The 52474-nt window shown below is 69.4% G+C and carries 47 protein-coding genes and 1 riboswitch; of the genes, 16 read left to right on the top strand and 31 right to left on the bottom strand.

Translation table 11 applies throughout. The features are described 5' to 3' along the window. Positions 1 to 216 precede the first annotated feature (216 nt). Positions 217 to 660, top strand: a complete 444-nt coding sequence (locus tag IE263_RS45885) for a hypothetical protein (RefSeq protein WP_189944109.1) — start codon at positions 217 to 219, stop codon at positions 658 to 660. Continuing rightward, a complete protein-coding gene (locus IE263_RS45890; protein ID WP_189944110.1) occupies positions 657 to 1982 on the top strand; it encodes a magnesium transporter MgtE N-terminal domain-containing protein in 1326 nt (441 codons plus the stop codon). Before IE263_RS45885 ends, IE263_RS45890 begins: the two co-directional genes overlap by 4 nt. Positions 1983 to 3298: 1316 nt before the next feature. Here the strand turns inward: IE263_RS45890 and IE263_RS45895 are convergent. From IE263_RS45895 to IE263_RS45925, 7 genes are all read right to left on the bottom strand, one after another. After that, positions 3299 to 4336, bottom strand: a complete 1038-nt coding sequence (locus IE263_RS45895) for a TniB family NTP-binding protein (protein ID WP_189944146.1) — start codon at positions 4334 to 4336, stop codon at positions 3299 to 3301. A gap of 2 nt (positions 4337 to 4338) precedes the next feature. After that, positions 4339 to 6453 carry a TnsB C-terminal domain-containing protein gene (locus IE263_RS45900; RefSeq protein WP_189944111.1) on the bottom strand — a complete coding sequence of 705 codons (2115 nt, stop codon included), beginning with the start codon at positions 6451 to 6453 and terminating at the stop codon, positions 4339 to 4341. Continuing rightward, positions 6441 to 7226 (bottom strand): TnsA-like heteromeric transposase endonuclease subunit, encoded by a 786-nt coding sequence (locus tag IE263_RS45905; protein ID WP_229911536.1) that lies wholly within the window; start codon positions 7224 to 7226, stop codon positions 6441 to 6443. The genes IE263_RS45900 and IE263_RS45905 overlap by 13 nt, the downstream gene beginning before the upstream one ends. A gap of 483 nt (positions 7227 to 7709) precedes the next feature. Next, the gene (locus tag IE263_RS45910) at positions 7710 to 8444 is read right to left on the bottom strand and encodes a VOC family protein (RefSeq protein WP_189944112.1); all 735 of its coding nucleotides are present in this window, start codon (positions 8442 to 8444) and stop codon (positions 7710 to 7712) included. A gap of 133 nt (positions 8445 to 8577) precedes the next feature. Next, on the bottom strand, positions 8578 to 9411 hold the full coding sequence (locus IE263_RS45915) for a class II glutamine amidotransferase (RefSeq protein ID WP_189944113.1): 834 nt from the start codon (positions 9409 to 9411) through the stop codon (positions 8578 to 8580). A gap of 89 nt (positions 9412 to 9500) precedes the next feature. After that, on the bottom strand, positions 9501 to 10037 hold the full coding sequence (locus IE263_RS45920; protein WP_189944114.1) for a DUF2269 domain-containing protein: 537 nt from the start codon (positions 10035 to 10037) through the stop codon (positions 9501 to 9503). A gap of 87 nt (positions 10038 to 10124) precedes the next feature. Beyond that, positions 10125 to 11150: an NAD-dependent epimerase/dehydratase family protein gene (locus IE263_RS45925; RefSeq protein ID WP_229911537.1), complete on the bottom strand. Its 1026-nt coding sequence runs from the start codon at positions 11148 to 11150 to the stop codon at positions 10125 to 10127. 127 nt (positions 11151 to 11277) lie between these two features. Here IE263_RS45925 and IE263_RS45930 point away from each other — a divergent pair, with 127 nt between their 5' ends. After that, the gene (locus tag IE263_RS45930) at positions 11278 to 12087 is read left to right on the top strand and encodes a PhzF family phenazine biosynthesis protein (protein ID WP_189944116.1); all 810 of its coding nucleotides are present in this window, start codon (positions 11278 to 11280) and stop codon (positions 12085 to 12087) included. A gap of 51 nt (positions 12088 to 12138) precedes the next feature. Here the strand turns inward: IE263_RS45930 and IE263_RS45935 are convergent, their stop codons facing one another. Beyond that, positions 12139 to 12939, bottom strand: a complete 801-nt coding sequence (locus IE263_RS45935) for a CPBP family intramembrane glutamic endopeptidase (RefSeq protein WP_189944117.1) — start codon at positions 12937 to 12939, stop codon at positions 12139 to 12141. 186 nt (positions 12940 to 13125) lie between these two features. Here IE263_RS45935 and IE263_RS45940 point away from each other — a divergent pair, with 186 nt between their 5' ends. Further along, positions 13126 to 13347 (top strand): hypothetical protein, encoded by a 222-nt coding sequence (locus tag IE263_RS45940; protein WP_189944118.1) that lies wholly within the window; start codon positions 13126 to 13128, stop codon positions 13345 to 13347. Between the two features lie 14 nt (positions 13348 to 13361). Next, positions 13362 to 13577, top strand: coding sequence for a hypothetical protein (locus IE263_RS45945; RefSeq protein ID WP_189944119.1), 216 nt, complete (start codon positions 13362 to 13364; stop codon positions 13575 to 13577). 154 nt (positions 13578 to 13731) lie between these two features. Here IE263_RS45945 and IE263_RS45950 read toward each other — a convergent pair whose 3' ends face one another. Next, positions 13732 to 15249, bottom strand: coding sequence for a glutamate-cysteine ligase family protein (locus tag IE263_RS45950; protein WP_189944120.1), 1518 nt, complete (start codon positions 15247 to 15249; stop codon positions 13732 to 13734). A 564-nt stretch (positions 15250 to 15813) separates the two neighbouring features. Between IE263_RS45950 and IE263_RS45955 the strand changes: the two genes are divergently transcribed. The 3 genes from IE263_RS45955 to IE263_RS45965 all read left to right on the top strand — a co-directional run bounded on the left by IE263_RS45955 (position 15814) and on the right by IE263_RS45965 (position 18255). Further along, positions 15814 to 16416: a hypothetical protein gene (locus IE263_RS45955; protein WP_189944121.1), complete on the top strand. Its 603-nt coding sequence runs from the start codon at positions 15814 to 15816 to the stop codon at positions 16414 to 16416. A gap of 363 nt (positions 16417 to 16779) precedes the next feature. After that, positions 16780 to 16986, top strand: a complete 207-nt coding sequence (locus IE263_RS45960) for a DUF5999 family protein (protein ID WP_189944122.1) — start codon at positions 16780 to 16782, stop codon at positions 16984 to 16986. Positions 16987 to 17214: 228 nt separating this feature from the next. Further along, the gene (locus IE263_RS45965; protein WP_189944123.1) at positions 17215 to 18255 is read left to right on the top strand and encodes a LacI family DNA-binding transcriptional regulator; all 1041 of its coding nucleotides are present in this window, start codon (positions 17215 to 17217) and stop codon (positions 18253 to 18255) included. A 155-nt stretch (positions 18256 to 18410) separates the two neighbouring features. On the opposite strand, the gene IE263_RS45970 is transcribed toward IE263_RS45965, so the two are convergent. From IE263_RS45970 to kdpF, 10 genes are all read right to left on the bottom strand, one after another. Then, positions 18411 to 19475 (bottom strand): endo-1,4-beta-xylanase, encoded by a 1065-nt coding sequence (locus tag IE263_RS45970; RefSeq protein ID WP_189944124.1) that lies wholly within the window; start codon positions 19473 to 19475, stop codon positions 18411 to 18413. A 79-nt stretch (positions 19476 to 19554) separates the two neighbouring features. Then, positions 19555 to 20319, bottom strand: coding sequence for a carbohydrate ABC transporter permease (locus tag IE263_RS45975; protein ID WP_229911538.1), 765 nt, complete (start codon positions 20317 to 20319; stop codon positions 19555 to 19557). Between the two features lie 89 nt (positions 20320 to 20408). Further along, complete coding sequence (locus IE263_RS45980; protein ID WP_189944125.1) at positions 20409 to 21407, bottom strand: carbohydrate ABC transporter permease; 999 nt, start codon at positions 21405 to 21407, stop codon at positions 20409 to 20411. A gap of 6 nt (positions 21408 to 21413) precedes the next feature. Continuing rightward, entirely contained in the window at positions 21414 to 22706 is a 1293-nt protein-coding gene (locus IE263_RS45985; RefSeq protein WP_189944149.1) for an extracellular solute-binding protein, read from the bottom strand. Positions 22707 to 23151: 445 nt separating this feature from the next. After that, the gene (locus tag IE263_RS45990) at positions 23152 to 25695 is read right to left on the bottom strand and encodes a DUF4118 domain-containing protein (protein WP_189944126.1); all 2544 of its coding nucleotides are present in this window, start codon (positions 25693 to 25695) and stop codon (positions 23152 to 23154) included. Between the two features lies 1 nt (position 25696). Further along, positions 25697 to 26380 carry a response regulator gene (locus IE263_RS45995; protein WP_189944127.1) on the bottom strand — a complete coding sequence of 228 codons (684 nt, stop codon included), beginning with the start codon at positions 26378 to 26380 and terminating at the stop codon, positions 25697 to 25699. A gap of 9 nt (positions 26381 to 26389) precedes the next feature. Then, positions 26390 to 27022, bottom strand: a complete 633-nt coding sequence (locus IE263_RS46000) for a potassium-transporting ATPase subunit C (protein ID WP_189944128.1) — start codon at positions 27020 to 27022, stop codon at positions 26390 to 26392. A 5-nt stretch (positions 27023 to 27027) separates the two neighbouring features. Next, a complete protein-coding gene (gene kdpB / locus IE263_RS46005; protein WP_189944129.1) occupies positions 27028 to 29160 on the bottom strand; it encodes a potassium-transporting ATPase subunit KdpB in 2133 nt (710 codons plus the stop codon). After that, positions 29157 to 30821 carry a potassium-transporting ATPase subunit KdpA gene (gene kdpA / locus IE263_RS46010; RefSeq protein ID WP_189944130.1) on the bottom strand — a complete coding sequence of 555 codons (1665 nt, stop codon included), beginning with the start codon at positions 30819 to 30821 and terminating at the stop codon, positions 29157 to 29159. Before kdpA ends, kdpB begins: the two co-directional genes overlap by 4 nt. 32 nt (positions 30822 to 30853) lie before the next feature. Then, positions 30854 to 30943, bottom strand: coding sequence for a K(+)-transporting ATPase subunit F (gene kdpF / locus IE263_RS46015; RefSeq protein WP_016434100.1), 90 nt, complete (start codon positions 30941 to 30943; stop codon positions 30854 to 30856). Positions 30944 to 31482: 539 nt separating this feature from the next. Between kdpF and IE263_RS46020 the strand changes: the two genes are divergently transcribed. The 7 genes from IE263_RS46020 to IE263_RS46050 all read left to right on the top strand — a co-directional run bounded on the left by IE263_RS46020 (position 31483) and on the right by IE263_RS46050 (position 38002). After that, on the top strand, positions 31483 to 33435 hold the full coding sequence (locus IE263_RS46020; RefSeq protein WP_189944131.1) for an APC family permease: 1953 nt from the start codon (positions 31483 to 31485) through the stop codon (positions 33433 to 33435). 280 nt (positions 33436 to 33715) lie between these two features. Continuing rightward, a complete protein-coding gene (locus IE263_RS46025) occupies positions 33716 to 34063 on the top strand; it encodes a hypothetical protein (protein ID WP_308430827.1) in 348 nt (115 codons plus the stop codon). Between the two features lie 53 nt (positions 34064 to 34116). After that, on the top strand, positions 34117 to 34515 hold the full coding sequence (locus tag IE263_RS46030; protein WP_189944132.1) for a TOBE domain-containing protein: 399 nt from the start codon (positions 34117 to 34119) through the stop codon (positions 34513 to 34515). A 173-nt stretch (positions 34516 to 34688) separates the two neighbouring features. Further along, positions 34689 to 35513: a molybdate ABC transporter substrate-binding protein gene (gene modA, locus IE263_RS46035; protein WP_189944133.1), complete on the top strand. Its 825-nt coding sequence runs from the start codon at positions 34689 to 34691 to the stop codon at positions 35511 to 35513. Next, positions 35510 to 36409, top strand: a complete 900-nt coding sequence (locus tag IE263_RS46040; protein WP_189944134.1) for an ABC transporter permease — start codon at positions 35510 to 35512, stop codon at positions 36407 to 36409. The genes modA and IE263_RS46040 overlap by 4 nt, the downstream gene beginning before the upstream one ends. 59 nt (positions 36410 to 36468) lie before the next feature. Further along, positions 36469 to 37554 carry an ABC transporter ATP-binding protein gene (locus IE263_RS46045; RefSeq protein ID WP_189944150.1) on the top strand — a complete coding sequence of 362 codons (1086 nt, stop codon included), beginning with the start codon at positions 36469 to 36471 and terminating at the stop codon, positions 37552 to 37554. Positions 37555 to 37582: 28 nt separating this feature from the next. Then, positions 37583 to 38002: a TOBE domain-containing protein gene (locus tag IE263_RS46050; protein WP_189944135.1), complete on the top strand. Its 420-nt coding sequence runs from the start codon at positions 37583 to 37585 to the stop codon at positions 38000 to 38002. Between the two features lie 51 nt (positions 38003 to 38053). Here IE263_RS46050 and gcvP read toward each other — a convergent pair whose 3' ends face one another. Continuing rightward, a complete protein-coding gene (gcvP, locus tag IE263_RS46055; protein ID WP_189944136.1) occupies positions 38054 to 40939 on the bottom strand; it encodes an aminomethyl-transferring glycine dehydrogenase in 2886 nt (961 codons plus the stop codon). A 175-nt stretch (positions 40940 to 41114) separates the two neighbouring features. Then, a riboswitch (glycine riboswitch) is annotated at positions 41115 to 41210 on the bottom strand. A 114-nt stretch (positions 41211 to 41324) separates the two neighbouring features. Between gcvP and IE263_RS46060 the strand changes: the two genes are divergently transcribed. Beyond that, entirely contained in the window at positions 41325 to 41696 is a 372-nt protein-coding gene (locus tag IE263_RS46060; protein ID WP_189944137.1) for a PRC-barrel domain-containing protein, read from the top strand. 5 nt (positions 41697 to 41701) lie between these two features. Here IE263_RS46060 and IE263_RS46065 read toward each other — a convergent pair whose 3' ends face one another. The 11 genes from IE263_RS46065 to clsA all read right to left on the bottom strand — a co-directional run bounded on the left by IE263_RS46065 (position 41702) and on the right by clsA (position 52306). Continuing rightward, on the bottom strand, positions 41702 to 42163 hold the full coding sequence (locus tag IE263_RS46065; RefSeq protein WP_189944138.1) for a nucleotidyltransferase domain-containing protein: 462 nt from the start codon (positions 42161 to 42163) through the stop codon (positions 41702 to 41704). A 74-nt stretch (positions 42164 to 42237) separates the two neighbouring features. Beyond that, positions 42238 to 43653, bottom strand: coding sequence for a DNA polymerase IV (locus tag IE263_RS46070; protein ID WP_189944139.1), 1416 nt, complete (start codon positions 43651 to 43653; stop codon positions 42238 to 42240). A gap of 69 nt (positions 43654 to 43722) precedes the next feature. Further along, the gene (locus IE263_RS46075; RefSeq protein ID WP_189944140.1) at positions 43723 to 44367 is read right to left on the bottom strand and encodes a MerR family transcriptional regulator; all 645 of its coding nucleotides are present in this window, start codon (positions 44365 to 44367) and stop codon (positions 43723 to 43725) included. A 227-nt stretch (positions 44368 to 44594) separates the two neighbouring features. Continuing rightward, positions 44595 to 45068 (bottom strand): bifunctional nuclease family protein, encoded by a 474-nt coding sequence (locus tag IE263_RS46080; RefSeq protein WP_004934251.1) that lies wholly within the window; start codon positions 45066 to 45068, stop codon positions 44595 to 44597. 84 nt (positions 45069 to 45152) lie between these two features. Further along, positions 45153 to 45890 (bottom strand): transcriptional regulator FtsR, encoded by a 738-nt coding sequence (ftsR, locus tag IE263_RS46085; protein WP_189944141.1) that lies wholly within the window; start codon positions 45888 to 45890, stop codon positions 45153 to 45155. A gap of 43 nt (positions 45891 to 45933) precedes the next feature. Then, positions 45934 to 46818, bottom strand: coding sequence for an FHA domain-containing protein (locus tag IE263_RS46090; protein ID WP_189944151.1), 885 nt, complete (start codon positions 46816 to 46818; stop codon positions 45934 to 45936). Between the two features lie 82 nt (positions 46819 to 46900). Continuing rightward, entirely contained in the window at positions 46901 to 47749 is an 849-nt protein-coding gene (locus tag IE263_RS46095; protein WP_189944142.1) for a DUF881 domain-containing protein, read from the bottom strand. Between the two features lie 5 nt (positions 47750 to 47754). Continuing rightward, the gene (locus tag IE263_RS46100; RefSeq protein ID WP_003988855.1) at positions 47755 to 48087 is read right to left on the bottom strand and encodes a small basic family protein; all 333 of its coding nucleotides are present in this window, start codon (positions 48085 to 48087) and stop codon (positions 47755 to 47757) included. Further along, positions 48084 to 48989, bottom strand: coding sequence for a DUF881 domain-containing protein (locus IE263_RS46105; protein WP_189944143.1), 906 nt, complete (start codon positions 48987 to 48989; stop codon positions 48084 to 48086). The genes IE263_RS46100 and IE263_RS46105 overlap by 4 nt, the downstream gene beginning before the upstream one ends. A 98-nt stretch (positions 48990 to 49087) precedes the next feature. Then, complete coding sequence (locus tag IE263_RS46110; protein WP_189944144.1) at positions 49088 to 51583, bottom strand: mannose-1-phosphate guanyltransferase; 2496 nt, start codon at positions 51581 to 51583, stop codon at positions 49088 to 49090. Between the two features lie 114 nt (positions 51584 to 51697). Then, positions 51698 to 52306, bottom strand: a complete 609-nt coding sequence (gene clsA / locus IE263_RS46115) for a cardiolipin synthase ClsA (RefSeq protein WP_189944145.1) — start codon at positions 52304 to 52306, stop codon at positions 51698 to 51700. Between the last annotated feature and the right edge of the window lie 168 nt (positions 52307 to 52474).

Below are 52474 nucleotides of genomic sequence, written 5' to 3' on the forward strand. Positions count from 1 at the left end.
ACGTGCCATGACTCGATCCTCTCAGGGAATCGAGCCTCCATCAGACCCGGAGCGGTTCATGCCAAGTGCCGCAGCTCTCGCAGACAGAGGCCCTATGCGCCTGCCGCAGTCACGCTCACAGGGCTTCCCCCGGCCGTACACAAGTTCGCTCCTGAGTGCTCACCGCGAACTGCCGGTAGACTCCCGCTACTTGAATGTATGGCTCAAGGGAGAGGCATGCTCACGGAGGCGCTTACGGCGGTCGTTGCGGCCGGCGGTACTGCAGTGGTTCAGGCTGCCAGCACTGATGCCTGGACGGGATTCAAGCAGCGACTCGCGGCCCTCATGGGACGCGGCGACGCGCAAAGCACGGGGGCCGAGCTCGAACGACTGGACAGGACCGCAACAGCGATCGCCAACGCCTCTCCAGAGCAGTTGGAGCGGGTGCGCACCCTGCAGGAAGGGACGTGGCAATCCCGTCTTGAGGTCTGGTTCGAGTCCGCCAGCAATGAAGAGCGTGCACGCGCCGCCGCCGAACTACAGCGCCTCATCGAGGTCGCCAAGGGTGCGGAATCGCCGGGGACGACCTACCAGGGCGATGTGCGCCAGAACGTCAAAGCATCCGGAAACGCCAGGGTTTACCAGCTCGGGCAGGGCGAGATGCGGATTTCGGATAAATGAGCACCGATGATTCGCGCAATATCAGCGTCGATATTGCGGCCCTCGGAGAGAGCCGGGTGTATCAGGTCGCCGAGGGAAGCATGTTCATCGGTGACGCTGATGCGACGGTTTCAACTGCCCGGCGCCTGGCTGCGGTCCCCGTTCAGCAGGCAGTAGAGACCCTCGTTGCCATGTCAAGCACCGAGCGTGCATCCGTATTGGCTTCAATGCCCGTTTCTGCTGCTGCAGCAAGGATCGCGGAGCTGCCTACGCCCAACGCTATTCAGGTGCTGAGCGAAATTGATGAGCAGTTGGCCATTGGACAGCTCCTTGCCATGAACTCCTATACCGCCAGATCGCTCGTGCTGGGCAGCCACGAACCGGTCAGGTCAAATCTGCTCTCAGCAATGACACTTGAGCAGACATGCCGGTTCCTCGGGGACTTCAATGAGCAAGAAGGGCGTGTGTCACTCGCAACTGAAGTGCTCAAAGATTTCGCAGCCTGTCTGCCCCTCATGGTCATCGCTGCGCTGCTCAACCAGGTACCGCCGGCGGTTGCCACCCAGATCCTTGAAGCCGCCGATGACCGAGACATGGCCATCTGGGTGTGCATGGATGAGTCGGCAAGGCTTTCCCTGGTCAACGCCATGCCTAATAGCCAACTGGAAAAAGTTGTCCATCTGGCGAATGGCCCCTCGGAAGACCTGCTGGAAATCTGTTCGGTGGTCGGAACGGCTGCCCCTGACCTTGGCAGCATCGTAGGGTCCATGACCCGTGGGCGCATGGCTGAATTCGCGACTACGTCGGACCTTGGCGCCATTGTTTACGCCGCCATTCCTCCTGAAATGCGCGTGACTCTGATGCCGCACATGGGGGTTGATGGGCTGGCCTCCACTTTCTGCAAGATCGGAGAAGCTCTTCCCGAGTGCATCTGGTCCATGATGGCAGCCGACCAGTCACGGCCGTATCGCGCCCCTTTGGCTCACCGAGTCATCGTTCAGGCGCTGTCTGCATCATCTGTCGACAGTAAAATGCTGATGGATCACATTCCGCAACAGTTTGCTGCAGCATTATGGAATTCGCAGTGGGCTCATGGCGTCGCGCGGGAGATCAATGCGGCAGCAGATAGTCACGGGTGGCCGTATCGCGAAGCCTATGAGAGATTCTCTGAAGTCCCGAACGAACACAAAGAGGAAGTCGCCTGGCATCTCGGCTTCGAGGGAATCAGAAACCTAGAAAGTCATCTTGATTCCAGGCGGTGGAAGACCTCAAAACATGAGGTGGATAAGACAATCCTGAATAAGGCGCGGAAACAAGGACGTTTCCCTGACCCACTTGTTTAGGTAGTCAGCCGTCGAGAGGGCGCTACGAAATAGGGCATCGCAGAGTCAAGAGGAGGGCTGAGGTTTCCTGGGCCAGCTGGGGGTGGCGCCGTTCCTCAGCCGTTCCCCGCAGCACCGACAGATCCTCTCCCCGAGCCGACCGGCGTCCTCGGACACCAAGCCAGCGTAGGACCCCAGGCTACTCAGATCTGGGGTTCAGAAACACGCACTGAACGCCAGGGCCGTCCGGGCGCGGAGCTCGTCCCGCCAGCGACGGCCTCTGTTTCGGCAGGGCGCTGAGCACCAGATCCGGGACTTCATCGGTGCTCGGTGGGCCATCGAAGTTCCGCAGGCTCCGCATTCCTGCTGCTCGTGGCGCTTCTGCAGCTCCTGCTCGAGGCAGCTGAACGAGCACCAAGGGTTCATGCTGACGGGCTGGTAGCGTCGTTCGCAGCCGCGGCAAGCAGCGATGAAGGCCAGGCTGAAGCGTTCCGCTTCGGGCTCGTCCAGGGTGAAGTCCGTGGGAACCGTCTGCCCGTTGACCACCAGTTGACGCGCCAGGTCCTTGGCTCGCCTCCGCCTTTCGCGCAATTTTGTGCCCCTGCATTCGTGCGAACACCACTCAGGGGTTCGGCCGTCCGCCCGAGGCAGCACGGTCCTTCGGCAGTTGCCGCATGTCGTTGGTGGCTGAAGTGGACTTCTCTTCCAGCGGTCGAGCGTCGCACTGCAGCGTTCTGAGCAGGCTATTCGTTTGCGCGACGGTGGCATCTGGTGTTCGCAGACTGGGCAGATGTCGGCGAGTTCGTCCTCGTCTGCGTGCTCGGAGGTCTCCGCGAGTCTGGGCGGTCTGGGCAGCTGCTCGCCGCGTTGGCGGAACTGGAAGGCGATGCGTCGGCAGTGCGGGGAGCACATGTGCCGCCGCCGCCCTTGCCCGAGTCGGAATCTAACGAGCTGTCCGCAGACGCGGCAGGGAGCCTTCTGCCACTCGGCGGCGGGGACGCGCTTGCGGTATCTCTTCTGTCGGCAGGCCCGTGAACAGGTTCGCGGCTTGGCACCGGTCATGGCCATGGGTTGCATCGAGCCGCCGCATTCCTCACAGGTGATCGTGTTCAGAATCTGCCGTAGCTCATCAAGGTCGCGTCCAGCGGCCGCGGCGAGGCGGGGCCAGGTTGGGACGCCGAGGTGTGTGGGTGGCTTGGCCAGGTATTTCCGCAGGTAGGCGGGCGGTAAGTGGTTCGCCTGGGCCAGGCGGGTGATGAACGAGACGGCACCTTCTCCGCGTCGCGGACGGACCTGGAAGGGGAGGCGGGCAACAGGGTCGTCCCAGGCGATTGAGGTCATCCCTCGCCGCCCGTGGACTTGCGGCGGGAGGCGATATCGAGATCGACGGCGAGTAGTCCTGCTTTGGTGATCTTTTCGGTGCCGGTGAGGATGGCGTCGATGGCGGCTCCGCGGATCTGGTGGGACAGGGTGCCGATCATGCCTCCGGTGCGGGTGTTCAGGAAGCGGTCCAGGCGGGTGAGGGTGCCCCGTTTGTGCCGGTGCAGCAGGAGATTCGCCTCCATCTGGGCCACCAGGGACTTCCACTCCGCGTTGTAGGGGAAGGCGTGTGTGGCCACCCCGGTGAATCGGGCGGCGATCTGGTCGCCGCGGGTGCCGGTCAGCAGACTGCCGCCCTCGATGTCGATGCCGGCGTAGGCGAACGTCGCGGGGATGCGTTCGGAGAAGTACTTGAGCGTGTCGGATGCCTCGGCTCCGGTGCGGGTCTGCAGTGAGATGTTGTGGATCTCGTCGACCAGGACCAGACCGGTGTGGGCCTTGGTGCAGACACCGACCACGGCCTCGGTGAGATCAGTGATGTTCGACCGCTTCAGGACGGGAAGACCGAGGAAGCGGGCGAACTCGGCCGCGATCATCCTGGGTGTCGCGGCGGGCGGGACAGTGATGTAGACGACCGGGATGCGCTCGTCCTGGCCGGGGTGACGGCGGCGGTCCTGGAGTTCATGGGCCAGGCCGAGTTGGGTGAGCGCGATCGTCTTGCCGGTGTTGGCCGGGCCGCTGATGATCAGGCCCCGGCGAGCGCTGACGGCGCCACGGTTGAGGATGATCAGGCGGCGGCCGCAGGTGACGGTGTGCCGGACGGTGGAGGTGGCGACCACCTGTAAGCGGGCGTGATGGTCGAGGCGGTCCTCATCGTAGGTGATCTTCTTCTCTTTGGCCGTTGGATCGAGTTCGGCCTCTTTGACCAGTGCCGCGTACTCGGCCGGGGTGAGCATCGCCATCGGCGTGCCAAGGCTGGCTGCGACGAACCCGCGCCAGCCGGGCAGAACCGTCAGGTGACGGCTGAGGTCGTCCGGCTGGTTGGCCAGGGGCATGCTCACGAACGTCTCCAGGGGTCCTCAAGGGGGTCGAAGAGTCCCAGCGGGATCACCTCGGCCATCGGCTCTTCGTCTTCCGCCTGTTCCTCCGCGGCAAGCTCGTCCACGGAGGCCGGGGGCGGGTCGGGCTGTGGAGCGGTCACGGCCGGAGCGGTGGCTCTGGTGCGTGCGCTCACCTGGCGGTCCCGCTTGGTCGCCTTGTTCTTCCTGCTCTTCTTGTCCTGATCGCCCGGAGTGGGGCCGGCGTGTGCGCGGGTGAGTAGAGCGGCCACAGCCTCGGCGAGTTCTTCCTCGGTGGCCTTGGGCAGCTGGTGGCTGACGTGATCCCAGGCCAGGTCACCGAAGGGAACGGGCGCCCTGTTCAGGTATTTCCAGGTCGCCTGGACCCAGCCCCCGTCTCCGCGGTGGTCGCGTACCCAGACCTGGGAGACGTCGTAGGGGTCGCGGTGGACTTCCCAGAGCCCTCGTTTGGCGTTGACGCCGGAATGCTGGCGTCGCATCGGTCCCAGCTCAGGGGCGTCGTAGGTGCGGTTGTTGATCCGGATGCCGTAGGAGTTGACGGCCCGCCAGGCAGCAGGGAGGAGTTCGATGTAGTCCTGTCCGCTCAGCGCGACGGGGACGTAGCCGCAGGACTCGACCAGGGCGGCGTACTTCTGGTTCGGTGTGAACAACCTGCCCGGATGGTCGGGATCACGCAGCCCTTCGTGCGGACGGTTCTGCCACTTCGCAACCACCCACTCGTCGAGCAATTCCTGCAACTCGGGCAGCGACCACAGGTTTTCCTTCTCCGGGTGTCGGCCGCGGCGGTCGGTGTTGCGGCCGGTGTAGCCAGGCAGGAACTGCGCGAACATCGTCGCGACGGAGCCCAGCATCTTCTCGATGTGGCCTTTCTCGAAGGGCGAGCCCTTGTGCGTGGGCTGGAACTCGATCTCGAGGAACCGGCAGGAGGCCCGGAAGTTGTGCGAGATAAACGCCTTCCCGTGATCACAGACGATCATCTCCGGAACGATGACCGGCCTGGCAGCCGCGTGCTCAAGACGCTCGTCCAACGTCAGCAGCCTGCGGTGCGGCAGCACGGAGCGGGACATCTTCAGCGCATCCGCCCAGCCCGGCCGCATCAGCTCCGGCGTCACAGTCCTCGCCAACAGCACGCTGGCATCGACCGACTTCGTCGACGGCCGCAGCACGAGCGCTGTCGGAGTACGTGTAGCGACATCGATCATGCCGGTGAGCTCGACCTTGCCAACGACCCCGTTGTCGAGCCGGACCATCACGTCGAAGGGGGTGGAGTCGATCTGCATGACCTCGCCCGGAGCGGTCACCGTCAGTTCCCCGAAGGGGGCGCCCGCTGTGTGCGCCTTCGACCGGCGCGTCACCGCCGATCCTGTCGCGTGGGTGCCCGCCGTCAGCTTCTCCACCAGCCGGTAAAGGGTCGCCCTGGACGGCCAGGGAACCACCGCCTGCCCGCCCTCGGCTCCCTCATCGTCCTTGGCCTGCTCGACAATCTCCTTCGTCCTCCAGATCAGGTATGAAGCTGTCCGGGTCGAGGTGTCAACGCCTTCCTTGATGGCCTGACGCATCGCGTCGACCACCCGGGGATCCACCGTCCCGAACTCCGGCCGTCTGCGGGCCGCTCGGCCATCGGCCAGCCCGGCAACCCCGTCCTTCAGATAGCGGCGACGCAGCCGGGCGACCGTGCTGGCGGTCACCGGGCGACCGGACCGGGACAATTCGGCGGCCTTGGCCTTCTCCCTCGCGGTCAGCGACATGCCCGCCGCGTACTCCGCGCGCGGCTTCGTGCCGGGCTCCGCGTCCGGCGGCAGTCCATGTACCACTTCCAGAATGTGGCCCTCCCACCACAGCGCCTGCTGGACCGCTGTGACCGGGAGCGTCTCCAGGACGGACGAGGCCGGCAACGGCATCCGCTCCGGGCGGAACAGGACCTCGAAGTCCTCCGCCTCAAACAACTCGATCAGGGCAACCACTCGGTGCGGACTCTCAGCGTCCTCCAGGACCGCGGCCTGCGCGGTCACCTCTAGCACTCCCCGGACCTGGCCGTCGAACCTGACCCTCTCACCGACCACCAAGGTCGGCGGGCGCCTCAATTGGCCCATCGGCGCCGTCCCTTCGCCCAGACCAGGCTTGCGGTCTCCAGCAGACTCCCCGACAAGTCAGTCTCCAGCCTTCCCGACCACAGCAAGTGGAACAGCACCGGCAGAACCTGGATCCGGTCGCCCACCAGCTCAGCCCCCTCCCACAAACCCCTCGGCTCGCAGAACACCTCCAGCAGACGCTCGGCCACCGCCACCGGCCGCCCCGAGCGGGACCGCCGATACCGCGCCAGCCACCGGACGTTGGCCATGAGCACCGGATCCGGACGGCCTACCCACTCAAACTGCCAGCCCACTGCCGCGCAGGCCCGCTCGGTCGCCGCGAACGCCTCCCGCGCCCGCTGATCCATGTCCTCCTCAGCACGGACATCCACGATCCGGGCCTGCCCCTCGGACAGCCGGACAAAGTAATCCGGGGCGTGGCGGCGCTGTCGTCGGCCGTCGTGCCAGTGCAGCCAGAAAGGCTGCGACGATATCGCTCTCACCTGCGGATCTCTGTCAAGCAGGATCAACCGGTCCCGCTCCAGCCACGACTCGTAGCCCACGTGATCACGCGTTGTCGCTGAGTAGTACCAGCCGGCGAAGCCTGGTGTGTCCTTGTCCCAGCGGAACGGCCGGACGGGCTCGACTGCCTCGAACGAGACTTGCCAACTTGCTCCCAGCGGGAACCGATGCCGGTCTCCGCCGCTGAGAAAGTCCAGCTCAAAAGCCGTTAACGCCTCATCGCCGTACGCGCGCGACAGCGCTTCCACCGCACCCCCCAGCCCGAAGGCCAAGCGAGTGCTCAACCTTCGGTGAGACTAACGACCATCCGTTCAGCTTCGCTGAGATTCACGGAATCTTCGCTGAGACAGGTCACGAGGGTTGAGCACTTGCTCGGCTCCTGGGCCGGCGGTGCGGTGGAAACACTGTCGGGTGCGTACGGCGACGAGGCGTCAGCAGCCTTTGAGCTGGAGTTTCACGGCGACGGAGGATCCGCAGGTGAAGGCGGCCATGCCTTCATCGCCCGCCTCGCCCGCGCCGACTGTCTCCCGCCCGCCTACCTGCGGCGCTTCCTCGCCGGACCGCCCGGATCGCGGCAGCCCGTCCTGGGAACGACTCGGCGAGTTGAGCGTGGTGGTCGGCGGGCGAGCTGATCTCGCCCCCGACACGCAAGCTCTCGCCGCCCGAATCGACCGAGACGCCGCAGCCCGACCACCCGGGGTCATGGCGCATGTGCACACAGGGCTCACGCGTCGGGGTGTCCTCAAGGCTCCGCGTCAGGACCGGGCGAGGACGCAGAACTCGTGGCCCTCCGGGTCGGCCAGGCACGTCCACGGGACGTCGCCCTGGCCGACGTCGAGGTCGGTGGCGCCGAGGGCCCGCAGCCGGGCCACCTCCGCTGCCTTGTCATCACCGGGGTCCGGCACCAGGTCGAGATGGACGCGGTCCGGCACGGTCTTCACGCCGGTGCGGAGGAACTCGAGATACGGGCCGACACCCTTGGAGCGGAACACCGCACGGTCGTCGGTCACCTCGTGCAGGGTCCAGTCCATCGCCTCGTCCCAGAACCGGGCCATGGCCCGCGGATCCGCGCAGTCGACCACCACCCGGGCGATCGGCCCGGTGTCCCGGTAGATCTCCCGAGGCTCCAGCACGCAGAACTCGTTGCCCTCCGGGTCGGCGAGCACTGTCCACGGCACGTCGCCCTGGCCCACGTGGGCGGGCGTCGCACCGAGAGCCTGGAGGCGCGCGACCAACTCCGCCTGATGGGCCGCAGAGGTGGTGGCGAGATCCAGGTGCACACGGTTCTTCGTCGTCGTCTTGGGTTCCGGGACGGCGATGACGTCGACGCACACGCCGACCGGGTCCAGCCAATCGAAGCCGACGGGTTTGGCGGCGGTCGCGCCGGATCCGCCGCCGGAAACATCCCAGCCGAGCGCCTCCGCCCAGAACCGGCCGACCGCCGAGTCGTCAACAGCCTTTATGTTCACCAGAACAGGTCGCAGTGCCATGCCGGCGATCCTAGGCACCCGCTCTGCAACGACCTCCGCAGGTACCGTCGCCAAACAGAGATCAACTCGCTCACCAGCCGCAGCGCTCAGCTCGCGTGACGTCATGGCCACGTCGGGCTCGGTGCCGGCGGCGCTATGCCGCTTGCGGAGCGAAGGGGAGCATCTCGTCCCCTTCGGGCTGGACCACGCCGTAGGTGCTCTCGGGGACCTCGTTCCAGGCGCCCGGCAGATCGCCCAGCGGCTCGGACACGATGAGGCGGGTCTCGTCGGAGATCTCCCGCAGGAACGCCACGTCGGGATGGAGGGCGCGCAGGGTCTCCACGCGGGTGCTGTAGAAGAGCGAGCGGGAGGCCTCCTGGCTGGAGTAGCGGAAGCTCCACAGCCGGTGCCCGTCGGTCACGGCGACCGTCATCTGCAGCGGGAACTCCACGCCGTGCTCGTGCCCGGTCCGTTCCACCAGGCCCGCCATCCGCGCGACGGCGCCGGGCGGATCCTGCTCCAGGCCGAAGGTGAGAGCCAGATAGAACATCATCTCGGAGTCCGTCGATCCCTCCATGTCGGGGAAGAGTCGCGGATCGACGGCGAGGGCGAGGTCACGCCGTACCCGGTGGAAGTCGGCGACCGAGCCGTTGTGCATCCACATCCAGCGGCCGTGGCGGAACGGATGGCAGTTGGTCTGCTGCACCGCGGTGCCCGTGGAGGCCCGGATGTGGGCGAAGAACAGGGGCGAGCTGACGTGGCCGGCGATCTCCCGCAGGTTGCGGTTGCTCCAGGCCGGGCCGATGTCCCGGACGATGGCGGGCGTGTCCACCTGCGGCCCGTACCAGCCGATGCCGCACCCGTCACCATTGGTCGTCTCCACGCCCAGCCGGGAGTGCAGGCTCTGGTCGATCAGGGAGTGCGTCGGTCGGTACAGGATGGCGTCGAGCAGGACGGGTGTACCCGAGTAGGCGAGCCAACGGCACATGGTCCACCGCCTTCCGGTCTCACGCGGGAGCCTCTCTCAGCATCCCAGCGTTTCCGCGCCGGTGCCCTGCGGGAGAACCGCCACCCAGGTCAGGCGGTCTGACGGATGCGCCCGGCGGCCACCGGTGTGCGGGCCGCCGCGCGCCGGCGCCGTCCGCGCCGCGTCAGCCCCCAGGGCTTCAGGACGGAGATCACCGTCATGAAGAGGTAGGCGGACAGCGAGACGATCGGGCCGAACAGGACGTCACCGGCGTCGGGCAGGGGGCCGCCCGCGGCGACGGCCGCGACCGCGGAGTTCACCGCGGGGCGCAGCGCGAAGACCGTGGCGGTGGTCGTGGCCAGGGTCAGCCAGAACTTGGTGTAGACCCAACGGTGCCTGGCCAGTCCCCACGCCGTGCCCAGGGACAGCACCAGGCCGCTGAGGAGCGTGAGGAACGCGAGCGGGAGCAGGAGCCAGTCGGCGAAGAGTTTCATGGCGCGGACCGAGGCCTCCACGGTCGTCGCGGATCCGGTGGTGGTCGCGGCGATCCCGAGGGCGAGCAGCCCGAGCGTGAGCCCGAGCCACCCCGCGGAGGCGGCCACATGAACGACCAGAAAGGCCCGGCGTGCCGGACGGTTCAGCTTCATACGCCCACCGTGCCGGGCCGGCGCGGCGAGCACGTCCGGCACCGGGAGTAACCCCACGTACTCGACCCGGCGTACGGCGGCGGTGCGTCAGGCCGTGTCCGCCCCGTGCAGATGGGCGCGGTACCACTCGGCCGACCGCGCGAGCCGGCTGAGCGGGCCGGGGCCGGGAGGCTCGTCCGTCAGCTTCCATATCTCGTCGGCGAGGTACCAGTGGTCGCGGGCGGCCAGCGCGAACTGGCGTTCCGAGGCGCGGCCGGGGGTCGTCCGCAGGCGCTCCAGGCAGGCGGGCCACGGCCAGTCCTCGGTCGGGCGGGGTGGCAGGACGCCCAGCGCCGACAGTTCCGCGAGCAGGTCTTTGATGCGTACGGGGTCCGGGTGGCCCACGTGGTACACGCCGGGCGGCACCGGGCGCGGGCCCGTGGCAGCGGCTGTGATCAGGCGGGCGAGATCGCCGACGTCGACCACGGACAGCAGCGCACGGCCGCCGTCCCACTCCGCCGGCACCCGCTCGACCAGTTCGCGCAGGCTCGGCACGACCCAGCGGTCCCCGGCCCCGAGCACGATCCCGGGCCGCAGGACGACGGCGCCCGCGTGCCGCGCGTACGCCTCCCCCGCCAGCCGGGTTCTGCTCACCGCGGAGGTCGGCTCGGCGGTGACCTCCCCGACCGTGATGCCCCGGTGCGGGCCGGCGCCGTAGACCGCGGCGGTCGACAGGTGCACCACCCGGGGGACCCGGGCGCGCAGGGCCTCCGCCATCAGCGCCCGGGTGCCGTCGACGTTGACCGCCCCGCACCTCCGCTCGTCCCCGCCGATGTACGAGGCGAGGTGCACGACCGCCGACGCGCCCTCGCACAGGCCGCCCAGCGCGGCGGGGTCGGTCAGGTCGCCGCGCACCCACTCGACGGAGGCGGCGGCCCCGTCCTCCGGGATGTGACGCACCAGCGCGCGTATCCGCCGTCCCCGGTGCAGCAGCGCGGTGAGCGCGTGCGATCCGATGAAGCCGGTTGCGCCCGTGAGCACGATCGTGCCGTCGTCGTCCTTCGTCGTTGTGCCGCTCAGGGCCGCATCCTCCCGCTCGCCGTCCCGCCGTCCAGGACTGCCATGTCCTCCCAACGTCCGTGCGGGTACGGCCGGTTCCCCAAGCGGGCCGCACCACCGTCCTGTCCCGGACCGAAAACCGGTCCATGACTCACCGATTGGCCTTGGTCCGCCGCCTTCCCTGCCCCCTACCGTCGGCGGCATGCGGATTCGAATCGTCGATGCCTTCACCGACCGTCCCTTCGCCGGCAACCCGGCCGGGGTCCTGCTGCTCGACGCCTTCCCGGGCGACGAGTGGCTCCAGAACGTGGCCCTGGAGGTCAATCACGCCGAGACGGCGTTCGCGCATCCGCTTCCCGCGGGTGGGGAGGCGGAGTGGGCGCTGCGGTGGTTCACCCCCGTCGCCGAGGTGGCGATGTGCGGTCATGCCACGCTCGCCACGGCCCATGTCCTGCACAGCACGGGCACCCATGACGGCCCCGTGCGGTTCGCGACGCGCAGCGGCGTGCTCGTCGCGACGCCCGCCGAGGACGGCTCGATCACCCTGGACTTCCCGACCGCCCCGCTCACCCGGGTGGAGATCCCGGCCGGCGTCGCCGAGGCCCTGGGCGCCGAGCCGCTCGCCATCTTCGACACCGGGCCGAACGTGGGCGACCTGCTGGTCGAACTCGCCGACGAGAAGACCGTTCACGCCCTGGCCCCGGACCACAAGGCCCTGGCCGCCTACTCCACGCGCGGCATCATCGCCACCGCCCGCGCCGAGGACCCCGCCCGTGGCTACGACTTCGTCTCCCGCTGCTTCTTCCCGAACTTCGGCATCGACGAGGACCCGGTGACCGGCAGCGCCCACACCGCCCTGGCCCCCTACTGGTCCGAGCGCCTGGGCCGCCCCGGCCTCACCGGTCTGCAGGCCTCGCCCCGCTCCGGCCGGGTGCGCACCGAACTGCGGGGCGAGCGCACCCTGTTGACGGGCCGCGCGGTCACCGTCATCGAGGGCGAGCTGCACGCCTGACGGCAGGCGCGGAGGGGCGTACGCGAGACGTACGGAAGCGGAGTGCGCCCCTCAGGCCGTCGGCAGCCAGCCCACCTTCCCCGCCAGCAGCGCGTACCCCACGAACGCCCCGATGTCCAGCAGCGAATGCGCCACGACCAGGGGACCCACCCGGCCCCAGCGCCGGTAGAGGTAGACGAACACCACGCCCATCACCATGTTGCCGACGAAGCCGCCGATGCCCTGGTACAGGTGGTACGACCCGCGCAGTACGGAACTGGCCACCAGCGCGCCGACCGGCGTCCAGCCCAACTGGCCCAGCCGCCGCAGCAGATAGCCGACGACGATGACCTCTTCGAGGATCGCGTTCTGCAGCGCGGACAGGATCAGCACCGGGTACTTCCACCACACCTCGGGGAGCGCCTCCGGCACCACCGTGAGATTGAAGCCGAGACCGCGTGCGGCCAGGTAGAAGGCGATGCCGGAGCTGCCGATGGCCGCCGCGATCGCGGCCCCGCGGCCGAGGTCCGGCCAGGGACGGGTGCGGTCGAAGCCGAGCGTGCGCAGGCCCTCCCCCTCACGCAGCAGGAAGTGCGCGACGAGCGCGACCGGGACGAGGGCCGTGGTGATCCCGAAGAGCTGCCAGGCGAGATCCAGCCAGGGACGGCCCGGCGCCGCCGAGGCGTTGAGGGTCGCGGCCTGGTCCTTCAGGCCCCCCGGTTTCGTGACCGATCCGACAAAGCTGATCAGGGCGGACACACCACTCGCACCGAGCGAAAGCCCCAGAACGAGCAGGGTCTCGTCACGGAAGATCCGTCGCGAGAACCGCTCCTGCGGAAAAGAATCGGCCACCGGGCCCTCCTCCGCCTGCACACCTGCCTCCAGTTGAGTAAACCCGCCTCATCCCCATCCGCGCGTCGCCAGGGTCTCGAAAGCAGTGACGAAAATCGTGGGCGACAGGCCGTTGGGGGGACGGACGCCGTACGGGGCGTACCTCCCCTTCGCCTGCCGTGCGGCCGGACATCCGGCACGCGGACCGACAGGGAGGGCACCACCGTCATGGGACGTCACAGCTTGCCCGATGAGTCCGCGGCGGGCGCCAGCGGCCCCCGTGTTCGCGCCCGCCGCCGCACGGTGGCGATCGCGACGGCCCTCGTCCTCACCGTCGCCGGTTCCGCCGCGGCGGCCGTGCAGAGCGGCCTGCTCTCCTCCGGCTCCTCCTGCCGCGACGACCCGGTACGGCCGACCGTGGCCGCCTCGCCGGACTGGCGCCCGCACTGACCGCCGCCCCTGCGATGCAGGCCGAGGACACCGGTCCGACCTCCGACGGACAGTGCCTCGCGGTCACCGTCGCCGCCCGCGAGCCGTCCGAGGTCGCGGACACGCTCGCCGCGAGCCGGACCCCGGACGCGCAGGTGTGGGGGGCGGACTCCGACCTGGGGGTCCAGCGGATCACCGCCAACCGCGAGGCGACCCGGGTGACGGCGACCGGAAACGTGGCCCGCGGCTGAGCAGAGGGCCGTGGCTGGGCGGAAGGACAGTGGCTGACAGCCGACCTCGGGCCCGGCCAACCCAGGGGCGCGGGACCGCTGCATTCTGCGGCTTTGCCGCGCGGGCTCGACCAGCCCCCACCCACCCGCACCCGAGATACAACCCAGGTCCGCTCTACCCCGCAGGGACCGGCTCCGGCAGCCCCACCGGCCAGGTGTGCGCCGGCTCCCCCTGGTGCATCAACTCGGCGTACCGCCGCGTCGTCGCCGCCAGCGCAGCGTCCCGCGGCAGCCCCGCCTCCAGGGCGCGATGGAAGGTCGCCACCTGCCAGCTCGCCCCGTTGGTCCGCCGACGGCACCGCTCCTCGATGACCCCCAGGTACAGATCCCGGTCCGCCCGCTCCACACCCCACGCGTCCAGCCCGGCCTCGGCCAGCGGCAGCAGCTCGTCCCGTACGAGACTCACCGCGTCGACCTCGCTCGTGCCGCCGAGCCGGCCGCGCCGCGGCCACTGCAGACGGGCGTCGATGCCGTAACGGCAGGCGGCGTCGAAGTTCGCGGCCGCGGTCTCGAAGGGCATGCGGGTCCACACCGGCCGGGAGTCCTCGGCGAGGGCGCGGACGACGCCGTAGTAGAAGGCCGCGTTGGCGACGACGTCGGTGACGGTGGGGCCGGCGGGCAGGACGCGGTTCTCGACGCGCAGGTGGGGGACGCCGTCGGCGATGCCGTAGACGGGGCGGTTCCAGCGGTAGACGGTGCCGTTGTGCAGGACCAGCTCGGCGAGCTTGGGGACGCCGCCGGCCGCCAGGACCTCCAGCGGGTCCTCCTCGTCGCAGATGGGCAGCAGCGCCGGGAAGTAGCGCAGGTTCTCCTCGAACAGCTCGTACGCGGAGCTGATCCACCGCTCGCCGAACCAGGTCCGCGGTCGCACGCCCTGTGCCTGGAGCTCCGGCGGACGGGTGTCGGTGGCCTGCTGGAACAGCGGGGGCCGGGACTCGCGCCACAGCTCACGGCCGAAGAGGAAGGGCGAGTTGGCGCCGACCGCGACCTGCACGGCGGCGACGGCCTGCGCGGCGTTCCACACGTCGGCGAAGCGGGCCGGAGTGACCTGGAGATGCAGCTGCACGGAGGTGCAGGCCGCCTCCGGGACGATCGACTTCGAGGTGCACGACAGGCGCTCCACACCGTCGATCTCGAGGCTGAACTCCTCGCCGCGGGCGGCCACGATCTGATCGTTGAGGAGGGTGTAGCGGTCGACGTCGGAAAGGTTGGAGGAGACCAGGTCGTCACGGTCCAGAGTCGGCAGAATACCGATCATCACGATTCCCGCGTCGACCTCTCCGGCCTTTCGGTGGGCATATGCCAGTGACGTGCGGAGTTCCTCCGCGAGCCGGTCGAATACCCGCCCGTCCAATCGGTGTGGGGCTATGTTGACTTCCAGGTTGAACATGGCGAGTTCTGTTTGGAAATCTCGACTCGCGATCCTCTCCAACACTTGCCCATTCAGCATTTTCGGCAGGCCGTCGGCGCCCGCGAGATTCAGTTCGATCTCGAGCCCCATGAGGTTCTTGGGGCGGTCGAAGCGCTGCTGGGTCAGGAGCCGCTCCAGCCCCGTCAGGCACTGCCGCAGCTTGTCGCGGTAGCGCTGACGATCGGACAGGTCGAATCCGCCTGCCACGACCTTCTCCCCCATCGAAGCGTCCCTCCTCGCATGGGCGGACCGGCGATCCGCCCGTCGGCTGTCCGGGGTCAGGTGGGATGATGCCCAGCCCTGTCGATCGATAACGTCCCCCGACCGGCCCGGTACCCGCTACCCTGACCGGAGGTGTCCGGAGGCACATTCATCGGGCAAGCGGCAAAGCGGGGTTTCACGGCTCGGGAGCTCGTGAAAAACGCCGACGAGAATGGGCCGACCGCTGCAGACACATATCCCGAGGTCATCGCCGCGCCACCCGCTCTGAATCGGGATGATTCACACGTATCGCCGACCGAATGGACCCTTGCGGGGTGCCCCGGAATCGGCTAGACGAAACACAATCTGAACACGTGTCGTATAAACTCCGCGAACAAGGCAGAGAAGGTGGGCGCCCACGGTCGAAGGAGCCTGTCGTCGTCGAGGTGACGGACGGCAGGCCGCTTGTGCACCCCCGAATCCCAGACCCCGGCCCCTGCCTCTGTGACCTCCCCTGAGAGCTGACAGCGTCGTCCGCCCCACGCCCTCGCGCCACCATGCCTGTCGAATGAGAGGCGACCCATCATGCCGCTGCATGTCCCCCCGGCTCCCGCGCCCGCCCTGCGCTCCGTCCTCACGGCACTCGGTTCCCCCACAGCGGTCCGCGAGGCGCGGACCCCGTCCCTGCGCACCGCCCAGCAGGACGCCACTCCCGAACTCCCACTGCCCGTGCACGTCCTGGACCGGATCACCCCCGAAGGCGTGTCCGCGACCCGGCTGGCCGGCTGGCGCTTCCTGATCCGCTGCGGTGACCGGGCGGTGGCCGCGGCCGAGACCCGGCTGACCCCCGACGGCTGGGCCTTCTCGCACTTCTTCGAAGGTCCCTACATCGCCTCCACCGAACGCGCGCTGCGCCAGGCCGAGTCGTCCACGCAGTCGTACCAGGCGCGTCTGCTGTCCGTGCCCGGCCTGTACATGCTCACACTGTGGCTGCACGGCGACTGCGCCTCGGACGGCACCACCGGCCATCCCGCGGCGACCGACCTGCTGGTGCCGCTGGCCCCGGCGCCGCCCGGGATCGCCGCCCACCGCCCGCACCGGGTCGCCGAACTGCTGCCGGTGCTGACCCTCCGGGTCACACCGGGCCCTGGGCCCCTGCTCGGCTCCCCCGGCCTGACCCCGGCCTGACCCCGGCCGAGCCGGGCCCGCGCCCCAGTCCTCCGCACCCCGCCACCGCGGCCCCGGTGGCGGGGTGCGGTGCCGTCGGGAGCAGTGCCGTGGGAAACGGCCTTGTCCGTCGGGACTAGCCCCATCCGACCAGGCAGAACCACCCGAAGTGACCGTGCAGTTGAGATGAACCGCCCGCGCGGGTGATGCGTCATCAACCTGTGAGAAGCGGTGCAGCGAAATCCCTGCGGATCGACGCCCGTGGGGCAACACTGGGTTCCGACCGATTTATCACAACGGGGGGCGGCCATGAACGACGTTTCACGCCGCGGGACAAACACAACACACCTTCCACACACCACGACAGAGCGAAAGATCCCTTCCATGTGCCAGCATCAGCCACCGTGTCCGACAGCCGACTCCGCCGACCGGGAATCCGCCCGTCTCATGGCGCACCACCCGGAGCAGGGCTGGAGCCTGCTGTGCAACGGCGTCCTGCTCTTCGAGGACACCGGTGAGCTCCTGCCGGACGGCCAGATCATCGCGCCGCACCGCCCGCTCGACTCCGGCCGGATCGTCACGGCCGCCTGAGAACCGCCTGCACACTCCCCGGCCGGCGCCGACCGACGCCGACCGGTGATCCGAGGGGCCGGGCCGCAGCCGCCGCTGTGCGCCGGCCCCGACGCATGTCCGCGGCCGCTCACTCGCCGTAGCCGCCTGGTTTCCCTTCTGCACGTCTTCCCACCGGCCCCCGCTTTCCGGAAGACTCCTGGAAGTTTCGACGGGAGCGTCCGAAGCGGCGCGACGGAGGTGGGGGAAGTGGCAGCGGACGAGACGGCACCCGTGTCCCGGGGCAGGGTCACCATCACGGAGATCGCCCGGCAGGCCGGTGTCTCCGTGCCGACCGTGTCCCGGGTGGTCAACGGCCGCTCCGACGTCTCGCCCGAGACCCGCGCCCGGGTCGAGGACCTGCTGCGCCTGCACGGCTACCGCAAGCGCCCCTCCTCCGTTCCGGCCCGCGCCGCCCTGCTCGACCTGGTCTTCAACGACCTCGACAGCCCCTGGGCGGTGGAGATCATCCGGGGCGTCGAGGAGATCGCCCACGCGGCCGGTGTGGGCACGGTGGTGTCGGCGATCCACGGGCGCTCGGGGGACGCCCGCGAGTGGATGCGCAATCTGCGGGCCCGTGCCTCCGACGGCGTCATCCTCGTCACCTCGGCCCTGGAACCCACCCTGCACGAGCAGTTGCGCATCCTGGGCGTCCCGCTGGTGGTGGTCGACCCGACGGGCTCCCCCGGTTTCGACACCCCGACCATCGGCGCCGCCAACTGGGCGGGCGGCCTGGCCGCCACCGAGCACCTGCTGTCCCTCGGCCACCGGCGGATCGGCCTGATCGCCGGCCCACCGCGGCTGTTGTGCTCCCGCGCCCGCTTCGACGGCTACCGGGCGGCCCTGGAGGCGGCCGGCCTCGGCGTGGACGAATCCCTGGTCGTCCCCGGCGACTTCCACCCCGAGTCGGGCTTCACCGGCTGCACCGCCCTGCTCGACCTGCCCGAGCCGCCGACCGCGCTGTTCGCGGCCAGCGACCAGATGGCACTCGGCGCGATCGAGGCGCTGCGCCGGCGCGGCCTGCGCGTGCCGGAGGACATGAGCGTGGTCGGTTTCGACGACCTTCCGGAAGTCCGCTGGTCGGCGCCGCCGTTGACCACCGTCCGACAGCCCCTCGCCGACATGGGCAAGCTCGCCGTCCGCACGGTCCTCAGCCTGGCCCGCGGCGAACAACCGGACTCCCCGCGGGTGGAGCTGGGCACGGAACTGGTGGTGCGGTCCAGCACCGCACCACCAACCCCCGTGCAATGACGGCTACTTGAGTGCCGCCCAGAGGATCCGGCCGAGCGCGCTCGGCGCCGTCCGGCCTGGTGCCACGCCCCGGCAGCAGGGCGGGGCTGTGTCACTGTGCGGCTCTGCCGGGTGGACGCGACCGGCACGAACGGTCCGCGGTGTGCGGCCGGCGGTCACCGCGGAGCCCTCAGCGCCTCCCGGATCGCGTGGTACGCCGGCTTCGGCGCGAGCTGCTCGTCCCACGGCAGGGCAGCGCCCTGGCCCGGGAAGAACGCCGGGATCCACGAGTACTTGTCGGTGTAGTCCCAGACGGTGATCCCGACGCACCGGCGCACCGCGAGGCACGCCTCGGTCATGTCCCGGTACCAGTCGGCCTGCTGGGCCAGCTTCTCCTCGGTCGCGGGCAGCAGCATCCGTACGTCGACCTCGGTGAGCGCGGTGTCCAGGCCGAGGCGGGCGAAGCGGCGGAGGTTGTCCTCCAGGGTCGTCGGATAGCCGTACTGGAGGGCGAGGTGGGCCTGGAGGCCGAAGCCGTGGAGCGGGACGCCCTGAGCCTTCAGCTCCTTGACGAGCCGGTAGTAGGCGTCGCTCTTCGGGCCGATGGCCTCGACGTTGTAGTCGTTGAGGTAGAGCTTCGCCTTCGGGTCGGCCTGGTGGGCCCAGCGCAGGGCGTCGGCGATGTAGCCGGGGCCGAGCGTCTTGTAGAAGATCGTCTCGCGGTAGGTGCCGTCCTCGTTGAACGCCTCGTTGACGACGTCCCAGGCGTAGACCTTGCCCCGGTAGTGGCGGACCTCGGTCTGGATGTGCTTCTTGAGGACGGCGCGGAGTTCGTCGGCCGTCCACTCCCTGCTGGTGAGCCAGCCGGGCAGCTGGCTGTGCCAGACGAGGGTGTGGGCGCGGACCTTCTGGTGGTTGGCGCGGGCGAGGTTCACGATCTCGTCGCCCTGGGAGAAGTCGAAGACGCCCTGCTGCGGCTCGGTGGCGTACCACTTCATGCCGTTGCCGGGGGTGATCATGTCGAACTCGTGGCCGAGGATCCTGGTGTAGGCGGTGTCGGTGAGTTCGGGGTTGTCGGTGGCGCTGCCGAAGTAGCGGCCGTGGCGCTGGGCGAGGTCGGCGAGCGTGGCCGGCTTCTTCTCGTGCGCCTGGGCGGCCGGGCCGGTGGCGACACCGGCGGCGACCAGGACGGCGGCGAGGACTCCGGCGAGTCTGAGCCGGGTGCGGGACCTGCTGGGCATGGTGCGACTCCTCACGATCGATGGTGTCGGTGAGCCGTACAGGGGTGGTGTGGGCGAGCCGTGCGTCCGCGGGCGCGCGTCATCCCTTCGTGGCGCCGGCGGTGAGGCCGCCGACGAGCTGGCGCTCGGCGACGGAGTAGAAGGCCAGGGCGGGAACCATGGCGAGGACCAGATAGGCGAAGACACGGGCGTACTCCGCGGAGTACTGGCCCTGGAACTGCTGGACGCCGATGGGGATCGTCCACCACGTGGAGTCGGTGAAGACCAGCAGCGGCAGGAAGAAGTTGTTCCAGCTGCCGACCACGGCGAGGACGGAGACCGTGCCGAGAGCGGGGCGGGCCATGGGCAGCAGGATCCGCCAGAAGAAGCCCAGGGGGCCGCAGCCGTCGAGGGTGGCCGCCTCCTCCAGCTCGGCCGGGATCTCCCGGAAGAAGCCACGCAGGACGACGATGGTCATCGGCAGCCCGAAGGCGGCCTGCGGGAGGATCACACCGAGCGGGTTGTCCAGCAGGTCCATCGAGCGCAGCAGCAGGAACAGGGGCAGGGCCGCCACCGCGAAGGGGAACATCAGCCCCATCGTGAACAGCGTGAACAGCGCCTCCCGGCCGCGGAAGGCGAACCGGGCGAAGGAGAACGCGGCGAGCGCGGACACCGCGACCACCACCACCGTCGTACCGATCGCGATCAGTGTGCTGCTGCCCAGCAGCCGCCAGAAGGAGCCGGAGCCCAGGATGTCCGTGTAGTTCGACGTCAGCCACGAGTCGGGCAGGCCGATGGGGTTGCGGGAGAGTTCGTCGGTGGACTTGAAGCCGGACAGGACGGCGTAGAGGAGGGGGACGGCCATCACCGCGCCGACGGCGACGAGGACGACATGCAGCGGAAGGGTACGGCCGGTCTTGCGGACGCTCACCGGGCCGCCGGTCTTGCGGGCGCTCACGAGCCGCCTCCTCGCAGGGTCGTGGTGGCCCCCTCCAGGTCGCGGCGGAGCACGAACCGCTGGTAGGCGAGGGCGAAGACGAGACTGATGGCGAACATGGCCACGCTGATCGCGCTGGCGTAACCGACCTGGTAGCGCTTGAACCCGTGCTGGAACAGGGTCACGGCCATCGTCTCGGAGTGGTGGTCGGGACCGCCCGCGGTGGTGACCCAGACCAGGTCGAAGAGCTGGATCGAGCCGATGACGGACAGGAAGACGCTGATGCGCAGGGTCGGTGCGAGCAGCGGCAGGGTGACATGGCGGAAGCGCTGCCAGGGCCCGGCCCCGTCGATCAGGGCCGCCTCGGTCAACTCGGCCGGGATGGACTGCAGTCCGGCCAGGTACAGCATCATGTGGAAGCCGAAGTACTTCCACGTCATGACCAGGAAGAGGGTGGCCATGACGGTGGACGGATCGGCGAACCACTGCCCGCCCACCCCGTCGAGGCCGATCGCGCCCAGGGCGTGGTCGGCGAGTCCGTCGTCGGGCGCGAAGATCATGCCGAACAGCACACCGGTGATCGCCTCGGAGAGGATGTACGGCGCGAAGAACAGCATCCGGTACACGGCCCGGCCGCGGATCCGCTGGTTGAGCGCGACCGCCAAGGCGAGTGCGAACGGCAGCTGGAGGGCGAGCGAGAGCAACACCAGGACCAGGCAGCGCCACAGGTCGCCCAGGAAGACGGGGTCCTCGAAGAGCCGGGTGAAGTTGTCGCCGCCGACGTAGTCCTCGGGCATGCCGAAGCCGCCCCAGCGGAAGAACGAGGCGTACAGCGCGAACAGCATCGGCAGCAGCACCAGCGCGCCGAACAGCACCAGGGCGGGCACCTGGAAGCCGACGGCGGTGAGCCAGTGCAGCGCGCGCCGCCGGGCCCGTCCCCGGCCCGTGTCGGCGGCCGGGGACGGGAGGCCGACGTCGGGGCCGCTCCGCTTGTCCGGGAGGAAGGTCGAGGTCATCGCCGGCTACTGCTCTTCCTTCGCGACCTTGGTGATCGACTCGGTGACCTGCTGGGGCGACTTGGAACCGGCGATGAGGGCGGCCACGCTGTCGTTGACCTCCTGGCCGACGGCGGGCGCGTACGCCTGGTCGAGGTAGAGCTGGAAGCCGGTGGCCGCCTTCAACTGGGTCTGCACCGCCTTGAGGTTGGGGTCGGTGAGCGCGCTCTCGGCGGCCGGGACCACGGGCAGCACGCCGGTCTTCTTGACCAGTTCGGTGTCGGTGGCGGCCGAGGCGAAGAACTTCAGGAAGTCGACGGCCGCCTGCGGGGCGCCCGCGCGCAGGGCGTGTCCGCCGCCTCCGCCGAACACCTCGGTGAGCGCCCCCTGGCCGCCCTCGACCTCGGGGAACGGGAAGAAGCCGAGGTTCGTGCCGAGGCCCTTGCCCATGTCGGCCTCCACCACCGGCGCCCACTGGCCCATGAGTTCCATCGCGGCCTTGCCGTTGCCCACGGTGGCGGCCTGGCCGGTGGGGCTGGAGTAGGCGGCGCCGAGGAAGCCCTTCTGGAACGGCTGGAGGTCGACGAGGTCCTGCAGATGCTGCCCGGCCTGGACGAGGCCCTCCCCGGTGAAGTCCTTGTCGTCGCTGGCCTTCTGGAGGGCGTCGATCCCGGCGGTGCGCATCGCGAGGTAGGCCCAGTAGTACATACCGGGCCACTTCTCCTTGCCGGCCAGGGCGAGCGGGGTGATGCCCGCCGACTTCAGCTTCCGTACGGCGTCGAGGAAGCCGCTCCAGGTGGTCGGGGGCGTGCTGATGCCGGCCTGCTTGAAGAGCGCCTTGTTGTACCAGAAGCCGATCATGCCGATGTCGAACGGGATGCCGTAGGCCTTGTCGTCGAAGAGGTAGGGCTCCCGGGCGACGGGCAGCAGGCCGTCCGCCCACTCCTTGGTCCTGTCGGTGAGGTCCTCGACGAGGCCGGCGTCGATCTGCTGCTTCAGGACGCCCCCGCCCCAGGTGTGGAAGATGTCGGGCAGCTTCCCGGAGGCGGTCAGCGCGGTCATCTTCGATTTGTAGGCGTCGTTCTCCAACTGGACGATCTTGATCTTCACGTCGGGGTTCTGGGCCTCGAACTGCTTGGCCAGGCCGGCCCAGACGTCCTTGGTCGGCTGGGTGGTGGAGATGTTCCACCACTCGATCGTGGTCGTCCCCGACGACCCTCCGTCCGAGTCGCCGCCGCAGGCGCTCAGTGCCGTCATGCTCAGCCCGGCCGCGGCGGAGGCCGCCAGGAAGCCGCGGCGGGACAGTGCCGGGTCGCCCATCATGCGCTCCTTGGGGTACGGGACGGCACACACCCGCGTCCGTCCGGTTTCGAAAGTTTCGACGGAGATTCAGAAAGCTTCGTCGCTGCCGCACCCTAGAGACAGGCTCCGATGGGTGGCAACCCCTTGAACACAGGGAATCCGCCGACCGGTTGGCTCAGCGGGACGGACGGTGCTCGTACCAGTCGAAAGAAGGTGGGGAGCCCGGGATGCTGGAGGCCACGATCGGACCCCCCTGGGACCGGCCCTTCGGGCACTTTTGGCGCTCTCCAGGTGGATGCGGGCCCGGCGCGCCCCCGGGGCGCGCGCATCAGCCCTTCCGGGGGAAGTGATCGAAACATTCGGCCTCATCGGCGAACATTACGGAGCTGACTGTAAGGGGCCGCCCGGGGACGGACAAGGCCGCGTGAGCTCCCCGAGCGCTGCGGCACCGGCGATGTGGCCCCTAGGACACGACCCCGGCCGACATCTCCGGCTCCCCCGACCGCCGTGCGGGCGCCGGCCGCAGGCTCAGCACCATGGTCAGCCCGCCGCCGGGCGTGTCCTCGGCGGTCAGCGTGCCGCCCAGCGCCTCGGCGAAGCCGCGCGCGACCGCGAGACCCAGACCGACCCCCGCCCCGCGCGGGGCGTCCCCGAAGCGCTGGAAGGGTTCGAAGATCCGTTCCTTGGCCTCGTCCGGGACGCCCGGTCCCCGGTCCACGACCCGGACCTCCACCCGGTCCGCGATGGCGCTCGCCGACACGAGGACGGGTTTGCCGTCCGGGCTGTACTTGACGGCGTTCTCGACGATGTTGGCGACCACCCGCTCCAGCAGGCCCTTGTCGACGGCGACCATGGGCAGGGTCTCCGGGATGTCCAGCTCCACGCCGTCTTCCGGGACCCCGCCGAGCGCCATCGGCACCACCTCGTCGAGGTCGACCTCGCGGACGATCGGCGTGACGGTGCCGGTCTGGAGGCGGGAGATGTCGAGCAGGTTGCCGACGAGATGGTCGAGCCGGTCCGCGCCCTCCTCGATGGCCGCCAGCAGTTCGGCCTCGTCCTCCTCGGACCACTCGACGTCGTCCGACCGCAGCGAGGACACCGCCGCCTTGATCCCGGCCAGCGGGGTCCGCAGGTCGTGGCTGACGGCGGCCAGCAGCGCCGTACGGATCCGGTTGCCCTCGGCCAGCGCGCGGGCCTGGTCGGCCTCCTCCTGCAGGCGCCGCCGGTCCAGGACGACAGCCGACTGGGCGGCGAAGGCGGCGAGGACACGTCGGTCCTCGGCGGGCAGCGCCCGGCCGGTGAGCGCCAGCGCCATGTGGTCGCCGACCGGCACCTCCACGTCGGCGTCCTCGGGGCAGCGCACGGGCCCGGGCCCCACGCTCCCCGCGCAGGTCCACGGCGCGAGGTCGCCCTCGCGCTCCAGCAGCGCCGCCGACTCCATGCCGAAGGTCTCCCGGACCCGCTCCAGCAAGGCCTCCAGGCTGGTCTCCCCGCGCAGCACATTGCCCGCCAGGTAGGAGAGGATTTCCGACTCGGCCCGCAGCCGGGCCGCCTGGTGCGTGCGCCGGGCCGCCAGGTCCACCACTGACGCCACGGCGACGGCGACACCGACGAAGATCGCGATGGCGACGATGTTCTCCGGGTCGGCGATGGTGAGGGTGTGCACCGGTGGGGTGAAGTACCAGTTGAGCAGCAGCGAGCCGGCCACCGCCGAGGCCAGCGCGGGCAACAGCCCGCCGAGGAGTGCCGCGGCCACCGTCAACGACAGATACAGCAGCATGTCGTTGGCCAGTCCGACACCGGGTGCGAGCGAGGTCAGCAGAAGGGTGAGGAGGACGGGGCCGAGTACGCCGACGAGCCAGCCCCCGCTGATCCGCGACCGGCCGAGCCGTGCGCCCCGGGCCACGGGCAGTCCGCGCCCCTTGCCCGCCTCGCCATGGGTGATCAGGTGGACGTCGAGGTCGGGCCCGGACGCCCGGGCGACCGTCGCACCGACGCCGGGGCCGAGGACGTACTGCCAGCCCTTGCGGCGGGAGACGCCCAGCACGATCTGGGTGGCGTTCACGCCCCGGGCGAAGTCGAGGAGCGCGGCCGGTATGTCGTCGCCGACGACGTGGTGGAAGGTGCCGCCGAGGTCCTCCACCAGGGTGCGCTGGACGGCGAGTTCCTTGGGAGAGGCCGAGGTCAGGCCGTCACTGCGGGCTATGTAGACCGCCAGCACCTCGCCACCGGCACCTTTCTCGGCGAGCCGTGCCGCCCGCCGGATCAGCGTCCGTCCCTCCGGGCCACCGGTCAGGCCGACGACGATCCGCTCACGTGACCCCCAGATCCGGGAGACCTCGTGTGCGCTGCGGTACTCGTTGAGGTACTCGTCGACCCGGTCCGCGACCCACAGCAGGGCCAACTCCCGCAGGGCGGTGAGGTTTCCGGGGCGAAAGTAGTTCGACAGGGCGGCGTCGACCTTGTCGGGCTGGTAGATGTTGCCGTGCGCCATGCGGCGGCGCAGGGCCTGTGGCGACATGTCGACCAGCTCGATCTGGTCGGCGCGGCGCACCACTTCGTCGGGGACGGTCTCCTGCTGCCGTATGCCGGTGATCGACTCCACGACGTCGCCGAGGGACTCCAGGTGCTGGATGTTCACCGTGGAGACGACGTCGATGCCGGCGGCGAGGAGTTCCTCGACGTCCTGCCAGCGCTTGGCGTTGCGCGAGCCCGGGACGTTCGTGTGGGGCAGTTCGTCGACCAGGGCGACCTGGGGGCGGCGGGCCAGGACGGCGTCGAGGTCCATCTCGGTGAAGGCGCCGCCCCGGTGGTCGAGGTGTCTGCGGGGTATCTGTTCGAGGCCGTGCAGCATCACCTCGGTGCGCGGCCGGTCGTGGTGCTCCACGAAGGCCACCACACAGTCCGTGCCGCGCTCGACGCGCCGGTGCGCCTCGGACAGCATCGCGTAGGTCTTGCCGACGCCCGGTGCCGCACCGAGGTAGATGCGGAGCTTGCCGCGTGCCATGTCACCCTTCAAAGCGGTAGCCCATGCCGGGCTCGGTGATCAGATACCGGGGGTGGGAGGGATCCGCCTCCAGCTTGCGGCGCAGTTGCGCCATGTAGACCCGCAGGTAGTGGGTCTTGTGGCCGTGCGACACGCCCCACACCTCCCACAGCAGGTGCGCCTGCGTGACGAGCCGCCCGGGGTGGGTGACCAGGATCTCCAGCAGATGCCACTCGGTCGGGGTGAGCCGGATGTCGTGCCCGCCCCGGACGGCCTTCTTCGCGAGCAGATCGATGGTGAAGTCGTCCGTGTCGACGAAGGTGGTCTCCGGGGGGAGCGGGGTGTCCTCGGTGCGGCGCACGGCGGCCCGCACCCTGGCCATGAGCTCGTCCATGCCGAACGGCTTGGTGACGTAGTCGTCGGCGCCCGCGTCGAACGCCGCGACCTTCTCGTCGGACGCCTGACGGGCCGACAGCACCAGGATCGGCACACGGCTCCCGCCGCGCAGCGCCCGGATGACGTCGAGCCCGTCCATGTCGGGCAGCCCGAGGTCGAGCATCACCACGTCCGGCTGATGCGCGGCCGCCAGCCGGAGGGCCGTCGCGCCGTCGGGCGCCGCGTCCACTCCGTACCGGCGTGCCTGCATGTTGATCACGAGTGCGCGTACGAGCTGGGGATCGTCGTCCACGACCAGCACCCGGGTCATCCGTTGTCCTCAGCTGCCGTCGACCAGTTCCTTGAGCGCGATGTTGAGTTCGAGGACGTTCACCCGGGGCTCGCCCATGAAGCCGAGGGTGCGGCCTTCGGTGTGGTCCTTCACGAGTTTCTCGACCTGCGCGACGGACAGGCCGTTGCGCTCGGCGACGCGGTGTACCTGGAGTGCGGCGTAGGCCGGGGAGATGTCCGGGTCGAGGCCCGAGCCGGAGGAGGTGACCGCGTCGGCGGGGACCTGGGAGGGCCTCACCTTGTAGTCGGCCGTGGAGTTCTCCTTGACCACCTTGGCCTTCGCCTCCTCGACCCACTTGACGAGCTCGGGGTTGTCGGCGGAGCGGTTGGTGGCGCCGGAGAGGATCAGCTTGTACTGGGTGTTGACCGAGTTCTCGCCCAGTCCGCCCGCGGGGCGCGGCTGGAAGTAGTCCAGGCTGTAGCCCTGTTGGCCGATCAGCGAGGAGCCGACGACCTTGCCGTCCGCCGTGATCTCGGAGCCGTTCGCCTTGTGGGTGAACAGCCCCTGGGCGATGCCGGTGACCACCAGCGGGTAGATGACGCCGGTCACCAGGGTGAGTACGAGGAGGGCGCGCAGGCCCGCCCCGAGCAACCGGGCGGTGTTCGTGATCGAGTTGTTCATGGCGGTCACCCGATCCCGGGGATGAGGGAGATGAGCAGGTCGATGAGCTTGATGCCGATGAAGGGCGCGACGAGTCCGCCGAGGCCGTAGATGCCGAGGTTGCGCCGGAGCATCCGGTCCGCGCTGACCGGCCGGTAGCGCACGCCCTTCAGGGAGAGCGGGACCAGCGCGATGATGATCAGCGCGTTGAAGACGACAGCGGACAGGATCGCGGAGTCCGGCGAGGAGAGGCCCATGATGTTGAGCTTGTCCAGGCCCGGGTAGACCGCCGCGAACAGCGCCGGGATGATCGCGAAGTACTTGGCGACGTCGTTGGCGATGGAGAACGTGGTCAACGCGCCCCGGGTGATGAGGAGTTGCTTGCCGATCTCGACGATCTCGATGAGCTTGGTCGGGTCGGAGTCGAGGTCGACCATGTTGCCGGCCTCCTTGGCGGCCGACGTACCGGTGTTCATGGCCACGCCGACGTCCGCCTGGGCCAGCGCGGGGGCGTCGTTGGTGCCGTCACCGGTCATCGCGACGAGCTTGCCGCCGGCCTGCTCCCGCTTGATGAGCGCCATCTTGTCCTCGGGAGTGGCCTCCGCCAGGAAGTCGTCGACGCCCGCCTCCTCGGCGATCGCCTTGGCCGTCAGCGGGTTGTCGCCCGTGATCATGACGGTCCTGATGCCCATGCGGCGCAGCTCGTCGAACCGCTCGCGCATGCCGTCCTTGACGACGTCCTTGAGGTGGACGACCCCCAGCACGCGGGCGCCGTCGGCGTCGTCGACCGCCACCAGCAGCGGTGTGCCGCCCGCCTCGGAGATCCGGTCGGTCACCTCCTGCGCGTCCTCGGCGATCTCGCCGCCCTGCTCGCGCACCCAGGCGACGACCGAACCGGCCGCGCCCTTGCGGATCTTGCGTCCGTCGACGTCCACACCGGACATGCGGGTCTGGGCGGTGAAGGCGATCCATTCGGCACCGACCAGCTCGCCCTGGTGCCGCTCGCGCAGACCGTACTTCTCCTTCGCCAGTACGACGATGGAGCGGCCCTCGGGCGTCTCGTCGGCCAGCGACGACAGCTGCGCGGCGTCGGCCACCGCGGCCTGAGTCGTCCCGCGCACCGGCACGAACTCCGAGGCCCGGCGGTTGCCGAGGGTGATGGTGCCGGTCTTGTCGAGCAGCAGGGTCGACACGTCACCGGCGGCCTCGACGGCCCGGCCGGACATGGCCAGTACGTTGCGCTGGACCAGCCGGTCCATGCCCGCGATGCCGATCGCCGAGAGGAGCGCGCCGATCGTGGTCGGGATGAGGCAGACCAGCAGCGCCACCAGCACGACCATCGTCAGACGGGTGCCGGCGTAGTCGGCGAACGGCGGCAGCGTGGCGCAGGCCAGCAGGAAGACGATCGTCAGCGAGGCGAGCAGGATGTTCAGCGCGATCTCGTTGGGCGTCTTCTGCCGGGCGGCCCCCTCCACGAGGTTGATCATCCGGTCGAGGAAAGTCTCGCCCGGCCGCGTGGTGATCTTGATGACGATGCGGTCGGACAGGACCTTCGTACCGCCCGTCACGGCGCTGCGGTCACCACCGGACTCCCGGATGACGGGCGCCGACTCACCGGTGATCGCCGACTCGTCGACGCTCGCGACGCCCTCGATGACGTCACCGTCGCCGGGGATGATGTCGCCGGCCTCGCAGACGACCAGGTCGCCGATCCCCAAGGCGGTGCCGGGAACGCGTTCTTCGCGGGCCCCGACGAACCGGCGCGCCACGGTGTCGGTCTTGGCCTTGCGCAGGGTGTCGGCCTGCGCCTTGCCACGGCCCTCGGCGACCGCCTCCGCCAGGTTGGCGAAGACGACGGTCAGCCACAGCCAGGCGCTGATCGTCCAGCCGAACCAGTCGTCCGGGTCCTTGAAGGAGAACACGGTGGTCAGCAGGGAGCCGATCCACACCACGAACATCACGGGCGACTTGACCATCACCCGTGGGTCGAGCTTGCGGAAGGCGTCCGGCAGCGACGTCAGCAGCTGCCGGGGATCGAAGAGGCCCGCGCCGACACGGCCCTCGGGGGACTTGTGCCCGGTGAGCACGTCGCTGTGCGGCGCCCGGGCCTGCGTGGCTGTGGACATCGAGTCCTCTTGCTTCGTTACGTCGGTGCTCATGCCGCCAGCCCCTCGGCGAGCGGCCCGAGCGCGAGGGCGGGGAAGTAGGTGAGACCGGTGATGATCAGGATCGCGCCCACCAGCAGGCCGGTGAACAGCGGCTTCTCGGTGCGCAGGGTGCCGGCGGTGGCCGGGATGGGCTTCTGCTCGGCGAGCGAGCCGGCCAGCGCCAGCACGAACACCATCGGAAGGAAGCGGCCGAGCAGCATCGCCAGGCCGAGCGTGCTGTTGAACCACTGCGTGTCCGCGTTCAGGCCGGCGAAGGCCGAGCCGTTGTTGTTGGCGGCGGACGTGTAGGCGTACAGGATCTCGGAGAAGCCGTGCGCGCCCGAGTTGGTCATCGAGTCGGCGGGGGTGGGCAGGGCCATCGCCGCGGCCGTGAGGACGAGGACGAGTGCCGGGGTGATGAGGATGTAGCAGGCGGCCAGCTTGATCTCGCGGGTGCCGATCTTCTTGCCGAGGTACTCGGGCGTGCGGCCGACCATCAGGCCGGCGATGAACACCGCGATGATCGCCATGATCAGCATGCCGTAGAGGCCGGAGCCGGTGCCGCCGGGCGCGATCTCGCCCAGCATCATGCCGAGCATGGTGATGCCGCCGCCGAGGCCGGTGAAGGAGGAGTGGAAGGAGTCCACCGCTCCGGTCGAGGTGAGCGTGGTCGACACCGCGAAGATCGACGAGGAGCCGACGCCGAAGCGGACCTCCTTGCCCTCCATCGCACCGCCGGCGATCTGGAGTGCCGGGCCGTGGTGGGCGAACTCCGTCCACATCATCAGGGCGACGAAGCCGACCCAGATGGTGCCCATGGTCGCGAGGATCGCGTAGCCCTGCCTGACCGAGCCGACCAGGATGCCGAACGTCCGCGTCAGCGCGAACGGGATCACCAGCATCAGGAAGATCTCGAAGAGGTTGGAGAACGGCGTCGGGTTCTCGAACGGGTGGGCGGAGTTGGCGTTGAAGTAGCCACCGCCGTTGGTGCCCAGTTCCTTGATGGCCTCCTGGGAGGCGACCGCGCCCCCGTTCCACTGCTGCGACCCGCCCATGAACTGGCCGACTTCATGGATCCCGGAGAAGTTCTGGATCGCGCCGCAGGCGACGAGGACGACCGCGGCGATGAGAGCCCCCGGCACCAGGACGCGGACGACACCGCGCACCAGGTCGGCCCAGAAGTTGCCGAGCTCACCGGTGCGGGACCCGGCGAATCCGCGCACGAGCGCCACCGCGACGGCGATACCGACGGCCGCCGAGACGAAGTTCTGCACGGCCAGCCCGGCGGTCTGCACGACGTGGCCCATGGCCTGCTCGCCGTAGTACGACTGCCAATTGGTGTTGGTGACGAAGGACGCGGCGGTGTTGAACGCCTGGTCCGGGTCGATGGCTCTGAAGCCGAGTGAGCCGGGCAGCACGCCCTGGAGCCTCTGCAGCAGATACAGGAAGAGCACGCCGACCGCTGAGAAGGCGAGCACCCCGCGCACGTAGGCGGGCCAGCGCATCTCGGTGTCGGGGTTGGCACCGATGCCCCGGTAGATCCACTTCTCCACACGCCAGTGGCGGTCGGAGGAGTAGACCTTGGCCATGTAGGTGCCGAGGGGAACGTAGGCGAGCGCCAGGGCGCCTATGAGGGCCAGCAGCTGGAGCACGCCGGCAAGTACGGGACCCATCTCTCCCGCCGCGGTAGCAGCTGATGTCACCGTCAGAACCTCTCCGGAAAGATCAGGGCGAGGACGAGATAACCCAGCAGGGCGACGGCCACGACCAGGCCGACGATGTTCTCGGCGGTCACAGCTTCGTCACCCCCTTGGCGACGAGGGCCACCAGTGCGAAGACCGCGACGGTGGTGACGACGAAGGCCAGATCGGCCATCGTGAGCTCCTGGAGGTGAGGTTCGTTCGAACAGCGACGATTAGAGGAAACCGCCTGCGGGGCCGGAATCGAGCGCCGTTGACGGCTCCCATACGCCGCTCCACGCGCCTTTGACGGGACCCTGACGCAGAGGCGCCGCGACCCGCCCGTGACCCTCTCCCCACCCACGAGCGGCCCCTCCGCGCCGCCCACGGCCATGACACCGGGTAGCCGCCCCACGGCACCGCCCCGCCCCGTCCTCGTCCGGCCGACTCGGCGCCGGAAACCTCCGTAACCTCCTTTCTTGATGCTCAGCCCCGCCCGTACGGCCAGTCTTAACGGAAGCTTGACGCCCGGACGCCCCTTGATCCCTGGGCCAGGCGTCACTCTCTGCTTACGCTGGTGCGGCCGTCCGCGTGATGGCCGGAAACCGCACGTTCAGCCGCACCGCACGCTGAGCCGCACCTCAGGAGCACGCCGATGGCCACCACCGAGCACCCACCGCCCAGTCGCCTGCGCACCTGGATGCTGGAGGGCCTGTCCGACATGGGCAAGGGTGGCGGCCATGTGGGCCCGCACGCCGAACCGGAACCGGCCCACAAGGGCCAGCCCTGGTACCGGGTCATGTGCCTGACCGGTGTCGACTACTTCTCGACCCTCGGCTACCAGCCGGGCATCGCGGCCCTCGCCGCCGGCCTGCTGTCGCCGATCGCGACCATCGTGCTGGTGATCGTCACCCTGGCCGGAGCCCTGCCGGTCTACCGGCGCGTGGCCGAGGAGAGTCCTCGCGGCGAGGGCTCGATCGCGATGCTGGAGCGCCTGCTGTCCTTCTGGCAGGGCAAGCTGTTCGTCCTGACCCTGCTCGGCTTCGCCGCCACCGACTTCCTGATCACCATCACCCTCTCCGCGGCGGACGCCTCGACCCACCTGGTCGAGAACCCGCACCTGAACAGCGCCCTGCACGACAAGCAGCTGCTGATCACGCTCATCCTCGTGGCGCTGCTCGGCGCGGTCTTCCTCAAGGGCTTCCTGGAGGCCATCGGGGTCGCGGTCGCCCTGGTGGGCGTCTATCTCGCGCTGAACGCCGTCGTCGTGATCGTCGGCCTGTGGCACGTCATCACCGAGGGCCACGTGATCACCGACTGGTCCAGTGCCCTGACCGCGGAGCACGGCAACGTCTTCGTGATGATCGGTGTGGCCCTGATCGTCTTTCCCAAGCTCGCACTCGGCCTCTCCGGCTTCGAGACCGGCGTCGCCGTCATGCCGCACGTCAAGGGCGACCCGGGCGACACCGAGGAGCAGCCGGCCGGCCGGATCCGCGGCACCAAGAAGCTGCTCACCTGCGCGGCCCTCATCATGAGCGTCTTCCTGATCACCACCAGCTTCATCACCACCCTCCTGATCCCGGAGAAGCAGTTCGAGGAGGGCGGCAGCGCCAACGGCCGCGCGCTGGCCTATCTGGCACACGAGTACCTGGGCAACGCCTTCGGCACGGTCTACGACGTCTCGACGATCGCCATCCTGTGGTTCGCCGGCGCCTCCGCCATGGCCGGACTGCTCAACCTGATGCCCCGCTACCTGCCCCGCTACGGCATGGCCCCGCACTGGGCCCGAGCGGTGCGCCCGATGGTCATCGTCTTCACCCTGGTCGCCTTCCTGGTGACATGGATCTTCGACGCCGACGTGGACGCCCAGGGCGGCGCCTACGCCACCGGGGTCCTCGTGCTGATCAGCTCGGCCGCGATCGCCGTGACCATCGCCGCCCGCAAGGCCGGCCAGCGCAACTGGACGATCGCCTTCGCGATCATTTCGGGGGTGTTCCTCTACACGACGATCGCCAACGTCATCGAACGCCCCGACGGTGTGAAGATCGGCGCCTGCTTCATCGCCGGCATCATCCTCGTCTCCCTCCTCTCCCGTCTGGCCCGCGCCTTCGAGCTCCGCGTGACGGGCGTGACGCTGGACGACATGGCGGAGCGATTCGTCCGGGACATGGCCAGCCGGAAGATCCGGTTCATCGCCAACGAGCCCGACCAGCGCGACAAGGCCGAGTACCGCGACAAGATCGAGCAGATCCGGCAGGACAACGACATCCCCGGCGAGGACTTCGTCTTCGTCGAGGTCACCGTCGGCGACCCCTCCGAGTTCGAGGCCGGACTGACCGTACGCGGCGAGGTCCTGCACAACCGCTACCGCGTGCTGACCCTGGAGTCCTCCTCCATCCCCAACGCCCTGGCGGCCCTGCTCCTGCACGTCCGCGACTCGACCGGCTGCACCCCGCACATCTACTTCGAGTGGACCGAGGGCAACCCGTTCGCCAACTTCCTGCGCTTCTTCCTCTTCGGCCAGGGCGAGGTCGCCCCGGTCACCCGGGAGGTCCTGCGCGAGGCGGAACCGGACCGCGCCCGCCGCCCCCGCGTCCACACGGGCTGACACCCGCACGGGCACTTCGGCGTCAGAGACCCGTCAAAGTCCCCTCGTCCGGCGTCAGAAGACCGTCAGCACCGCCCCCGCACCCCACCCGGCGGCCTACCGTCGGCCCCATGCGGCTCAGCGAACCACCGACCACGGCCGGCGACCGTCACTGGCGGTCCCAGGCCCGGTCGGCGGTGGCCCACGCGCTGGGCTTCGGCGCCCTGACCCTCCTGATCGACTGGGACGCCGAGACGCTCACCCCGGCCGCGCCGTCCTCTGGCTCGTCCTCTGCGCCACGGTGCTCGTCGTCCTCCTCCCCCACCGCGTCACCGCCGGCCCCGGCTGGCTGGCGGTGCGCGGCCCCCTCCACCGCCGCGCGGTCCGCACCGACGCCCTGACCGCCGTACGGCAGTACACCGGAGTCTCCGCCCACCTGGTCCTGCGGGACGCCCACGGCCACCGGCTCGAGCTGGACCCCCGGGTCCTTGTCGACAACCCGCTGCTCTGGCACCAGCTGGACACCGGCGTACGCCGCTCCCTGGAGCGCGGCACACTGCGCCAAGGCGCCGACGTCCTGGAGCGCCTGGGCCACGAGATCGACGACAGGATCACCCGGGCGGTGCTGAAGGCCTCCGGACCGCCCTGACCACCGGGGGACCGGGCCACGCCCCACCCCTGCGTGCCCCTATCGTGGCCGACATGCAGTCCTACACCATCGGTCAGGCCGCCCGGCTGCTGGGCGTGAGCCCCGACACCGCACGCCGCTGGGCGGACGCGGGCCGGGTGGCGACCCACCGCGACGAGACCGGACGACGCCTCATCGACGGCAAGGACCTCGCCGCGTTCTCCGTCGAACTCGCCGGCTCCGGCAGCGGCGAGGAGGGCGCCGCCTCCTACACCTCGGCCCGCAACGCCTTCCCCGGCATCGTCACGGCGATCAAGCTCGGCGACGTCGCCGCCCAGGTCGAGATCCAGGCCGGCCCGCACCGGCTCGTCTCCCTGCTGACCCGGGAGGCCGTCGAGGAACTCGGCCTGGAGGTGGGCATGGAGGCGACGGCCCGCGTGAAGTCGACGAACGTCCACATCGACCGCACGTGAACCCCTGTCGCAAACCTGCTGCCGCACCAACGCACATGCGTGACGTTGACCGCACTTGCCCCTGCTCATGCGATGCCACAGGAGACTTCCGGCTCGCATATGCGCCAGTATGATCTGCGTAGCGGGAGAGGCCGTCGGCCCCTTCCCCGTCGAGGACAGAGGGAGTGCCCGTGATGACCCGTTCCGCGCGCCGGCCCCGCCGGACCCTGCAGGTGGCGGGGGTCGCCGCGCTGCTGGCCCTGAGCGCCTGCTCCGCGTCCGACGACCAGTCGCCCGCCTCCGCCTCCGCCTCCGACTCCTCGGGCTCCTCCCCGTCGAAGCTGTCCGGCACGGTGACCGTCTTCGCGGCCGCCTCCCTCAAGGAAAGCTTCACGACGCTGGGCACGGAGTTCGAGAAGGCCCACCCCGGCACGAAGGTCACCTTCAACTTCGGCGGCAGCGACACGCTCGCCGCGAGCATCACCGGCGGCGCCCCGGCCGACGTCTTCGCCGCCGCCAGCGCCAAGACCATGGCGATCGTGACCGACAAGAAGGACAACGCCACCACGCCGGTCACCTTCGTCCGCAACCAGCTGGCGATCGCCACCCTGCCGGGCAACCCCGACAAGATCGCCTTGCTCAAGGACCTCACCAAGTCCGGCCTGAAGGTCGTCCTGTGCGACAAGACGGTCCCGTGCGGTGCCGCCGCCCAGAAGGCCCTCGACGCGAGCGGTCTGAAGCTGACCCCGGTCTCCTACGAGCAGGACGTCAAGAGCGCCCTGACGAAGGTCGAGTTGAAGGAGGCCGACGCCGCGGTGGTGTACAAGACCGATGTGCGCGCGGCGGGTGACAGGGTGGAGGGCGTGGACTTCCCCGAGTCGGCCGACGCCGTCAACGACTACCCGATCGCCCTCCTCAAGGACGCGCCGAACGCCGAGGCGGCCAAGGCCTTCATCGCCCTGGTGCGCTCCGCGGAGGGACAGCAGGTGCTGTCCGAGGCCGGGTTCCTCAAGCCGTGACCGACCGCGGCCGCGTTCCCCACGCCTCGCCGTCTCCGTCTCCGTCTCGGTCTCCGTCTTCGGGAAAGGCGGCCGGCGGGGACGTCCTCCGGGGCGGCCCACGGCGGAGTCACGTCCGCACGGGCGTGCCCTTCGCCCTTCTCCTCCCCGCCCTCCTCGGCCTGGCCTTTCTCCTCCTCCCCCTCGTCGCGCTTCTCGTCCGCGCCCCCTGGCACAGCCTGCCCGAGCAGCTGACGAGCCCTGAGGTGTGGCAGGCGCTCCGCCTGTCCCTGGTCTGCGCCACGGCGGCGACCGCGCTGAGCCTGGTCATCGGGGTGCCGCTGGCCTGGCTCCTCGCCCGCACGGACTTCCCCGGCCGAGGCCTCGTCCGGGCGCTCGTCACCCTGCCGCTGGTCCTGCCTCCGGTCGTGGGCGGTGTGGCCCTGCTCCTCGCCCTCGGCCGCAACGGCGTGGTCGGGCAGTGGCTGGACTCCTGGTTCGGCATCACCCTCCCCTTCACCACGACCGGTGTGATCCTCGCGGAGACCTTCGTGGCGATGCCGTTCCTCGTCATCAGCGTCGAGGGCACCCTGCGCGCCGCCGACCCGCGCTACGAGGAGGCGGCCACCACTTTGGGCGCCTCCCGCTTCACCGCGTTCCGCCGGGTGACCCTTCCCCTGATCGCACCGGGCATCGCGGCCGGCGCCGTGCTGGCCTGGGCCCGCGCCCTCGGTGAGTTCGGCGCGACGATCACCTTCGCGGGCAACTTCCCCGGCCGCACCCAGACGATGCCCCTCGCGGTCTACCTCGCCCTCCAGAGCGACCCGGAGGCCGCGATCGCCCTCAGCCTGGTCCTGCTCGCCGTCTCGATCGCGGTCCTGGCGGGCCTGCGGGACCGCTGGATGACGGCGTCATGAGCAACACCGAGGACGTCATGGACGAGACCGAGGACGTCATGGACGAAACCGAGGACGTCATGGATGAAACCGAGGACGTCATGGACGAAACCGAGGACGTCATGGACGAGGGCCTGGACGCCCGTCTCGTCGTCGACCGCGGCCCTTTCCGCCTCGATGTCTCGCTCACCGCCGCGCCCAGCGATGTCGTCGCCCTCCTCGGGCCCAACGGCGCCGGCAAGACGACGGCCCTGCGCGCCCTGGCCGGCCTCGTCCCGCTCACCGACGGCCATCTCCGGCTGGACGGAAGGGAGTTGGACCGTACACCACCGGAATCCCGTCCGGTGGGCGTGGTCTTCCAGGACTACCTGCTCTTCCCGCACCTGACCGCCCTGGACAACGTGGCGTTCGGCCCCCGCTGCCACGGTGCCACCAAGGCGGAGGCCCGCGCCCAGGCCGCCGGGTGGCTGGAGCGCATGGGCCTCGCCGACCACGCCGGAGCCAAGCCCCGCCGCCTCTCCGGCGGCCAGGCCCAGCGCGTCGCCCTGGCCCGCGCCCTCGCCACCCACCCCCGGCTGCTCCTGCTCGACGAACCACTGGCCGCCCTCGACGCCCGTACCCGCCTGGAGGTACGCGCCCAACTCCGCCGTCACCTGGCCGACTTCGAGGCGGTCGCCGTCCTCGTCACACACGACCCGCTCGACGCCATGGTCCTCGCGGACCGCCTGATCGTCGTCGAACACGGTGAAGTCGTCCAGGAAGGCACCCCTTCCGACATCGCCCGCCACCCGCGCACCGACTACATCGCACAGCTCGTCGGCCTGAACCTGTACCGGGGCCACGCGGACGGCCACACGGTCCGCCTCGACGCGGGCCCCGCCCTCACCACCACGGAACTCCTCTCCGGTCCCGCCTTCGTGGCGTTCCCCCCGAGTGCGGTCACTCTCCACCGCGAGCGCCCCACCGGCGCCAGCGCCCGCAACCTCTGGCGCTGCGAGGTCGCCGGCCTGGAGACCCACGGCGACCAGATCCGCGCCGACCTCACCGGCGAACTCCCCCTCGCCGCCGACCTCACCACGGTCGCCGCGGCCGAACTCGACCTGCGCCCGGGCGCCCCGGTCTGGGCGACGGTCAAGGCGGCACAGACGCACGCATACCCGGCATAGCGGTCATGGGGTCCTACGGTTGTTGCTCATGACCTTGAGCATCCGCAATCAGCTTCCCGGCACCGTCACCACCGTCACCCCCGGCGAGGTGATGGCCACCGTCGGGGTCCGCCTCACCGGCGGTCAGTCCCTCACCGCGGCGATCACCCGGGACGCCGTGACCGAACTCGGCCTCACCCCGGGCTCCTCCGTCCGTGCCCTGGTGAAGTCGACGGAGGTCGCCGTCGCCACCGGCCCGGTCGAGGGTCTGTCGATCCGCAACCGCATCCCCGGAACGGTCACCGGCATCGTCACCGGCGGCGCGATGGCCTCGGTCGGACTGTCCGTCGACGGCGGCGAGCTGACCGCCGTCATCACCAAGGACGCCGTCGACGACCTCGCCCTGACGACCGGCTCCCGCGCCGTCGCCCTGATCAAGTCGACCGAGATCTCCCTGGCGACGGCCTGAGACACCGAGGGCTCCCGCCCGAACCGGACAGGAGCCCTCAGCCGCTGCGCGTCAGTCCTCGTACGCGTCCAGCGGCGGGCACGAGCAGACGAGGTTGCGGTCACCGAAGGCCTGGTCGATCCGGCGCACCGGCGGCCAGTACTTGTCGGCGGCGGACACCCCGGACGGGAAGACGGCCTCCTCCCGCGTGTACGCGTGCTCCCACTCCCCACCGAGCGCGGCCGCGGTGTGCGGGGCGTGGCGCAGCGGGTTGTCGTCGGCGGGCCACTCGCCGGAGCCGACCTTCTCGATCTCCGCACGAATGGCGATCATCGCCTCGCAGAAGCGGTCCAGCTCGGTCAGGTCCTCCGACTCGGTCGGCTCGATCATCAGCGTCCCGGCCACCGGGAACGACATCGTCGGCGCGTGGAACCCGTAGTCGATGAGCCGCTTGGCGACGTCGTCGACGCTCACGCCGGTCGCCTTGGTCAGCGGCCGCAGATCGATGATGCACTCGTGCGCGACCAGGCCGCCCGGGCCGGTGTAGAGCACGGGGTAGTGCGGCTCGAGCCGCTTGGCGACGTAGTTGGCCGACAGCACCGCCACCTGCGTGGCCCGCTTCAGCCCCTCACCGCCCATGAGCCGCACATACGCCCACGAGATCGGCAGGATCCCCGCGGAACCCCACGGCGCCGCCGAGATCGGCCCCACACCGGTCTCCGGCCCGGCGGCGGGCTGCAGCGGGTGGTTCGGCAGATACGGCGCCAGGTGCGACCGTACGGCCACGGGGCCGACGCCCGGACCACCGCCGCCGTGCGGGATGCAGAACGTCTTGTGCAGGTTGAGGTGCGAGACGTCACCGCCGAAGTGCCCCGGCTTGGCGAGCCCGACGAGGGCGTTGAGATTGGCACCGTCGACGTACACCTGCCCACCGGCCTCGTGCACCTGCGCGCAGATCTCGGCGACGTGCTCCTCGAACACGCCGTGCGTCGACGGATACGTGATCATCAGCACCGCCAGCTCGTCCCGGTGCTTCTCGATCTTCGCCCGCAGATCCTCGACGTCGATCTCGCCGTCCCCGGCGGTGTTCACGACGACGACCTTCATCCCGGCCATCACGGCGCTGGCGGCGTTCGTCCCGTGTGCGGACGACGGGATGAGGCACACGGTCCGCTGCTCGTCGCCGTTGGCCCGGTGGTAGCCACGTACGGCGAGCAGACCGGCCAGCTCCCCCTGCGACCCGGCGTTCGGCTGCAGCGACACCTTGTCGTAACCGGTGACCTCGGCGAGCCGCTCCTCCAGCTCACGGATGAGGGTGAGGTAGCCCTCGGCCTGCTCGGCGGGGGCGAAGGGGTGCAGCTGCCCGAACTCGGGCCAGGTGACCGGCTCCATCTCGGTGGTGGCGTTGAGCTTCATGGTGCAGGAGCCCAGCGGGATCATGCCGCGGTCGAGCGCGTAGTCGCGGTCGGCCAGCTTGCGCAGGTACCGCAGCATCGCGGTCTCGGAACGGTGCTGGTGGAAGACGGGGTGGGTGAGGATCTCGTCGGAGCGCAGCAGCCCGGCCGGCAGAGCGTCCTCGGCGACGGCGTCGAGCGCCTCGATGTCACCCTCGACCCCGAAGGCGCTCCAGACGGCACCCACCTGGGCCCGCCCGGTGGTCTCGTCGCAGGCGATCGACACCCGGTCGGCGTCGACGAGGTGCAGGTTGACGCCGTTCTGCCGCGCGGCGGCGACGACCTCGGCGGCCTTCGCGGGCACGCGGACGGTAAGCGTGTCGAAGTAGGAACCGTGCACCACCTCGACACCACCGGCCGTCAGCCCCGCGGCCAGGATCGACGCGTACCGATGCGTCCGCCGCGCGATCCCCTGGAGCCCCTCGGGCCCGTGGTAGACGGCGTACATCCCGGCCATGACGGCGAGCAACACCTGCGCGGTACAGATGTTGCTGGTCGCCTTCTCCCGGCGAATGTGCTGCTCACGTGTCTGCAGTGCCAGCCGGTACGCCTTGTTCCCGTCCGCGTCGACGGAGACGCCGACGAGCCGCCCGGGCAGGCTGCGCGCGAACTTCTCGCGGACGGCCATGTAACCGGCGTGCGGCCCACCGAAGCCCATCGGCACACCGAACCGCTGCGTCGTCCCGACCGCGATGTCCGCCCCCAGCTCCCCGGGCGAGGTCAGCAGCGTCAGCGCGAGCAGATCGGCGGCCACAGTGACGAGTGCCCCCAGCTCATGGGCCTGCTCGATGACCGGCTTGATGTCGCGTACGGCCCCGGAGGCCCCCGGGTACTGGATCAGTACGCCATTGATCTCCCGCGCGGCGATCTCGGCCGGAATGCCCTCGCTGAGGTCGGCGACGACCACCTCGGCACCGGTCGGCTCGGCGCGGGTCTCGATCACGGCGATGGTCTGCGGCAACGCGTCCGCGTCGACCAGGAACAGACCCTTCTTGTTCTTGCCCATGCGCCGGGACAGCGCCATCGCCTCGGCGGCGGCCGTGCCCTCGTCGAGCAGCGAGGCACCCGAGGTCGGCAGCCCGGTGAGGTCGGCGACCATCGTCTGGAAGTTCAGCAGCGCCTCGAGCCGCCCCTGCGAGATCTCCGGCTGGTACGGCGTGTAGGCCGTGTACCAGGCCGGGTTCTCCATGACGTTCCGCAGGATGACGGGCGGCGTGAACGTGCCGTAGTACCCGAGCCCGATCATGGAGTCGAGGACCTGGTTACGGTCGGCCAGGGACCGCAGCTCGGCGAGCACCTCGGCCTCGGTGCGCGCACCCGGCAGATCCAGCGCGTCGGCGTTCTTGATCACATCCGGCACGGCGGCGCTGGTGAGCTCGTCCAGCGAGCCGTACCCGACCTGCGCGAGCATCTTGGCCCGCGCCTCCAGGTCGGGCCCGATGTGGCGCTGCTCGAAGGGGATTCCCTGTTCGAGGTCGGAGAGCGGAATGCGATGGGCGGTCATTGCGGAGGCCTCCTGGTCTGACGCGACCTTCGAGGGGCACCACGGCACGGGTACCCGGACGGCCTCCCCCTCTGTCATCTCAACCTGAGAGCTTCACCGGCCGCCCGAGGGAGCCCGGCTTTCACCGTCGGTGAGAGCGGAAGCCGTCGACACCCGCCCTGCTTTCCAGAGTGACCTCGTCCGTGCGGTACGTGAGCCTGAGAGATTCCGGGGAGGATTTGCTCCTTCGGCGCCTCCGGATATCTCCGGAGGACTCTCCCGCACGGGGTCAGCAGCCGCTTGCCAGCGTACCAGCGAGGTCGACACCCGGTCCCTCGAGTGGCCACGCTCCCCAATGTGCTCTTTTGTAGTGCTTACGGATGAGTTGCGACCACATGGAGGGCCCGTGCAGACGGACATCGATCCGCGCAACCTGATCGGCCGCAAGGCGTTCGACCGCAACGGCATCAAGATCGGCACGATCGACGAGGTCTACCTCGACGACGCGACCGGAGTGCCGGAGTGGGCGGCCATACGGACCGGCCTGTTCTCCCGGGACGCCTTCGTCCCCCTGGAGCCCAGCGAACTGGTCGATGGCACGCTGCACGTCCCCTTCGACCGCGCCCTGATCAAGGACGCCCCGGACTTCGGCGTGGGCCGCCACCTCTCCCCGGAGCAGGAACTCCAGCTCTACCACCACTACGGCCTCGACCTCGGCGCCCCTCCCCCGCTCCCGGACCATGACTTCGGCAGGATGGCCGGCACGGACGAGCCCTGACCCGGTCAGGAACAGGCCCGTATCAGTCCGGCGAGCATCCCGGCGGGGTCATACAGAAGCCGGGCTCCGTCCGTGACGACCTGGCGTGTGCCTGCGTCCAGAGGGTCCGTCCGAGCCCAGTCGGCCGGACCGATGCCCACCTCGATCTCCAGCCCGGAGGCGGTGACATGCCGCCATTCGGTGACGGGCCCCCACGCATGGACACGCACCACCTCGCCCAGGGCGAGCTCGCGCACCCATGCGTCGTCCTCGGCGTACCGCGACGGCTCCGTCGTGAGCAACACGAGATCGACGTCGGAGTCCGGGCGCGCGGCCCCACGCGCATACGACCCGACGAGGAGCAGTCCTGCGACGTCACTCCTGTTCCTGGCCCAGCGAGTGACCCGATCGACGACCTCCCGCACCTCGGCCTCCCGCTCCACGGACACCCCGCCCGCGCCCGCGGACTGGTTCCCCCGCAGTTTCATGCCGTTCCCCCTTCAGCTCAGGCGCCGCCTCGCTCGACACCTTCATCCACTTCACTCTCTGTAACGGATCAGCTTCAGTTGGTGTTCCCGGGGGCCGTCGGCAATCTCGTATGCGAACCCGCTGCCTGAGCCTCGGCGCCCCCCGCGCCCTCCTCCGGTCTTCGCCGCACCAACGGCAACGGATCCGCCGGCTGCAGATCCGGGTCGTCGATGCGGAACGTCCGTACGCGCCCCACCTCCGACTCGGGCGTCTCGAACCGCACGGTGACCCGCCCCAGACCACTGCCCTGCACCCACCCGTGCCCCAGCTCGGCATGCCGCACATCGTGCCCGGGACGCCACTGATGCTCGACCGGCCCGGCCTCCTCCCGGGGAGGCTCCTCCGGAACCTCCTCCTCGGGTCCCTCGCCCCGCTCCTCGGCTGCCTGCGCGAACAGGTCCTCCTGCGTGAAGTCGGCCAGACCGCTGACCCCTACACCGAGCAGCCGCACCCCGCCCGTGGTGTCCACCGAGTCCAACAGCCGCGCCGCCGCCTCGCGCACCACCGCCGGATCGTCCGTGGGCCCGCGCAGGGTCTCGGACCGGGTGAGGGTGGAGAAGTCGTACCGCCGCACCTTCAGCACTATGGTCCGCCCCGACAGACCGGCCCCTCGCAGCCTGCGCACACACCGGTCCGCCAGCCGCTGCACTTCCAGCTCCACCCGCAGCCGGTCGTGGATGTCCACGTCGTACGTGTCCTCGACCGACACCGACTTGGTCTCCCGCTCGGCCACCACGGGCCGCTCGTCGCGTGCCAGCGCCATGGCGTACAGCGCGTGCCCGTGCGCCTTGCCCAGCAGCCGGACCAGCTCGTCCTCACCCGCTTCAGCGAGTTCGTCGACCGTGGTGATCCCCGCTCGCCTCAGATGATCACCCGTCGCCGGCCCGACCCCCGGCAGTGTCCGCACCGACATCGGCCCGAGCAAGGCCCGCTCGGTGCCCGGCTCGATCAGCACCAGGCCGTCGGGCTTGGCCTGCTCCGAGGCGATCTTCGCGAGCATCTTGGAGGCGGCCAGCCCCACCGACCCCGTGAGCCCCGTGACGGCTCGGATGTCCGCACGCAGCCGCACCCCGGCCAGCCGCGCCGACTCACTGTCCCAGGCCGCTCCCCCGGCCTCCAGGTCCACGAACGCCTCGTCCAGGCTCAGCGGCTCGACCAGCGGCGACAGCGCCCGCAGCAGCCCCATCACCTGGTCGCTGATCGACCGGTAGAACGCGAAGCGAGGACTGAGGTAGGCGGCGTTCGGAGCCAGCCGACGCGCCTGGGCCATCGGCATCGCCGAGTGCACCCCGAAGACCCGTGCCTCGTAGGAGGCGGTCGCCACCACTCCGCGCGGGCCGAGACCGCCCACGACCACGGCCTTCCCGCGCAGACTCGGCTTGGACGCCTGTTCCGCCTGCGCGAAGAAGGCATCCATGTCGAGATGCAGGATCGTGGGCGCGTTTCTCACATCTCCGATGCTGCACCACGCCACTGACAATGACGTCGGACAGCCCGCCCAGTGCGCTCGCGGAGGCAGTCAGACCGCTCTGTTGCGCCGCCGCGCCAGCTCGTCCGCAGGGTTGTGCCCGACGAGCGTCTCACCGGTGTCGACGCGCTCCCCGTGCAGCTGCGACAGCGCGCTCTCGACGTCCCGCCACACCACACCCACGGCGATGCCGAAGATGCCCTGGCCGCCCTGGAGCAGCGCGTGGACCTCGTCCGGCGAGGTGCACTCATAGACCGTGGCCCCGTCGCTCATCAGCGTCATGCGCTCCAGGTCGCGAAACCCACGCTCGCGCAGGTGCTGGACGGCGGTGCGGATGTTCTGCAGCGACACGCCGGTGTCGAGGAACCGCTTGACGATCTTCAGGACGACGACGTCCCGGAAGCTGTAGAGACGCTGGGTGCCGGACCCGTAGGCGGGCCGCACGCTCGGCTCGACAAGCCCGGTGCGCGCCCAGTAGTCCAGTTGCCGATAGGTGATGCCGGCGGCCGCACAGGCCGTCGGACCGCGATAGCCGATCTGCTCGGACGCCATGGACGTCGCCCCTCCGCTGCTCGGCACGGCCGCCGGTCGCTGCGGAGCGTGATCGGCCGCGCTGCCGTGAAGCGGGTACGGACCGCTCCCCCCGACACCGAGTCCGGGGGCACCCCCAGCCGTACCGCCGCCGCTGCTTCTCACGCCGACCTCCGTCCTTGACCTGCCTTCTCGACGGTAGGCAGTCACCAGGGGTGCGTCAACGATCGCCACACTCGCCACGCCGAGTGATAATCACCCTAGGAGTGGTTTCCCGCACCCCACCGCGGGGAAAGGCTAGCCGAATGCGCTGAGCGGAGGCCGTAGGACGCTCTTACCCGCCGTCGGCAGTTGCCGGAAACGGGCCGCCCCGTCTCGTGGGCTCAAACCGGCTACTGGTTGCTGGTGCCGAAGTCCTCCGGCGAGATCTGGTCGAGGAACTCGCGGAACTTCTCCACCTCGTCCTCCTGCTCGTCCGGGATGGCGATGCCCGCGTCGTCGAGCACCGTGTCACTGCCGTAGATCGGCGTTCCGGTGCGCAGTGCCAGCGCTATGGCGTCGGACGGGCGGGCGCTCACCTCGACGCCGCTGGCGAAGACCAGCTCGGCGTAGAAGACGCCCTCACGCAGGTCCGTGATGCGCACCTCGGTGAGCTCCTGGCCGACGGCCTCCAGCACGTCCTTGAACAGGTCGTGGGTCAGCGGCCGCGCGGGAGCCATGCCCTGCTGGGCGAAGGCAATGGCCGTCGCCTCCCCCGGTCCGATCCAGATGGGGAGGTAACGGTCGCCTCCCACTTCACGCAGCAGCACGATCGGTTGGTTGGAGGGCATCTCGACCCGGACACCTACGACATCGAGCTCGTTCACACAGCAACCCTAGGCCGTGCCCGGGATGTTTGGGTAGTCGGGCCGGGAACGGGTGACCGATCCGGCTGCCCGGTGCCACCCTCCTCAGGGCAGCCGCACGCCCAGCGCGGTCTGCACGAGCGCCGCGTGCAGCCTGACCGTGAGCCCTGCCAGCTCCTTCGTACGAGCCTGCGCATGGGCCCTGGTCTGCGGATTGCGGTGCCGCTTGAGCGGGGCCACGACCTGGTCCACAAGCCCCGCCTCACGGTCTGCGGCGGCCTTCATCACCCGCAGATGCCGGGGCTCGATCCCGAACCGCCCCAGCTCGGCGATCAGCGAGGCCACCGTGGCCGCCTCCGCGTCATAGACCCCGTCCTCCAGCGGCACGACGAGCCCGTACGACTCCCACTCCCCGAGCTCCCGCTCGTCGATCCCGGCCGCCGCCAGCAGCTCGGCCCGCCCGATGCGGGCGACGGTGGGTGCGTCGGAGGGCTCCTGGACGGCCTCCCCGTCCCGCTGCCGGCCCAGTGTCGGCAGTGGCACGGCCTCGCCACGCTCCATGGCGTCCAGATGTTCCCGGATCACCTTGAGCGGCAGATAGTGGTCCCGCTGCATCCTCAGCACATGGCCGAGGCGCTCGACGTCCTCGGCGCTGAACTTGCGGTACCCCGACGGGGTCCGCTGCGGCTCGACGAGCCCCTCCGACTCCAGGAAACGGATCTTGGAGATGGTGACTTCGGGAAACTCGTCACGCAGCACGTTCAGCACCGTGCCGATGCTCATCAGACCACCGTCCGCGGCGGCGGTGCCGTGTCCGGCACCGCCCCTCGGTGTTCGAAGCATGGGCCTTCCCTGGGGGTGCCCCCGGACCGAGCCCGGGGGAGGGTCAGTAGCCTCGCTGGCTCGCGTAGAAGACCAGCCGGTACTTGCCGATCTGCACCTCGTCACCGTTCGACAGAGGGACCTCGTCGATCCGCTCGCGATTGACATACGTGCCGTTCAGGCTGCCGACGTCGGCGACCGTGAACGAACCGTCCTGGCGGCGCCGGAACTCCACATGGCGGCGGGAGACCGTCACGTCGTCCAGGAAGATGTCGCTCTGCGGGTGACGCCCGGCCGTGGTCAGGTCGCCGTCCAGCAGGAAGCGGCTGCCCGAGTTCGGACCGCGGCGCACGACCAGCAACGCGGAGCCCAACGGCAGCGCGTCCACCGCGGCCTGCGCCTCCGGAGAGAGCGCCGGCAGCTGCGTCTGGCCGGTGGTCTCGGAGTCGTACGCCTCGAGACCCGAGATGGAGATCGTGGAGGTCGTCTCCGACGCACGCTCGGGCGTCAGGCCGGGCCTCAGCGGCGCGCCGCAGTTGGAGCAGAAGCGGCTGTTCTCCGCATTGCGGTTACCGCACCTCGTACACACCAGGGCCGACATAGGGGAAAACCCTCCACCCGTACTTGAGGTTGACGGTTGCCCGAAACCTATGTCGCCGGACTGGGCAGGGTCAACCGACGCCCCGCCCTGGCCTCCGGAAATGTCACCACCCGGACCAGGTACCTGGTCCCGGAACAGCGGCCGCTGACCTTCCGCGTCAGGCTGTGCGCGATGGCGGGCGGTCGCGTTGTCGCTGCCCTCTCGCGCGCTCTTGCCGAACAACTTCGCAAACAACTTCACGGGCGATTCCCCTTGACCGAAACAGACCCGCCCGTGGGGCAGGACGAACCCTGACTGAATACACCGGCCGACCCGGACACCTTCACAACGTCCGTATCCACCAGACAGTTTCCACCACGCACCACCCGATCGGTGCGCCGACCCCCCGCAGCCTCATGCCCCTGCCGGACGGCCCCCATGCACCCCCGGTTCACTGGGAGGACGACCGAGCGTAGTCAGGCTGCTCCGCCGCTCGCAAGGCGTCCACGACGATCTTGGTCGATCGCTCGACGGTCACGGTGGCCTGCTCCTTCTCGAGAGTCTGCACCACACCTCCAGGGATGTTGAGCGCCGGTTCGAGGTCCTGCGGCTTGCCGATGACCTTGAAACGATAGGGTGCGTTGATCTTGTTCCCGTCGACGCTCACGCTCTCGCCGGAATCCGTCAGATACGTGCCGGCGACGACCCGTACGCCGTTGACCTGGATCGCCTCCGCCCCCGCCGCGCGCAGCTCCTGGATCGCGTCGAGCAACATGTCCGCCTCGACCGTCCCCTTCGTGTCCTCGATGGTCACAGTGATGCCTGGCCCTTGAGCAGCCACCGTGCCCGCCAGAATGCCGAGTTGCTTCTCCTTCTCGACCGTCTGCTTGCGGGCCTCCTCGGCCTGGTCGGAGCTGTTCTCCAGCTCCTGCCGCTGCTTCTCGAGCCCTTGCTTCTCGTCCTCAAGACGCTGACTGCGGTCATCCAGTTCATCGAGGATGCGCACGAGATCTTCCTGGCGCGCGCCACGCAGGGCGTTGCTGCTGTCGCTGTTGGAGGCGACCTGGACGGCCAGGCCGAAACCCAGGCCGAACAGCAGCACGGCCACAATGAGTTGGGCCCGGGTGACGCGCGGCGGCCACAACCCCTTCACGAGCCGCTGCCGACCGGTCAGTGCGGACTCGGCGGCCTCCTCGGACGCATCCGCCTGCGGAGCCGCCGCAGGAACCTCCGCGGGCAACTCCCTGCGCAGCCTGGTCGTCGGTGTTTCCTCGGGCTGCGTTTCGTCCTGGTTGCTCATCTGCCTCACGCCCGGAACACGTGCCGGCGGATCGCCGCGGCGTTGGAGAAGATCCGGATGCCGAGCACGACCACGACACCCGTGGACAGCTGAGCACCCACGCCCAACTTGTCGCCCAGAAACACGATCAGGGCGGCGACGACCACGTTCGACAGGAACGACACCACGAAGACCTTGTCGTCGAAGATACCGTCGAGCATGGCCCGCAGACCTCCGAAGACGGCGTCGAGCGCCGCCACGACGGCGATCGGCAGATAAGGCTCCACGACCGCCGGAACCTCAGGCCGGACCAACAGGCCGGCCACGACTCCCACGACGAGGCCCAGTACGGCGATCACGATGTGCCCTTCTCAGTTCTCGGCTGTGCTGTACGTACGATCACACTCGGTGCGGCGGGCAGCCGGACGTCGTCCTCCACGGAAATGGCGGTCCGGATACCGAAGTTCTCCTGCAGGGCGTGCAGATACAGCCCGTCGGCGCTGTCCTGGAACCGGGTGCTGAGGTTCTTCCCGTCCCCCACCGCCAGCACTGTGTACGGCGGCACCAGCGGCTTGTTGTCGACCAGTATCGCGTCGCCCGCGGCCCTGATCGCGGACAGCGCCGTCAGCCGCTGCCCGTTGATGGAGACGGCCTCGGCGCCCGAGGCCCACAGCCCGTTGACCACACGCTGCAGATCGCGGTCGCGCACCCGTCCGGTGTCGGAGAACCCGGAGGTCTCGCGCGGGTCGCTGTCGCCGCCTGTGGAGGCTTCCTTGGCATCATCCACGACCAGCTTGATTCCGGGGCCGTGCACCTCGACCGCACCCGCCAGAATGCCCACCAGCTCTGCCTGGTCGCCGCCCCCGCTCTCCCTGAGCGCCTCCCGCTGCCGCGCGCTCACGTCGTCGCGCAGCTCGTCGACAGTGCTCTCGAGCTTGTCCGCCGCCTCGGTCTCGCGGTCGATGCGGTCGATCAGATCCTCGCGCTCCTTGGCGACGACCGGAGCGGCGATCCGCGCCTGGGCCGCCCCGACGGTGACCACGAGGGCCGCGAGCACCAAGCCCGCGGCGAGACCCAGCTTCGCCCGCAGCGTCTTGGGCATGCCACCGGCGCCCTCGGCCTGCTTCCGGGCGGCGGCCTCGGCGTAGCCGTCGTCGAGGCTGTGGTCCATGACGTTGGTGAGCAGCGACATGGACGCGTCCGGGCGCGACGCGCGCGCGGGTGTGCTCCGAACGGGGGGCTGCTGCGGCATGCCGCACATCGTCGCACGTCGCGCCCAGTACCTCCGAACGGCCCCACCGGCGTGCCGGACAGGCCCCCTTGGGGACGCTTGTCCGGCACGCGCGCGTGGTACGTGTTTCAGCGACCGGCGCTGTCCACGACCGCTGACCACTCGTCCAGCAGGGCCTGCGCCGAGGCGTCGTCGGGCCCCTCAGCCCACAGATGCGTGACCGCCTCGGCCGGGTCCGGCAGCACCATCACCCAGCGCCCGTCCGTCTCCACCACGCGGACGCCGTCGGTGGTGTCCACAAAGCGGTCTCCGGCCGCTTCGACGACCCGCCGCATCACGAGCCCCTTGACCGCCCACGGGGTCGCGAGATCCCGCTTCAGGACGTGCGCTCGAGGAATCCGCGCGTCGATCTGGCTCAGCGTGAGCTGCGTCCGGGCCACGAGCCCGATCAGCCGCACGAAGGCCGCCGTACCGTCGAAGACACTGCTGAACTCGGGGACGATGAAACCGCCCTTGCCATCCCCGCCGAAGATGGTCGACTCATCCCGCCCCACCCGGGTCAGGTCATCGGGCGAGGTCGTCGTCCACTCGACCTGCGTCCCGTGATAGGCCGCCACCTGCTCCGCGATCCTCGTCGTGGTGACCGGCAGGGCCACCCGCCCGCTGCGCCGCTCGGCGGCCACCAGGTCGAGCAGCACGAGCAGCGCCCGATCGTCCTCGATGATCCGGCCCTTCTCGTCCACCAGGGAGAGCCGCTCGCCCACCGGGTCGAACCGCACGCCGAAGTGGGCTCGCGAGGATGCCACGATCTCGCCGAGCCGCACCAGCCCCGAGCGCCGCTGGTCACCCGTCTCCGTCGGCCTGGCCTCGTTCAGACCAGGATTGATGGTCAGCGAGTCCACCCCGAGCTTCCCGAGCAAACTCGGCAGGACAAGCCCGGCACTGCCGTTCGAGGCATCGACAACGACCTTCAGCCCGGACTCGGAGATCCCGGACGTGTCCACGTTCCGCAGGAGCGACCCGGTGTACGAGTCGAAGACGCTGGCCGGAAAATGCAGGTCCCCGATCTCCCCCGGGAACGCCCGCCGGTACTCCTGCCGCGCGAACACCCGGTCCAGCTTCCGCTGACTGCCCTGCGAAAGATCGGCACCCTGTCCGTCGAAGAACATGATGTCCACGGAATCCGGCACCCCGGGCGAGGTCCGGATCATGATCCCGCCGGCACTCCCCCGAGCAGTCTGCTGCCGCGCCACAGGCAGCGGTACGTTCTCCAGATCCCGTACATCGATGGCGCTGGCCTGCAGCGCGGAGATGACGGCCCGCTTCAGCGCCCGGGCACCACGGGAGTGGTCGCGGGCCGTGGTGACGGTGGAGCCCTTCTTCAGCGTCGTCGCGTAGGCGCCGGCGAGACGCACGGCCAACTCGGGTGTGATCTCGACGTTCAGGATTCCCGAGACCCCACGGGCGCCGAAGAGGTGCGCCTGTCCTCGCGATTCCCAGATCACCGAGGTGTTGACGAACGCACCGGCTTCGATGGTCTTGAACGGATAGACCCGCACATTGCCCTGCACGATCGATTCTTCACCGATCAGGCATTCATCACCGATGACGGCCCCGTCCTCGATTCTGGCCGCCCGCATGATGTCGGTGTTCTTTCCGACCACACACCCGCGCAGATTGCTGTGCTGCCCGACGTACACGTTGTCGTGCACGACAGCCTTGTGCAGGAAGGCTCCGCTCTTCACCACGACGTTGGATCCGACGACGGTGTGCTCGCGGATTTCCGCGCCGGCCTCCACCTTCGCGTAGTCCCCGATGTAGAGCGGCCCCCGCAGAACGGCATCGGGATGCACCTCGGCGCCTTCAGCCACCCATACGCCCGGCGAGATCTCGAAGCCGTCGAGTTCGACGTCGACCTTGCCCTCCAGCACGTCGGCCTGGGCCTTCACGTAGCTCTCGTGCGTGCCGACGTCCTCCCAGTAGCCCTCCGCGACATAGCCGTAGATCGGCTTGCCCTCCTTCATCAACTGCGGGAAGACGTCGCCGGACCAGTCCACGGGAACATCGGCCTCGACATACTCGAAGACTTCGGGCTCCATCACGTAGATGCCCGTGTTCACGGTGTCCGAGAAAACCTGGCCCCAGGTCGGCTTCTCCAGGAACCGCTCGACCTTGCCCTCTTCGTCGACGATCGTGATGCCGAATTCCAGAGGATTGGGTACCCGCGTCAGGCATACCGTGACCAGAGCGCCCTTTTCCTTGTGGAAGTTGATCAGCTCGGTGAGGTCGAAGTCGGTCAGGGCATCACCGGAGATCACGAGGAAGGCGTCGTCCTTCAACGCCTCCTCTGCGTTCTTGACGCTTCCGGCGGTACCGAGTGGCTTCTCCTCATTGGCATAGCTGAGCTCCATTCCGAGTTCTTCACCGTCACCGAAGTAGTTCTTGACCAGTGACGCCAGGAACTGCACAGTGACGACTGTCTCGTTGAGCCCATGCCTTTTGAGCAGCCTCAGAACGTGCTCCATGATCGGCCGGTTGGCCACCGGCAGGAGCGGCTTGGGCATGCTCGAGGTCATAGGGCGAAGGCGCGTGCCTTCGCCTCCGGCCATCACGACGGCCTTCATGTCGGAAGCGTCCTCCTTGAAGAGACGACGGTCTAGCCGACTTCACCCGTCCAGATTGTCCCGCATTTTTCCCCCGCGGGCCATCGAGCCACTGCTAGCTGCCAATGGGCGAGCTCAGTCGGCCATGGCGTCCGCACGGACCAGGCGGCGGACTTGTACCACGTAGAGGACTCCTGCCCACCAGTACAGCGTTGTACCCCATCCCGCGAACGCCCATCCGAAAATAGCAGCGAGTGACGCCAGCCATCCACTTCCGTCACTGAGCAACAGAAGCGGGAAGGCGTACATCAGGTTGAAGGTGGCGGCCTTCCCGAGGAAGTTCACCTGGGGCGGCGGATAGCCGTGCCGCCTGAGGATGCCCACCATCACCAGCAGAACCAGTTCTCGCGCAAGAAGTACAGCCGTCAACCACACAGGCAGAATCTCGCGCCAGGTGAGACCGACCAAAGTCGAGAGAATGTAGAGCCGGTCCGCAGCCGGGTCGAGGAGCCGGCCGAGACTGCTGATCTGGTTCCAGCGCCGCGCGAGCTTGCCGTCCAGGTAGTCGCTGATCCCGCTCAGGGCCAGCACCAGGAGAGCCCAGCCGTCGCTCTGCGGGCCCCCGAACTCAGGCCTCAGAATCAGCCACAGGAACAGGGGCACGCCGACAAGACGCGCCATGCTGAGGATGTTGGGGATGGTGAGGACCCGGTCAGTCTGAACACGGGTCTCCTGGACCTCCACCCGGGGGCCTCCAGTAGGAAACGAGCCAACGATGCTCCCTGACCTTACCTCAACGCAAAAAAGCTCTGGCTCTCGGGCTGCATGCCCAAGAGCCAGAGCTCTAAAGGGAGTTCGGCGGCGTCCTACTCTCCCACAGGGTCCCCCCTGCAGTACCATCGGCGCTGTAAG

Source organism: Streptomyces aurantiogriseus (assembly GCF_014649375.1).
GTDB lineage: Bacteria > Actinomycetota > Actinomycetes > Streptomycetales > Streptomycetaceae > Streptomyces > Streptomyces aurantiogriseus.

What these genes read in the sequence shown, in the direction of transcription:
- kdpA (WP_189944130.1), bottom strand. Translation starts at nt 30,821, where the DNA reads ATGGGTCCCGTACTTGCCGGCGTGCTCCAGCTGCTGGCCCTCATAGGC.
- IE263_RS45950 (WP_189944120.1), bottom strand. Translation starts at nt 15,249, where the DNA reads ATGGGGGAGAAGGTCGTGGCAGGCGGATTCGACCTGTCCGATCGTCAG.
- IE263_RS46110 (WP_189944144.1), bottom strand. Translation starts at nt 51,583, where the DNA reads ATGAAGGCCGTCGTGATGGCCGGAGGCGAAGGCACGCGCCTTCGCCCT.
- IE263_RS45975 (WP_229911538.1), bottom strand. Translation starts at nt 20,319, where the DNA reads ATGGCCGTCCCCCTCCTCTACGCCGTCCTGTCCGGCTTCAAGTCCACC.
- IE263_RS45970 (WP_189944124.1), bottom strand. Translation starts at nt 19,475, where the DNA reads ATGCCCAGCAGGTCCCGCACCCGGCTCAGACTCGCCGGAGTCCTCGCC.
- IE263_RS45885 (WP_189944109.1), top strand. Translation starts at nt 217, where the DNA reads ATGCTCACGGAGGCGCTTACGGCGGTCGTTGCGGCCGGCGGTACTGCA.
- gcvP (WP_189944136.1), bottom strand. Translation starts at nt 40,939, where the DNA reads ATGACCGCCCATCGCATTCCGCTCTCCGACCTCGAACAGGGAATCCCC.
- IE263_RS45985 (WP_189944149.1), bottom strand. Translation starts at nt 22,706, where the DNA reads ATGGGCGACCCGGCACTGTCCCGCCGCGGCTTCCTGGCGGCCTCCGCC.
- IE263_RS46065 (WP_189944138.1), bottom strand. Translation starts at nt 42,163, where the DNA reads ATGAAACTGCGGGGGAACCAGTCCGCGGGCGCGGGCGGGGTGTCCGTG.
- IE263_RS45910 (WP_189944112.1), bottom strand. Translation starts at nt 8,444, where the DNA reads ATGGCACTGCGACCTGTTCTGGTGAACATAAAGGCTGTTGACGACTCG.
- IE263_RS46000 (WP_189944128.1), bottom strand. Translation starts at nt 27,022, where the DNA reads ATGAACAACTCGATCACGAACACCGCCCGGTTGCTCGGGGCGGGCCTG.
- IE263_RS45940 (WP_189944118.1), top strand. Translation starts at nt 13,126, where the DNA reads ATGGGACGTCACAGCTTGCCCGATGAGTCCGCGGCGGGCGCCAGCGGC.
- IE263_RS46045 (WP_189944150.1), top strand. Translation starts at nt 36,469, where the DNA reads ATGGATGAAACCGAGGACGTCATGGACGAAACCGAGGACGTCATGGAC.
- modA (WP_189944133.1), top strand. Translation starts at nt 34,689, where the DNA reads ATGACCCGTTCCGCGCGCCGGCCCCGCCGGACCCTGCAGGTGGCGGGG.
- IE263_RS45900 (WP_189944111.1), bottom strand. Translation starts at nt 6,453, where the DNA reads ATGGGCCAATTGAGGCGCCCGCCGACCTTGGTGGTCGGTGAGAGGGTC.
- kdpB (WP_189944129.1), bottom strand. Translation starts at nt 29,160, where the DNA reads ATGAGCACCGACGTAACGAAGCAAGAGGACTCGATGTCCACAGCCACG.
- IE263_RS45980 (WP_189944125.1), bottom strand. Translation starts at nt 21,407, where the DNA reads ATGACCTCGACCTTCCTCCCGGACAAGCGGAGCGGCCCCGACGTCGGC.
- IE263_RS45990 (WP_189944126.1), bottom strand. Translation starts at nt 25,695, where the DNA reads ATGGCACGCGGCAAGCTCCGCATCTACCTCGGTGCGGCACCGGGCGTC.
- IE263_RS45995 (WP_189944127.1), bottom strand. Translation starts at nt 26,380, where the DNA reads ATGACCCGGGTGCTGGTCGTGGACGACGATCCCCAGCTCGTACGCGCA.
- IE263_RS46050 (WP_189944135.1), top strand. Translation starts at nt 37,583, where the DNA reads ATGACCTTGAGCATCCGCAATCAGCTTCCCGGCACCGTCACCACCGTC.
- IE263_RS45930 (WP_189944116.1), top strand. Translation starts at nt 11,278, where the DNA reads ATGCGGATTCGAATCGTCGATGCCTTCACCGACCGTCCCTTCGCCGGC.
- IE263_RS45895 (WP_189944146.1), bottom strand. Translation starts at nt 4,336, where the DNA reads ATGCCCCTGGCCAACCAGCCGGACGACCTCAGCCGTCACCTGACGGTT.
- IE263_RS46105 (WP_189944143.1), bottom strand. Translation starts at nt 48,989, where the DNA reads ATGTGCGGCATGCCGCAGCAGCCCCCCGTTCGGAGCACACCCGCGCGC.
- IE263_RS46020 (WP_189944131.1), top strand. Translation starts at nt 31,483, where the DNA reads ATGGCCACCACCGAGCACCCACCGCCCAGTCGCCTGCGCACCTGGATG.
- IE263_RS45955 (WP_189944121.1), top strand. Translation starts at nt 15,814, where the DNA reads ATGCCGCTGCATGTCCCCCCGGCTCCCGCGCCCGCCCTGCGCTCCGTC.
- IE263_RS45915 (WP_189944113.1), bottom strand. Translation starts at nt 9,411, where the DNA reads ATGTGCCGTTGGCTCGCCTACTCGGGTACACCCGTCCTGCTCGACGCC.
- IE263_RS45890 (WP_189944110.1), top strand. Translation starts at nt 657, where the DNA reads ATGAGCACCGATGATTCGCGCAATATCAGCGTCGATATTGCGGCCCTC.
- ftsR (WP_189944141.1), bottom strand. Translation starts at nt 45,890, where the DNA reads ATGCTTCGAACACCGAGGGGCGGTGCCGGACACGGCACCGCCGCCGCG.
- IE263_RS46030 (WP_189944132.1), top strand. Translation starts at nt 34,117, where the DNA reads ATGCAGTCCTACACCATCGGTCAGGCCGCCCGGCTGCTGGGCGTGAGC.
- IE263_RS45920 (WP_189944114.1), bottom strand. Translation starts at nt 10,037, where the DNA reads ATGAAGCTGAACCGTCCGGCACGCCGGGCCTTTCTGGTCGTTCATGTG.
- IE263_RS46095 (WP_189944142.1), bottom strand. Translation starts at nt 47,749, where the DNA reads ATGAGCAACCAGGACGAAACGCAGCCCGAGGAAACACCGACGACCAGG.
- IE263_RS45945 (WP_189944119.1), top strand. Translation starts at nt 13,362, where the DNA reads ATGCAGGCCGAGGACACCGGTCCGACCTCCGACGGACAGTGCCTCGCG.
- IE263_RS45960 (WP_189944122.1), top strand. Translation starts at nt 16,780, where the DNA reads ATGTGCCAGCATCAGCCACCGTGTCCGACAGCCGACTCCGCCGACCGG.